This is a genomic window from Streptomyces sp. NPDC001732 (assembly GCF_053596315.1).
The window spans coordinates 171,359-227,870 of the sequence record NZ_JBSFFY010000003.1 but is presented as its reverse complement, the minus strand read 5'-3'; the positions used below and the strand labels follow the sequence as shown (position 1 = coordinate 227,870).

49 protein-coding genes (2 of these 49 cut by a window edge) are annotated in these 56,512 nt (G+C 73.8%); 29 read left to right on the top strand and 20 right to left on the bottom strand.

Translation table 11 applies throughout. The features are described from left to right. Together ACWCXX_RS06000 and ACWCXX_RS05995 are read right to left on the bottom strand one after the other, a co-directional pair. A protein-coding gene (locus tag ACWCXX_RS06000; RefSeq protein ID WP_451124759.1) for a protein kinase domain-containing protein crosses the window boundary here: on the bottom strand, positions 1–850 show its start. The gene continues 920 nt to the left of window position 1, outside the view; only the first 850 of its 1,770 coding nucleotides appear in the window; its start codon is at positions 848–850; its stop codon lies beyond the left edge, outside the window. A gap of 549 nt (positions 851–1,399) precedes the next feature. Continuing rightward, entirely contained in the window at positions 1,400–1,591 is a 192-nt protein-coding gene (locus ACWCXX_RS05995; protein WP_283850229.1) for a DUF6381 family protein, read from the bottom strand. A 128-nt stretch (positions 1,592–1,719) separates the two neighbouring features. Here ACWCXX_RS05995 and ACWCXX_RS05990 point away from each other — a divergent pair, with 128 nt between their 5' ends. After that, positions 1,720–2,439: a ribonuclease H family protein gene (locus ACWCXX_RS05990; protein WP_451124756.1), complete on the top strand. Its 720-nt coding sequence runs from the start codon at positions 1,720–1,722 to the stop codon at positions 2,437–2,439. Between the two features lie 261 nt (positions 2,440–2,700). Further along, complete coding sequence (locus tag ACWCXX_RS05985; protein WP_451124754.1) at positions 2,701–3,432, top strand: CDP-alcohol phosphatidyltransferase family protein; 732 nt, start codon at positions 2,701–2,703, stop codon at positions 3,430–3,432. Here the strand turns inward: ACWCXX_RS05985 and ACWCXX_RS05980 are convergent. Further along, positions 3,398–3,847 carry an adenylyltransferase/cytidyltransferase family protein gene (locus ACWCXX_RS05980; RefSeq protein ID WP_451124752.1) on the bottom strand — a complete coding sequence of 150 codons (450 nt, stop codon included), beginning with the start codon at positions 3,845–3,847 and terminating at the stop codon, positions 3,398–3,400. The two genes, ACWCXX_RS05985 and ACWCXX_RS05980, sit on opposite strands and share 35 nt — an antisense overlap. 235 nt (positions 3,848–4,082) lie before the next feature. Between ACWCXX_RS05980 and ACWCXX_RS05975 the strand changes: the two genes are divergently transcribed. The 3 genes from ACWCXX_RS05975 to ACWCXX_RS05965 are packed head-to-tail and all read left to right on the top strand — an operon-like array spanning position 4,083 to position 8,283. Then, on the top strand, positions 4,083–5,348 hold the full coding sequence (locus ACWCXX_RS05975; protein ID WP_451124750.1) for a glycosyltransferase: 1,266 nt from the start codon (positions 4,083–4,085) through the stop codon (positions 5,346–5,348). Next, entirely contained in the window at positions 5,345–7,033 is a 1,689-nt protein-coding gene (locus tag ACWCXX_RS05970; RefSeq protein WP_451124748.1) for a lipopolysaccharide biosynthesis protein, read from the top strand. Before ACWCXX_RS05975 ends, ACWCXX_RS05970 begins: the two co-directional genes overlap by 4 nt. Next, positions 7,030–8,283, top strand: coding sequence for a hypothetical protein (locus ACWCXX_RS05965; protein WP_451124746.1), 1,254 nt, complete (start codon positions 7,030–7,032; stop codon positions 8,281–8,283). Before ACWCXX_RS05970 ends, ACWCXX_RS05965 begins: the two co-directional genes overlap by 4 nt. Here the strand turns inward: ACWCXX_RS05965 and ACWCXX_RS05960 are convergent. Next, entirely contained in the window at positions 8,243–9,757 is a 1,515-nt protein-coding gene (locus ACWCXX_RS05960; RefSeq protein WP_451124744.1) for a hypothetical protein, read from the bottom strand. The two genes, ACWCXX_RS05965 and ACWCXX_RS05960, sit on opposite strands and share 41 nt — an antisense overlap. Positions 9,758–9,861: 104 nt before the next feature. Here ACWCXX_RS05960 and ACWCXX_RS05955 point away from each other — a divergent pair, with 104 nt between their 5' ends. Continuing rightward, the gene (locus tag ACWCXX_RS05955) at positions 9,862–11,052 is read left to right on the top strand and encodes a glycosyltransferase (RefSeq protein ID WP_451124933.1); all 1,191 of its coding nucleotides are present in this window, start codon (positions 9,862–9,864) and stop codon (positions 11,050–11,052) included. On the opposite strand, the gene ACWCXX_RS05950 is transcribed toward ACWCXX_RS05955, so the two are convergent. From ACWCXX_RS05950 to gmd, 4 genes are all read right to left on the bottom strand, one after another. Further along, complete coding sequence (locus ACWCXX_RS05950; RefSeq protein WP_451124742.1) at positions 11,024–11,851, bottom strand: glycosyltransferase family 2 protein; 828 nt, start codon at positions 11,849–11,851, stop codon at positions 11,024–11,026. The genes ACWCXX_RS05955 and ACWCXX_RS05950 overlap by 29 nt on opposite strands. Then, positions 11,848–12,543, bottom strand: a complete 696-nt coding sequence (locus ACWCXX_RS05945) for a hypothetical protein (protein ID WP_451124740.1) — start codon at positions 12,541–12,543, stop codon at positions 11,848–11,850. Before ACWCXX_RS05945 ends, ACWCXX_RS05950 begins: the two co-directional genes overlap by 4 nt. Next, a complete protein-coding gene (locus ACWCXX_RS05940) occupies positions 12,540–14,801 on the bottom strand; it encodes a LamG-like jellyroll fold domain-containing protein (RefSeq protein ID WP_451124738.1) in 2,262 nt (753 codons plus the stop codon). The genes ACWCXX_RS05945 and ACWCXX_RS05940 overlap by 4 nt, the downstream gene beginning before the upstream one ends. Before the next feature lie 298 nt (positions 14,802–15,099). Continuing rightward, a complete protein-coding gene (gene gmd / locus ACWCXX_RS05935; protein WP_451124736.1) occupies positions 15,100–16,113 on the bottom strand; it encodes a GDP-mannose 4,6-dehydratase in 1,014 nt (337 codons plus the stop codon). Positions 16,114–16,242: 129 nt separating this feature from the next. On the opposite strand from gmd, the gene ACWCXX_RS05930 reads away from it, so the two are divergent. Beyond that, entirely contained in the window at positions 16,243–17,232 is a 990-nt protein-coding gene (locus ACWCXX_RS05930; protein ID WP_451124734.1) for a GDP-L-fucose synthase family protein, read from the top strand. A gap of 81 nt (positions 17,233–17,313) precedes the next feature. Here ACWCXX_RS05930 and ACWCXX_RS05925 read toward each other — a convergent pair whose 3' ends face one another. The 3 genes from ACWCXX_RS05925 to ACWCXX_RS05915 all read right to left on the bottom strand — a co-directional run bounded on the left by ACWCXX_RS05925 (position 17,314) and on the right by ACWCXX_RS05915 (position 21,399). Beyond that, complete coding sequence (locus tag ACWCXX_RS05925) at positions 17,314–18,849, bottom strand: sugar transferase (protein ID WP_451124732.1); 1,536 nt, start codon at positions 18,847–18,849, stop codon at positions 17,314–17,316. A 655-nt stretch (positions 18,850–19,504) separates the two neighbouring features. After that, positions 19,505–20,500, bottom strand: a complete 996-nt coding sequence (locus ACWCXX_RS05920) for an MASE1 domain-containing protein (protein WP_451124730.1) — start codon at positions 20,498–20,500, stop codon at positions 19,505–19,507. Between the two features lie 68 nt (positions 20,501–20,568). Then, the gene (locus ACWCXX_RS05915) at positions 20,569–21,399 is read right to left on the bottom strand and encodes a PP2C family protein-serine/threonine phosphatase (RefSeq protein ID WP_451124728.1); all 831 of its coding nucleotides are present in this window, start codon (positions 21,397–21,399) and stop codon (positions 20,569–20,571) included. A gap of 256 nt (positions 21,400–21,655) precedes the next feature. Here ACWCXX_RS05915 and ACWCXX_RS05910 point away from each other — a divergent pair, with 256 nt between their 5' ends. Then, positions 21,656–21,955, top strand: a complete 300-nt coding sequence (locus tag ACWCXX_RS05910; RefSeq protein ID WP_451124726.1) for a DUF1876 domain-containing protein — start codon at positions 21,656–21,658, stop codon at positions 21,953–21,955. 138 nt (positions 21,956–22,093) lie between these two features. After that, the gene (locus ACWCXX_RS05905) at positions 22,094–23,206 is read left to right on the top strand and encodes an XdhC family protein (protein WP_451124724.1); all 1,113 of its coding nucleotides are present in this window, start codon (positions 22,094–22,096) and stop codon (positions 23,204–23,206) included. A 189-nt stretch (positions 23,207–23,395) separates the two neighbouring features. Here the strand turns inward: ACWCXX_RS05905 and ACWCXX_RS05900 are convergent, their stop codons facing one another. Then, entirely contained in the window at positions 23,396–25,099 is a 1,704-nt protein-coding gene (locus ACWCXX_RS05900) for an acyl-CoA dehydrogenase family protein (protein ID WP_451124722.1), read from the bottom strand. Positions 25,100–25,145: 46 nt separating this feature from the next. After that, on the bottom strand, positions 25,146–25,757 hold the full coding sequence (locus ACWCXX_RS05895) for a TetR/AcrR family transcriptional regulator (protein ID WP_451124720.1): 612 nt from the start codon (positions 25,755–25,757) through the stop codon (positions 25,146–25,148). Positions 25,758–26,050: 293 nt separating this feature from the next. Between ACWCXX_RS05895 and ACWCXX_RS05890 the strand changes: the two genes are divergently transcribed. Then, positions 26,051–27,736: a PHP domain-containing protein gene (locus tag ACWCXX_RS05890; RefSeq protein ID WP_451124718.1), complete on the top strand. Its 1,686-nt coding sequence runs from the start codon at positions 26,051–26,053 to the stop codon at positions 27,734–27,736. A 66-nt stretch (positions 27,737–27,802) separates the two neighbouring features. Here ACWCXX_RS05890 and pgm read toward each other — a convergent pair whose 3' ends face one another. Further along, positions 27,803–29,443: a phosphoglucomutase (alpha-D-glucose-1,6-bisphosphate-dependent) gene (gene pgm / locus ACWCXX_RS05885; protein WP_451124716.1), complete on the bottom strand. Its 1,641-nt coding sequence runs from the start codon at positions 29,441–29,443 to the stop codon at positions 27,803–27,805. 236 nt (positions 29,444–29,679) lie between these two features. Between pgm and ACWCXX_RS05880 the strand changes: the two genes are divergently transcribed. Together ACWCXX_RS05880 and ACWCXX_RS05875 are read left to right on the top strand one after the other, a co-directional pair. Then, on the top strand, positions 29,680–30,180 hold the full coding sequence (locus ACWCXX_RS05880; RefSeq protein WP_451124714.1) for an N-acetyltransferase family protein: 501 nt from the start codon (positions 29,680–29,682) through the stop codon (positions 30,178–30,180). A 142-nt stretch (positions 30,181–30,322) separates the two neighbouring features. After that, positions 30,323–30,640 (top strand): cupin, encoded by a 318-nt coding sequence (locus ACWCXX_RS05875; RefSeq protein ID WP_451124712.1) that lies wholly within the window; start codon positions 30,323–30,325, stop codon positions 30,638–30,640. Here ACWCXX_RS05875 and ACWCXX_RS05870 read toward each other — a convergent pair. Continuing rightward, positions 30,630–31,889, bottom strand: coding sequence for an MFS transporter (locus ACWCXX_RS05870; RefSeq protein ID WP_451124710.1), 1,260 nt, complete (start codon positions 31,887–31,889; stop codon positions 30,630–30,632). The genes ACWCXX_RS05875 and ACWCXX_RS05870 overlap by 11 nt on opposite strands. A gap of 79 nt (positions 31,890–31,968) precedes the next feature. Between ACWCXX_RS05870 and ACWCXX_RS05865 the strand changes: the two genes are divergently transcribed. The 7 genes from ACWCXX_RS05865 to ACWCXX_RS05835 all read left to right on the top strand — a co-directional run bounded on the left by ACWCXX_RS05865 (position 31,969) and on the right by ACWCXX_RS05835 (position 40,370). Further along, positions 31,969–32,853, top strand: a complete 885-nt coding sequence (locus tag ACWCXX_RS05865) for a LysR family transcriptional regulator (RefSeq protein ID WP_451124708.1) — start codon at positions 31,969–31,971, stop codon at positions 32,851–32,853. A gap of 137 nt (positions 32,854–32,990) precedes the next feature. Next, a complete protein-coding gene (locus ACWCXX_RS05860; protein ID WP_451124706.1) occupies positions 32,991–33,863 on the top strand; it encodes an ABC transporter substrate-binding protein in 873 nt (290 codons plus the stop codon). 413 nt (positions 33,864–34,276) lie between these two features. Next, on the top strand, positions 34,277–35,209 hold the full coding sequence (locus ACWCXX_RS05855) for a carbohydrate kinase family protein (protein WP_451124704.1): 933 nt from the start codon (positions 34,277–34,279) through the stop codon (positions 35,207–35,209). 218 nt (positions 35,210–35,427) lie between these two features. After that, positions 35,428–36,705 carry a beta-ketoacyl-[acyl-carrier-protein] synthase family protein gene (locus ACWCXX_RS05850; protein ID WP_451124702.1) on the top strand — a complete coding sequence of 426 codons (1,278 nt, stop codon included), beginning with the start codon at positions 35,428–35,430 and terminating at the stop codon, positions 36,703–36,705. Between the two features lie 13 nt (positions 36,706–36,718). Then, positions 36,719–38,593, top strand: coding sequence for an acyl-CoA dehydrogenase family protein (locus ACWCXX_RS05845; RefSeq protein WP_451124700.1), 1,875 nt, complete (start codon positions 36,719–36,721; stop codon positions 38,591–38,593). 281 nt (positions 38,594–38,874) lie between these two features. Next, the gene (locus ACWCXX_RS05840; protein WP_451124698.1) at positions 38,875–39,150 is read left to right on the top strand and encodes an acyl carrier protein; all 276 of its coding nucleotides are present in this window, start codon (positions 38,875–38,877) and stop codon (positions 39,148–39,150) included. Continuing rightward, a complete protein-coding gene (locus ACWCXX_RS05835) occupies positions 39,147–40,370 on the top strand; it encodes a beta-ketoacyl-[acyl-carrier-protein] synthase family protein (RefSeq protein WP_451124696.1) in 1,224 nt (407 codons plus the stop codon). The genes ACWCXX_RS05840 and ACWCXX_RS05835 overlap by 4 nt, the downstream gene beginning before the upstream one ends. Positions 40,371–40,689: 319 nt before the next feature. Here the strand turns inward: ACWCXX_RS05835 and ACWCXX_RS05830 are convergent, their stop codons facing one another. Next, complete coding sequence (locus tag ACWCXX_RS05830; RefSeq protein WP_451124694.1) at positions 40,690–41,718, bottom strand: DUF2382 domain-containing protein; 1,029 nt, start codon at positions 41,716–41,718, stop codon at positions 40,690–40,692. A gap of 361 nt (positions 41,719–42,079) precedes the next feature. On the opposite strand from ACWCXX_RS05830, the gene ACWCXX_RS05825 reads away from it, so the two are divergent. Both ACWCXX_RS05825 and ACWCXX_RS05820 read left to right on the top strand, forming a co-directional pair. After that, positions 42,080–42,733, top strand: a complete 654-nt coding sequence (locus ACWCXX_RS05825) for an adenosylcobinamide amidohydrolase (protein WP_451124931.1) — start codon at positions 42,080–42,082, stop codon at positions 42,731–42,733. Positions 42,734–42,790: 57 nt separating this feature from the next. Continuing rightward, the gene (locus ACWCXX_RS05820; protein ID WP_451124692.1) at positions 42,791–43,699 is read left to right on the top strand and encodes an NAD(P)-dependent oxidoreductase; all 909 of its coding nucleotides are present in this window, start codon (positions 42,791–42,793) and stop codon (positions 43,697–43,699) included. A gap of 107 nt (positions 43,700–43,806) precedes the next feature. Here the strand turns inward: ACWCXX_RS05820 and ACWCXX_RS05815 are convergent, their stop codons facing one another. Next, complete coding sequence (locus tag ACWCXX_RS05815; RefSeq protein ID WP_451124690.1) at positions 43,807–44,757, bottom strand: RNA polymerase sigma factor SigF; 951 nt, start codon at positions 44,755–44,757, stop codon at positions 43,807–43,809. 348 nt (positions 44,758–45,105) lie between these two features. Further along, positions 45,106–45,765, bottom strand: coding sequence for a TetR/AcrR family transcriptional regulator (locus ACWCXX_RS05810; RefSeq protein WP_451124688.1), 660 nt, complete (start codon positions 45,763–45,765; stop codon positions 45,106–45,108). 254 nt (positions 45,766–46,019) lie between these two features. On the opposite strand from ACWCXX_RS05810, the gene ACWCXX_RS05805 reads away from it, so the two are divergent. From ACWCXX_RS05805 to ACWCXX_RS05790, 4 genes are all read left to right on the top strand, one after another. Further along, positions 46,020–47,450 (top strand): amidase, encoded by a 1,431-nt coding sequence (locus ACWCXX_RS05805; protein WP_451124686.1) that lies wholly within the window; start codon positions 46,020–46,022, stop codon positions 47,448–47,450. 198 nt (positions 47,451–47,648) lie between these two features. Then, a complete protein-coding gene (locus ACWCXX_RS05800) occupies positions 47,649–47,822 on the top strand; it encodes a hypothetical protein (protein WP_451124684.1) in 174 nt (57 codons plus the stop codon). Next, on the top strand, positions 47,819–48,598 hold the full coding sequence (locus tag ACWCXX_RS05795; protein ID WP_451124683.1) for a GNAT family N-acetyltransferase: 780 nt from the start codon (positions 47,819–47,821) through the stop codon (positions 48,596–48,598). The genes ACWCXX_RS05800 and ACWCXX_RS05795 overlap by 4 nt, the downstream gene beginning before the upstream one ends. A 335-nt stretch (positions 48,599–48,933) precedes the next feature. After that, positions 48,934–50,151 carry a PP2C family protein-serine/threonine phosphatase gene (locus tag ACWCXX_RS05790; protein ID WP_451124681.1) on the top strand — a complete coding sequence of 406 codons (1,218 nt, stop codon included), beginning with the start codon at positions 48,934–48,936 and terminating at the stop codon, positions 50,149–50,151. A 603-nt stretch (positions 50,152–50,754) separates the two neighbouring features. Here the strand turns inward: ACWCXX_RS05790 and ACWCXX_RS05785 are convergent. Both ACWCXX_RS05785 and ACWCXX_RS05780 read right to left on the bottom strand, forming a co-directional pair. Continuing rightward, positions 50,755–51,357, bottom strand: coding sequence for a phosphatase PAP2 family protein (locus ACWCXX_RS05785; RefSeq protein ID WP_451124679.1), 603 nt, complete (start codon positions 51,355–51,357; stop codon positions 50,755–50,757). Then, entirely contained in the window at positions 51,357–52,025 is a 669-nt protein-coding gene (locus ACWCXX_RS05780) for a DedA family protein (RefSeq protein ID WP_451124677.1), read from the bottom strand. Before ACWCXX_RS05780 ends, ACWCXX_RS05785 begins: the two co-directional genes overlap by 1 nt. A 113-nt stretch (positions 52,026–52,138) precedes the next feature. On the opposite strand from ACWCXX_RS05780, the gene ACWCXX_RS05775 reads away from it, so the two are divergent. From ACWCXX_RS05775 to ACWCXX_RS05760, 4 genes are all read left to right on the top strand, one after another. Continuing rightward, entirely contained in the window at positions 52,139–52,612 is a 474-nt protein-coding gene (locus ACWCXX_RS05775) for a BlaI/MecI/CopY family transcriptional regulator (RefSeq protein ID WP_451124675.1), read from the top strand. After that, positions 52,609–53,547 carry a M56 family metallopeptidase gene (locus ACWCXX_RS05770; protein ID WP_451124673.1) on the top strand — a complete coding sequence of 313 codons (939 nt, stop codon included), beginning with the start codon at positions 52,609–52,611 and terminating at the stop codon, positions 53,545–53,547. The genes ACWCXX_RS05775 and ACWCXX_RS05770 overlap by 4 nt, the downstream gene beginning before the upstream one ends. A 236-nt stretch (positions 53,548–53,783) precedes the next feature. Then, positions 53,784–54,407, top strand: coding sequence for a hypothetical protein (locus tag ACWCXX_RS05765; protein ID WP_451124671.1), 624 nt, complete (start codon positions 53,784–53,786; stop codon positions 54,405–54,407). A 444-nt stretch (positions 54,408–54,851) separates the two neighbouring features. After that, positions 54,852–56,512, top strand: partial view of a phosphodiester glycosidase family protein gene (locus ACWCXX_RS05760; protein WP_451124669.1) — the 5' end (the start) only. Its footprint extends 1,768 nt past the window's final position; only the first 1,661 of its 3,429 coding nucleotides appear in the window; its start codon is at positions 54,852–54,854; its stop codon lies off the right edge, out of view.

Genomic DNA, 56,512 nt, shown 5'->3' with positions numbered 1-56,512 from the left:
GCGGCGTCGTGGGTGTGCTTACCGCCGCCAGCATCCGGTCCAGCTCCTCGGCACCGGGCCGGGCCGCCGGATTCCGGGTCAGCAGTGCCTCCAGCACCGGGGTCAGCGGACCGGCCTGCCGGGGCGGCGGGACCTCCTCGTCGAGCACGGCCGCGAGCGTCGCCAGCGTGGTGGCCTTGCGCAGCGGGTGCCGGCCCTCCACGGCGACGTACAGCATCATGCCGAGCGACCACAGGTCGGAGGACGGGTTGCCCTCGTCGCCGCGGATGCGTTCGGGCGCCATGTAGTCGGGGGAGCCGATGATCGAGCCGGTCGCCGTCAGACTCGTGGACTCCCGGATCGCCGCGATGCCGAAGTCCGTGAGCACCGGGCTGCCGTCCGTCCGCAGCAGTACGTTGGCGGGCTTGACGTCCCGGTGGAGGATTCCGGCGGCGTGGGCGGCGCGCAGCGCGGACAGCACCCCGCGCCCCAGCCCGGCGGCCTCCGTCGGAGTGAGCGTGCCCTCGGCCAGCCGCTCCGCGAGGGAGGCGCCGGGCACCAGCTCCATCACGATCCACGGGTACGTCCCGGCGCCGCCGTCCACGATGTGGTGGACGGTGACGACACCCGGGTGGTCGAGCCGGGCCAGCGCGCGGGCCTCGCGCAGCACCCGCTCGCGCAGCAGCCTGGCCGACTCCGGGTCGTTCTCGGCGAGCGCCGGGTCCGGGGGCCGTACCTCCTTGAGCGCCACATCGCGGTGCAGGGCCAGGTCGTGGGCCCGCCACACCATGCCCATGCCGCCACTGCCGAGCCTGTTCACCAGTTCGAAACGGTCGTCGATCACACGGCGCACAGGCCCCCCAGCGGTCATGGAGAAGAGGGTACGGGGCAGACCCGCGCCGATGCGCACCCACCCCGCGCGGCGGAGCCGCCGTTGCCCGGCGTCGGCCGCAGCATCACGATCCGGAACGGCCGCAGCGCCGGCCGCACCCCGTCGCCCGCCGCCTCGGTGGCCGCCCAGCTCCCGCGGGCCTCCGCGACCGTGCCCCCGGAGCTGTCGGAACTGTTGGATCCGCCGGAACTCTTGGGGCTGTTGGAGTTGTCGGAGCCGTCGGCTCCGGCGTCCCGCCCGGTGCGCTCGACGCCGTGCGGTTCGGTCCGGCGCAGCTCGTCCGCCCGGTGCGGCCTCCGGGCGGCTTCGCGGGACCCGTGGATCGTCGGCGGTCACGCTCCGTGTGCGACGGGGTGGTACGGGAACGGGCCGGAAAACCGGACGCGGCCCGCTCCCCGAGGGGCCCGGGAGCGGAAGGGGTTCCGGATCCGGGCGCCCGGGGGCGGGCCGCGACGGTGGCCGCGCGGTGACGACGGCCCGCCGCCCACTCATGGAAGAGCGGCGGGGCGTCGGCGTGCGACGGGGGGCTTACCGGGTCGGGCGGATGTCCTCGCCACCCATGGTGCCCTGCCGGTCGCTCTGCTCCCGAAGCAGCCGGGCCTTCTCCTGAAGGCGTCGGCGCTGTTCGGGGTCGGTGGTGCGCTCGGCGGCCTCGGTCATGTGCCGGGCCTTGTCGCGCAGCTGCTGCGCACGGTCACCGGATTCACGTGCAACGCTCATCATCGCTCCTTGTGCGTTGGGGAAGAGCGGGCTCCATCAGAGAACCAGCGCCGCCGGGTCACCGCACCTCGAATCGTCACTCAGTGTGATGGATTCGTGGGGTGATCCGGCGCTGGCATGATCGAGGCATGAACGAAAGCATCATCGCCGCGTGTGACGGGGCGTCGAAGGGCAATCCGGGACCCGCGGCCTGGGCGTGGGTCGTGGCCGACGCGCAGGGGCGGCCGGAGCGCTGGGAGGCGGGGCCGCTGGGCACCGCCACCAACAACGTCGCCGAACTCACGGCATTGCGTGAGCTGTTGGAGTCCACGGACCCGGCCACCGCGATCGAGGTGCGGATGGATTCGCAGTACGCGATGAACGCGGTGACCAAATGGCTGCCGGGGTGGAAGCGCAACGGCTGGAAGACATCGGCGGGCAAGCCGGTGGCCAATCGCGAGCTCGTGGTCCGGATCGACGCCCTGCTGACCGGCCGGTCCGTGCGGTTCACCTACGTCCCCGCCCACCAGGTGGACGGCGACCCGCTCAACGCACTCGCCGACCAGGCGGCCAGCGAGGCCGCGGTGACGCAGGTACCGGCGGGCACCGCGCACGGCGCCACGGAACTGCCGACCCCCGCCCCCGGCCGGTCGACCGAGGGGCGGCGCGGCGGTACGGCGACGAAGAAGGCGGGCGGCACGGCGGCCAGGAGGACGGGCGGCGCGGCGCGCACCGGACGTTCCGGCGCGACCATCAAGGCCAGGTTCGCCGGCCGCTGCCACTGCGGAAAGCCCTATGCGGCCCAGGACCCGATCGCCAAGAGCCCGAACGGCTGGGGCCACCCGGAGTGCCGCACCGCCCCCGCCTGAGCGGACACCGCCCGGCCGGGCCCGGCGTGGTCCACCCGACGACCGAAAGGCACCGCCGTCCCCGGCCCCCGCGACCGGCCCACCGATCCCGCACCGCCCGGCCCGCGCGGGCCGGCCCCGTCCCCGGTCGGGGTGCCGCTCCCCGGCGGAGTGGGCGAGTGGCCGCGCGGGACCGGGGCGGCGTGCCATGATGCGGCTCCGGCGGCGGCGTCCGGGCGACTTCGCCGACGCCGCCGGCAACGGCCGCACGCTGGGGGGCGTATGGGAAGCACGGGCACGGTCATGCGTGAGCTGCGCGGCGCGCAGAAGACGGCCAAGGGGGTCTCGCTCTACTCGCGGTACGTGAACCGACCGGCCGGGCGGCTCTTCGCTGCCGGTGCGTACCGCATCGGCATGACGCCCAATCAAGTCACCCTGCTGAGCGCCGCCTTCACCTTCGCCGCCATCACCTCGGTGGCGCTGGTCCGGCCGTCCTGGGGGCTCGCGGTCCTCGTCCACGGCGGTCTCGTCATCGGCTTCGCCCTCGACTCGGCCGACGGGCAACTGGCCCGGCTGACCGGCGGGGGAGGCCCGGACGGCGAATGGCTCGACCATGTCGTGGACTGCGCCAAGATGATCCTCGTGCACACCGCCGTACTGATCTCGTTCCGGCGGTTCTTCGACCTGCCCTTCGAGGGCTGGCTGCTGCTGCCGCTCGGCTTCCTCTTCGTGGCCGTACTCACCTTCTGCGCCGGGCTGTTGCGCGAACAGCTGGGCAAGGCACAACCGGCCGGGGCACAACCGGGCGGGGCGACGGCCCCGGTCTCCCGGTTGCGGGCCGTGGCACTGCTGCCCGCCGACTACGGGGTGTTCTGCCTGGTCTTCCTGCTGCTCGGCGACCGCACCGCGTTCCGCTTCGGCTATGCGACGTTCGCCGCCGTGCACGCGCTGTTCCTGGTGGTGTTCCTCGCCAAGTGGTTCAGGGAGCTGAGATCGCTCCGGACTGCGGGCTGACGAGCGAGTCCAGCACCCGGCGCAGCTGAGTGCTGGACGTGTGCACGGTGTACGGGAAGTAGACGACCTCCACGCCGACCTCGGCGAAGTCGCGCTCCAGCCGCCTGCCCTTCTCCGTGTCCCGCCAGTCGTCCCCCTTGAAGATCACGTCGAACCGCACCTGCTGCCAGGTCTCGACCTTGTCGGGCACCGTCTCGACGAACGCCGCGTCCACGTAGCGCACGCTGCGCACGATCTCCAGGCGCTCCGGCAGCGGGATCACCGGTCTGTGGCCCTTGGCGAGCGCCGCCATCTCGTCCGAGACGACCCCGGCGACGAGGTAGTCGCACTGACTGCGGGCATGCCGCAGGATGTTGAGGTGCCCCACGTGGAACAGGTCGTAGACCCCCGGCGCGTAGCCGACCCTGTGCGCCATCCGTTCTCTCCCCCCACGGTGGACGCGACATCCGTCTTCCGCGTCCGTTGTCCGGACATGACATCCGGTGCCCGGGATATCGGTATCGGTGTTGATGGTGCAACGACCTTACTGTGAAGACCACTTGCGCATCTCGTGAACGGATAAGCTCGCTTTTGGGGCTGTTCCCCGAGGCCGTTTCTCGATGCTGTTCCTTGGGGAGCACGGATTGTTCCGGGGGGAAGGGCGGGCGTCCATGTCCGATGCAGATCGTCACAAGCCGTTCGAGGGCCGCACCCTGCTGGTCGTCTCGACGAACTACGCGCCGGAACTGACCGGCATCGGCCCGTACGCCGCGCAACTCGCCGAGCACTGGGCCGGCGCCGGCGCCGAGACCCACGTACTGACCGGCATGCCGCACTATCCGTCCTGGCGGACCGAGGCGGCGTACCGGGGAGTGTGGCGGGTCGTCGAGAAACGGGCCGGGGTCACGGTGCACCGGCGAAGACATTACGTGCCGTCCCGTCAGACCGCCCTGCGCAGAGGGATGTTCGAGGCCACGGTGCTCGGCCACGCACTGATGTCCCCGCCCGCGACACGTCCGCCGGACGTCGTGGTCTCCCAACTGCCCAGCCTCGCCGGCGGTGTCGTCGGCGCCCGGCTGGCCCGCCGCCACCGGGCCCCCTACATACCCGTCGTGCAGGACCTGATGGGCGCCGCCGCCGCGCAGAGCGGCATCCGGGGCGGGGACAGGGCCGCCGCCGTCGCCTCGGCCGCCGAACGGTACGCACTGCGCGCCGCGGCCCTCGTCGGCGTCATCCACGAGAGCTTCGTCCCCCGCGTCACCGCGTACGGGGTGGACCCGGACCGCATCCGTCTCGTGCCCAACTGGTCGCACGTGCGGACCTCTTCGGCCGACCGGGCCGCCACCCGGGCCAGGATGGGCTGGGGCGAGGGCACCCCGGTGGTCCTGCACTCCGGGAACATGGGACTCAAACAGGGCCTGGAGGTCCTCGTCGACGCCGCCCGGCTCGCCCCGGAGATCCGCGTGGTGCTGATGGGGGACGGCAACCAGCGCGAGGAACTGCTGCGGCGCGCGGCGGGCCTGCGCAACCTCGACGTCCTGCCGCCCGCCGGCGCGGACACGTTCACCGACGTCCTCGCCGCCGCCGACGTGCTCGCGGTGACCCAGCGGGCGTCCGTGCTCGACATGAGCGTCCCGTCCAAACTCACCTCCTACTTCGTCTCGGGCCGCCCCGTCGTCGGCTCCGTCGCCCGGGACGGGGGCACCGCACAGGAGATCCAGCGGTCCGGCGCCGGCCTCCTCGTCGCACCGGAGGATCCGGCGGCCCTGCTCTCGGCCGTGCGCAAGCTCGTCGAAGCACCCGCCGAGGCGGACCTGCTCGGCGCCAACGGACCCCAGTACGTCGCACGCCACCTGAGCCGAGAGGCGGGCCTGGCCCGTTTCGACGCGCTGCTCACCGAGGTCCTCGCGGACACACAAGGGAGACCACGCCGATGAACCAGCCGATCCGCGCCCTGGAGGACCAGGACGAACCCGCGCTGCTGAGGGACCAGTTCCGCCAGCTCCTGCGCTACCGGGCCCTGCTCGCCTCCGGCGTGGTCGTCGGCCTGCTCGGCGGCGGCTGGCTCGCCCTGAGCGGCGAGGAGAGCTACACCTCGACGGGCGAGGTCGTCGTGCGCTCCGCCGCCTCCGACCCCTTCGCCGCCGGAGCCTCCGCGGACAAGGGCATCAACATCGGCTCCGAACGGCAGACCGCCGTCAGCGACCCCGTGGGCACCCTGGCCGCAGGCGTCCTGGCCGGACGGGGCGACCGGGTGGAGGTCGGCCCGCTGCTCTCCGGCCTCCAGGTCACCAACCCGCCCAACACCCTCGTACTCCGCTTCGCCTACACCGGCCGCACCCCCGCACTGGCCCGGGGGCGGGCCCAGGCACTGGCCGACGCCTATCTGGAAATACGCAGACAGCGCACCGAGAACAGCATCGCCCACATGGTCCAGGGCTACCGGGCCCAGCTGACCCCCCTCACCGAACAGCGCGACCAGCTGACGGAACAGACCTCCGGCGACAACGACGTGACCAGCGCACGGGCCAACCTCGTGGTCGCGATCTCCGAACTCACCCGGAAGATCTCCGAGTTGCGCGCCCTGGACACCACCCCCGGATATCTGACGAAGAAACCCGCCACCCCCACCGAACCCACCGGAGCCGGCCTGCCCCTGCTGCTGGGGCTCGGCGGCGTCGTCGGCCTCGCCCTGGGACTGCTCCTGTCCTGGGTGCGCCTGGTCTTCGACCCGGCCGTGCGCTCCACCCGCGAACTGGTCCGCTCGCTCGGCGCCCCCCTGCTCGGCACCCTGCCCAGGGAGCGCGCCACCGCCGGGTCCCTGCTCGCCGTCGGACGCGGCGGAAGCCGGCTCGCCGAGGAGTACCGGGCGGTGGCCTTCCGGCTCGCCTACGACCCCTCGTTCTCCCGGCGCCGACGACTCCTGGTCACGGCCCCGCGCGGGGACGGCGAAGCGGCGGTCGCCGCCGCGGTCAACCTGGCCGCGGCCTTCGCCGAGATGGGACGCGACGTCCTGCTGGTAGAGGCCGACCTGCGCAATCCCTCCCTGGCCGGGGACCTGGGCCACGCCGTACAGGGTATCCGGCCCCGCTGGGGGGCGGAGGGCGAACGGGCCTGGCCCGCGGACAGCAGGATGAACGTGGACGTACCGGGATCGGGCGCCTTCACCCTGATAGCGGGCCGCCGCACGGACAACGTGCCCCGCGCCCTGACCTCGGCCCCCGTCGGACGGATCATCGCCGAGGGCGACCGGCCGGACGCCGTCGTGATCGTGCTGGCCCCGCCCGTGCTGGCGTACGCCGACGCCGTCGCGCTGCTCGACCGGGTGGAGGGCGTCGTCGTGGTCTGCGACCCGCGCGACGTGCGCCGCAGCGACCTGGAACGGATCCACGAGATCATCGAGGCGGCCGGCGGCTCCGTGCTCGGCGCCCTGCTGCACCCCGCCCGGAACCGCCACGAGCGCCGGGCCCTCAGGAAGGCGGCGAAGCGCCGCGCGAAGGCCGCCCGGTACGGCTCCGCCCCGGGCCCCGGCGGCAACGGCCCCGGCGGACCGGAGTACACCGGCGACCCGGCCGGGACCCTGGGCCTGCGCACCTTCGACCCCACCGCGGGACACGGATGAGGGCACGCACCGCGATCGCCTGCTCGGTCGCGGACCAGGGCGTGGCGGCGCTCACCAACATCCTGGTGCTGGTCACGGCCGCCCGGCTCTCCACCGTGGCCGGCTTCGCCCGCTTCTCGGCGGTCTACCTCGTCTTCACCGTGCTGCTGGGGGCCTTCGGCGCCTACGCCGGGCAGCCGCTGGTGCTGCGCCGCGGCGACACCGAGGAGGTGCGCGGCGCCTGCCGGTCGGCGGTCGCCTTCACCCTGCTCGCGGCGGCGGTGCTCGGCGCGCCGACAGCCGCCGTCTGCCTGCTGCTGCCCGGCGCCACCGCACGGGCCCTGGCGGCACTGGGGCTCGTCCTGCCGGTCGTCCTGGGCCAGGACACCATGCGCTACGCCTTCTCCACCCTGCATCTTCCGCACCTGGCGCTGACGAGCGACCTGCTCAGACTCGGCTGTGTGCTGGGCGCGCTCTCCGTACAGCCGCACGGCGCCCCGGCCGCCCGGCTCGTCGCCGTGTGGGGACTGTCCGCGCTCCCGGCCCTGCTGCTGTCGGCCGTCCTGCTGCACCGCAGGGTGGCCGGCGCGCTGCCGCACCCGGGAAGCCTGCTGCGCCGCGACCACCTGGGGCGGCGCTTCGTCGTGGAGTTCGGCGTGGGCAACGCCACCGGTCAGCTCTCCGTGCTCGGACTCGGGGCGGTCGGCAACCCCCTGGTGGTCGGCGCCCTGCGCGGCGCCACCACCCTCTTCGGACCGCTGAACGTGCTGTTCACCTCGGCCACCGGCTTCGGCCCGCCACTGCTGGGCCGGATCGCCTCCGAACGCCGCAGGACCCGGGCCGCCGCCGCGCTCGCCGCCGTCCTGGCCGCCACGGCCGCCGCCTGGGCCACCGCACTGGCCCTGCTGCCCGACGGCATCGGCCGCCGACTGCTCGGCGACACCTGGCCCACGGCCTGTGCCCTGCTCCCGGCGACCGGCAGCCAGTACGCGGCGATGGCCGTCGGCACCTGCGGGCTGCTGGCCCTGCGGATGCTCGACCCCCGCACCACCCTCTCCATCCAGGTGGTCTTCTCGCTCGCCGCCGTCGCCTTCCTCACCGGCGGATACGCGCTCGGCGGGGTACCGGGCGCCGCCTGGGGCCTGTGCCTGGGGTCCGGGTGCAAGGCGGTGGCCACCTGGACCCGGGTGGCCCGGCTGGGACGCCGCACCACGACGGACCGGGCGCCCATCAGCCCGGAGGCCGTTCGCCCCGCTCCCGGAAGCTCGTGACCAGCAACAGACAGAGCGCCGCGACGGCCAGCTTCCCGAAGGACTGCAACAACGGCCCGCGCAACAGGATGAAGGCGTACCCGGCGAGCAGCGGCACGGCGACGGCCGGCACACTGCCCGGCCCCGGCCCGTCCCGGGAGACGGCGCGCGCGTAGCGCCGGTCGGTACGGGCGGCGGCGTACCCGACCAGTGCGAAGGCACCGACCATGCCCGGTGTGCCGAAGTCGACCCAGAGCTCGGCCCACAACGGCGCCGACAGGTTGGTCATCCGCATCCCCATCCACTGGCCGACCCGCACCCCGGTGTCCTCGGGCTTGCCGTCCCAAGCCGACCGGGGCACGAAGAAGAGCGCGGAGCCCGCCAGTTGACGCCCGTAGGTGTGCCCGTGGGTGTCGACCCAGGTGATGGCGTTGGCGAACATCACCGTCTGGTCGTAGTCCTTGGTGGCCAGCGGCTCGAACACCGACGACGACTCCACCGGCCGGTACCCGTCGCTGTCGTAGCGGAACCGGTCCGCGTACGGGAACACCACCAGCGCCCCCACCACCCCCAGGGCCAGCACCGAACGGTACATCGCCGAACTGCTCGGGAACGCGGTGAACAGGAACGAGACCAGGACCGTCAGGAACCAGTAACGGGCATTGGAAACGGGGTTGTTGACGACGACGTTGAGGACCAGCAGCGCACCCCATGCCAGCACCGTCGACGGGGAACGGCGGGCCCGGCGCGACGTCACCAGTCGACGCGTGCAGAAGAGCAGCCCGAGCAGGGCGGGCACCGTGCCGAAGCCCTTGAGGAAGGCCGAGCCCACATTGGACCCCTCCGACACCACCCCGCTGGCCGCGACCGAGGCACTGATCTCCTGACGACTGGTGAAGAAGACCGCGGGACCGCCCACCTTCACGACGTAGTAACCGCTCGCCGCGAAGGCCAGCAGCACCAGCACCCGGAGCCGCCCGCGGTGCGCGACGGCCGGACCTGCGCCGAAGCGCGCGGCGGCCCGCCTGCGCAGCGGCCGCCGGTTCGCCAGGAGCGCCCCGAGGTCGAACGCGGCACAGCCCACCAGGACCAGCGCCACGGCCGTCACCAGATCCGCCCGCGGCCCCACCACCGGGGTGGGCGTCTGACCGATGACCGCCTGCGCGAACGGAGCCACCCCCATCGCGATGTACACGAACATCCAGAAGACGCCCTGCAGCAGCCGCCGTCGGGTGGACAGGATCATCGTGGCGAGCCGGGCTCCCGCGTAGCAGGTCAGCACCAACTGGAGCCAGTACGCGTTGTCCCGGACGCCCGAACCGGGCTGGGCGGCGATCACCGCGGGAAGGAAACAGACCAGACCGAGGATCAGCGGCACGGCCAGCGCACGCGAGAGCATCGCCCACGACATGGGCTTCGCCGACGGCCGGACCGGTTCGCGCGGACCGCGCTCCGGTACGGGCGCGGACGGTGCCGCCTCGTGCACGGACGTCATGTGCTCCCCGTTCCGTGGGCCTGTGAACACCCTAACGAATCAACACACTTGGGGGAGTTCGGGTGACTAGTCTGGCAGGGTCGGCCGAGGGCGAGGGGACCCTGGTGAAGATCCTGCACGTCGTCACGCTCCACACCCCGGACCATGCCTTCGGCGGCCCGACGCGAGTGGCGCTCAACCTGTCGAAGGCGCAGCGGGCCGCGGGCGACGACGCCCGGGTCATGGCTCTGGGCGACGGCTTCGACGGCCCGTTGCCGCGCGAGGTCGAGGGGGTGCCGGTCCACCTCTTCCGGGCCCGCCACCTGCTTCCCGTGTTCGAGGTCAGCGGCGTCACCTCCGGGGCGCTCCTGCTCGCCGCCCGCCGCATGATGCGCGGCGCCGACCTCGTCCATGTGCACCTGATGCGCGACCTGGTGACCCTGCCCGCCGCACTGCTCGCCCTGGCCACCCGCACCCCGCTGGTCGTCCAGACCCACGGCATGGTGGACCCCACCGAGAACCGGGTCGCCCGGCTGACCGACCTCCTCGGGGTGCGCACGGTGCTGCGCCGCGCCGACGCCGTACTGCACCTGACCGAGACGGAACGCCTCGACGTGAACGCCGTCGCCGCACCGGTGCCGCTGACCCGCACCGTCCGGCTGGTCAACGGGGTGCGCCCGCAGGAACGCAAGCCCGCCCGGGAGCCGGGCCGGCCGCCGACGGTGCTCTTCCTGGCCCGCATCCAGGAGCGCAAGCGCCCGGAGGACTTCGTCGCCGCGATGCCCGCGGTCCTGGCCCGCCACCCGGACGCCCGGTTCGTCCTGGCCGGCCCCGACACCGGCGCACTGCGCGGCACCCTCGAACTCGCCCGCCGGCTGGGGGTGTCGGACTCGCTCGACCACGTGGGACCGCTCGGCCACGAGGCGGTCCTGGCAGCGGGACGCCAGGCCGATGTGTACGTACTGCCGTCGATCGAGGAACCCCTGGGCGTGTCCGTCCTCGAAGCGATGTCCGTCGGCACCCCCGTGGTCATCACCCGCACCTGCGGGCTCGCCCCCGACGTGGCGCGGGCGGGAGCGGGCCGGGTGATCGACAGCCGGGTGGGCGAGGACGAGAAGAACGCGCGGAAGGTCGCCGACGCCGTGCTGGAACTCCTCGAACCCGGGGCCAACGACCGGGCGGGCGGGGCGGCCTGGGCCCTCGTCAACGAGGACTTCACCATCGAGGCCGTGACCGACACCCTCCGGCGGACCTACGAGAACGTGGTCCACCGGAGGAAACGCAGCGTCAAACCACCCTTCCCTCACGGGACTTGAGACCGATCTGCCAACGGTAGAAGCTCATCGCCAGGGCGAAGTCGAACCCCGCCCGCCCGTCGAGGAATCCCCGCCGGTACACATACATGTACGCGAACGACACCAGGGGCTTGAACGGAGCCTTGTGGAACAGCTGCCCCTGGCGCGACTTCACCCTCCGCACCTGCTCCTTCACCTCGGGATGGTGCTCCAGCCACGCCTCCCAGTCGGAGTAGCGGTTGTGCCGCTCGAACCAGGCGGTGACCGGGTCGAGGTCCTGGTGCTCGATCGGATTGCGCAGTGTGCCGACCGACTCGGCGACGGGCTGGTAGTGGCCCTCGACCTCGCCGATGCCCGGCGCGTCGAGGTCCCCCACCTCCGGGTACCGGCAGCGGGTCCGGTCGGTCAGCGACCGTTTGCGGATGGTGTAGCCGTGCCGCAGCCGCTTCCCGGAGAACCAGTAGCCGAGCGGTATGTCGTACGCGGCGGGCCCGGGGGCGCCGGGGTCGGCGAAGACCTGCCGCAGTTCGGCCAGCAGCGCGGGGCCGATCCGCTCGTCCCCGTCGAGCAGCAGGATCCAGTCCAGGTCCGTGCGGACATGGTCCAGGCACCACTGCTTCTTGCGCGGATGCCCGCCGTCCCAGGTGTACGTGACCACCTCGGCCCCGCACTCCTCAGCGATCTTCGCCGTGTCGTCCGTGCTGTGCGAGTCGACGACGACGACCGCCTCGAAGTGGCCGAGCACCGACTTCACCGCCTCGGCGATGTTGAGCCCCTCGTTCTTCGTGGGGATCACCACGGCTATCGGCAGTCTGTTCATCGAGGGTCTCCTTCGGGCAGCCAGGCGTAGCAGCCTGTCGAGGTGAAGACGCGGGCCGAGGCGGGCACGGTGATCCGGGGCCGTTCCCCGGCGGTGGCGGAGCCCGAGGCCAGGTTCTTGCCGTCCGCGCCGGTGATCCGCCAGTTGCAGCTCCCGGTGGGGGAGGCGCCCCGGTAGCGGCCGGGCCGGACCTTCCCGCCCTCGTACGTGCCGTCCGCGTAGCCCCGGGCGGCCTCCCGCACCAGGTCCCGGTGCCGGGTGCAGAGGTGTTCCACGGCGGGTACCGCGTCGGGGATCTCGCCCGTCACGATCGCGCCGACCGCCACGTCCCGGTCGGCCTTCACCAGGTAGCCCAGCCTGTCGCAGGTCTCCTGACCGGTCTGGAGCACGGCCGCCGGGTCCATGCCCCGGGGCACCCGGCCGGTCAGGTACTTCTTCTGCTTCCCGGTGAAGGAGCCGGTGGCCGGGGTGAGTTCGTCGGTGGGCAGCTTCGGCGGTTCGCTCGTCCGCGGGGCCGAGGGGGCACCGGACACGGTGGTGCCGGGACCGGACGACGGGGCCACGAGCGGCGCCCGGGTCGCCACGGGCCCGGCGGCCCCGTCCGCCTCCCGGCCGGGGGAGGAGGACGAGCCGCAGGCGGCCAGCGCCGCCGCGAGTACGACGACGGCGCCGGCCCGGAACGGATGCCTCATCCACCCGTCCTCAGCGCGTAATGGGCACTGACCTGCGCACTGCTCAGCGCGGTCGGGTAGACGGCGGTCTCGTCGATCTGCCCGGCGAAGAAGTTGCTCGTCGGCCTGCTCGGCCAGCCCTTCAGGTTGTCCCCGCCGACCCGCCAGTAGCCGTCGTACTTCTCGTTGCCGGTGTACAGGGCGGACGAGGCGCGGAGCTTCCCGTCCACGTACAGCGCCATGCCGCCGGGGCCCTGCGTGGCGACCACGTGGTGCCAGGCGCCGTTGTTGTAGGCGGAGGGCGTGGTGACGGTCCGCAGGCTGCCGCTCTTCACCCCGAAGACCAGCCGGCCGTCGTCGCGCATGTACACGTGCTTGTCGTACCGGGTGCTGTTCTGCATGGTCAGATTGGAGAAGCCGATGATCCTTCCCCCCTTGGCGGTCGTCGTCCTGATCCAGGTCTCCATCGAGAATCTGGCCGGCTGCGGGTGGCGCCTGTTGCTGTACGCGTACTGGTTCGAGCCGTTGAAGCCGATCGCGGTCGAGGGGCCCGCGACGGCGGCCGGGGTCTGGCGGTGGGCGGGGGAGTTGCGCAGGAATCCGTTGTCCAGCCCCTTGCCGGTGTCACCGGCGAAGGTCGAGGAGGCCTCGTCGTACCGCCAGTAGAGCGAGGCGCCGTCGGCCAGCACCTTGGCGGGGTACTTCTCGGCCGCGGACGTCACGGTGGCGGACACGGCGGCCGACTTGGCGCTGGTGTTGGTGCCGTCGCTCGCGGTGATCCGGTACGAGTGGGTCTCGCCGGCGGCCACGGCCGTGTCGGTCCACCGCAGCTGCGGCCGGTCCCAGAACAGCGAGTACCCCGTCGTGGTGTGCACCGGGGTGCTCGCCCCGTCCTTGTAGATCCGGTAGGTGAGTTCCCCGTCGTCGGTGTCGAAGCTCGCCTGCCAGTTGACCTCCACCCTGCCCGGGGCGACCGTGGACAGACTGACGTTGGGCACCCACGGGGCCCCGGTGTCGGGACCGTCGGCGAACCGGGTCAGACCCTGCTGGGCGGAGCCGTTGACGGTGGTGAACTCGCCGCCGACCCACAGGTAGTGGTGGCCGCCCTTGTCGGCCTGTGCCATCACCCGGGGCCCGACCGGCTCCCCGATCCCGTCGTTGGTGTCCGGGAACCAGGGCAGCAGCTTCGGGTCGTCGACGGACTGGGCCAGCAGATGCTTGCGCGGCTGGTTGGGGAACTCGCCCATGCTGGCGCAGTCGTGTGCGTGACTCCCGCTGTACAGCACGCCCTTGTGCACCAGGACGGCCTGGGTGGCGCCCAGACAGGTGTCCCGCCAGCGCTGCGCGAAGTTGCTGAGGTCCAGTGCGATCCGGCCGTCGAACACACCGCCCCCGGTGCCCTCGTTGGCGGTGTAGAAGCCGGTGGCGTCCGTGGTGAGGTCCTGCACCGTCGAGGTGTTGGGAATGAAACCGGCCGGGTAGCTCTTCGCCACGGCCCCGCTCGTGGCGTTCACCACCGCCAGCGCGTGCGAAGTGGTGCCGTTGACGGTGAAGAAGTCGCCGCCGAGCAGGACGTGCTTGCGGTCGGGCGTCAGCTCCACGGCCCGGCCCACCTCGTCCGCGTCGGCCTTCCACGGCTTCAGCGCGCCCGCCGTGGTGACTGCGGCGAACTTCTTCCGGGTCTGCCCCGCGACGCTGTTGAAGTCACCGCCCAGATAGACGGTGTCGGCGGTGACGGCGAGGGCCCTGACCGTCGCGGACACGGCGACCTTGAAGTTCTGGCGCGGGGTGCAGGTCGCGGTGTCGATCGCGGCGATGTTGCTCACCCCGACGCCGTTCACCGACCCGAACCGCCCGCCGGCGTAGAGGGTCTTCTGGTCCGGCGAGAGCGCCAGGGCACGCACGGTCGCCGTCCCCGACGAGAGGGTGAACGACAGGCTGCACCCGGTCGGCGCGCCCGTCGCGGCGTCGAACGCGGCGAAGTTCACCGCGGGTTGCTCCGAGGTGCCGGGCGCGGCGGCCGGCGGCCGGACCGTGGAGAAGGTGCCGCCGGTGTAGACGACCCCGGCGTCCGAGGCGGCCATCGACCAGACGATGCCGTTGGTCTGCCAGGTGGTGAGGTCGTCCGCGGTCAGGGACACCGGCGGGGTGAGGGCCGCGGCGGGGCCGCCCCCGGACGTGGCGGCGGTCAGCGCTCCGGCGAGCAGACAGAGGGCCGCGGCCGCCGCACGCGTCCGGCCCCCTTCGAAGGGTCTGCGCCCTGTGGTCGGTTTCATCATTCGACTCCGAAGGTGAGAACGGATCGCGGCCCGGGGGCCGCGCTTGCCGCCCGTCCCCGCCGGGGGCGAGGACGGGCCCTCCCGCTTCCGACGAGGGCGGGCACATGGCCGGAGCGGACCGCCCCGGCCCCTGCGGGCGCGCAGACCGTCACCGGGGCTCCGGTGACGGCGGACGCGTCCGTGACGGTTCCCGGCGCCGCCCGGCAGGACGGCGGCCGGGCGCCGCGGTGGTGCGCCGGCCCGGCCCCCGGGCCGACGGCCGGGGTGCGGGGGCGGGCGCCGGACGCGCCGGGGCCCCTCACCGGTCCACCCGCACGGCGGCCCCGGCGAGCTGGTCGGACAGCTGGCGGATGTCCGCCTCGACCATGATCCTGGCGAGCTCCCGCGAGCGCACGGCCGGTTTCCAGCCGAGCAGTTCCTCGGCCTTCGTGGCGTCCCCGATCAGCGCGTCGACCTCGCTGGGACGCTCGTACTTGGCGTCGTAGCGGACGTGTTCGCGCCAGTCCAGGCCCGCGTGCGCGAAGGCGTACTCCAGGAACTGCCGAACGCTCACACCCTCGCCGGTGGCCACCACGTAGTCGTCCGGCTCGTCGCACTGGAGCATCCGCCACATCGCGTCGACGTACTCGGGGGCGTAGCCCCAGTCGCGCACGGCGTCGAGATTGCCCAGATGGAGGTGGGTCTGCAGACCCGCCTTGATCCTGGCCACCCCGCGGGTGATCTTCCGGGTCACGAAGGTCTCGCCGCGCCGCGGGGACTCGTGGTTGAAGAGGATCCCGTTCACCGCGTACATCCCGTACGCCTCACGGTAGTTGACCGTCGCCCAGTACGAGTAGACCTTCGCGACACTGTACGGGCTGCGCGGATGGAACGGGGTCTTCTCGTTCTGCGGCGGCGGGGTGGCGCCGAACATCTCCGACGACGACGCCTGGTAGATCCGGGTGTCGATGCCGCTCGCGCGGACCGCCTCCAGCAGCCGGATGGTGCCGAGCCCGGTGATGTCACCCGTGTACAGCGGTGCGTCGAACGAGACGCGGACGTGCGACTGCGCGCCCAGGTTGTAGACCTCGTCCGGCCGGATGTCGCGCAGCAGATTCACCAGCGCGACCCCGTCGGCGAGGTCGGCGTGGTGCAGGACGAACGAGCGGTTCTCCTCCTCCGGGCCCTGGTAGATGTGGTCTATGCGCTCGGTGTTGAAGCTCGACGAGCGGCGTATCAGCCCATGGACCGTGTACCCCTTGTCGAGCAGCAGCTCGGACAGATACGAACCGTCCTGTCCGGTCACGCCGGTGATGAGCGCGGTCTTCGCCACGTCCTCCCCCTTCTGTGGTCGGCTGAGAGGCTGTTGTTCCCCGCCGGAAATTTCTCACCGAAACATCGGATTCGGGCGATCTGCGGCACAACGTCACCGCCGACCGCGGCTGCTGGCAGAATCCGCGCCATGACGACCGATCTCCCCGGCTCTCCCCAGGAATCCGTCCACCACCCCCTCCTCCTGCGCTCCGGTGCCCGTGTGTTCGTCGCGGGGCACCGGGGTCTGGTCGGTTCGGCGATGGTGCGCCGCCTCACCGCCGAGGGGTACGAGGTCATCACCCGCGACCGCGACCGCCTCGATCTGCGCGACGCCGCGCGGACCGGGGCCTTCCTGCGCGAGGCCCGTCCGGACGCCGTGGTGCTGGCCGCTGCCAGGGTCGGCGGGATCATGGCCAACAGCACATATCCCGTGCAGTTCCTGGAGGACAATCTGCACATCCAGCTGAGCGTCGTGTCCGGGGCGCACGCGGCCGGTGTCGAGCGGTTGCTCCTCCTCGGCTCGTCCTGCATCTACCCCCGGCTCGCCCCTCAGCCGATCCCCGAAAGCGCCCTGCTCACCGGTCCGTTGGAGCCGACCAACGAGGCGTATGCGCTGGCCAAGATCGCCGGGATCGTGCAGATCCGGTCCTACCGCCGACAGTACGGCGCCTCGTACATCAGCGCCATGCCCACCAACCTCTACGGTCCGGGCGACAACTTCGACCCGGATACCTCGCACGTCCTGCCCGCCCTGATCCGCCGCTTCCACGAGGCGCGCCTGGAGGGTTCGCCCGAGGTCACGCTCTGGGGGTCCGGAAACCCCCGCCGCGAATTCCTGCACGTGGACGACCTGGCCGCCGCGTGCCTTCTGCTGCTGGAGCGCTACGACGGCGAGGAACCGGTCAACATCGGCTGCGGCGAGGACCTGACGATCAATGAACTTGCCACTGTCATACGAGAAGTGACTGATTATCGGGGAAGCATCGGGTGGGACGTGACGAAGCCCGACGGCACCCCGCGCAAGCTGCTGGACGTCTCCCGGCTCACCGCGCTCGGATTCGCGCCGCGGATCGGGCTGCGCGACGGCATCGCCGGTACCTACGCGTGGTGGTTGGAGCAGCGGGCCGCACGGGGCTGAGCCAGCCGGGCGGCACCCCCCGTACGCCGCGCCCGCCCGGTGGTTTCGTCGTCCCGCACCCCGCATCGACGGCCGCCGCCCTCAGTACGCCCCGCGGCCGTCGGCGACGGCGCGCAGCGTACGGGCCATGAGTCCCATGTCCGTGGCCACCGACCAGTTGTCGACGTACCACAGATCGAGCGAGACCGTCTCCTGCCAGGACAGGTCCGAACGGCCGCTGACCTGCCACAGGCCGGTCAGTCCGGGTTTCACCGCGAGCCGCCGCAGCTCGCGCTCGTCGTAGCGGGACACCTCTTCCGGGAGCGGGGGCCGCGGGCCGACCAGCGACATGTCGCCGCGCAACACATTGAGCAGCTGCGGCAGTTCGTCCAGGGAGGTCCGGCGCAGCAGGCGTCCGATCCGGGTCACCCGGGGGTCGCGGCGCATCTTGAACATCGGGCCGTCGGTCTCGTTCGCCGTGACGAGTCGCGCCTTGTGGCGTTCGGCGTCCACCACCATGGTCCGGAACTTCCACATCGTGAACGGCCGGTTGTGCCGACCGTGCCGGGTCTGACGGTGGAGGACCGGTCCGTCGGAGGCGAGTCGCACCGCCGCCCCGATCAGGAGCAGCAGGGGCGCCAGGACCAGCAGGCCGAGGGCGGCACCGACCCGGTCCACGACGGCCTTGAGGGCCGGCTGCGGCCCCCGGCGCAGGGGCGGTGCGACGTGCAGCAGGGTGAGTCCGGCCGCGGCCACTGGCCGTACCCGGCCGGCCGCGACGCCCGAGAGCACCGAGAGCACGGACAGCGGGAGCCCGCCGTCGTGCAGACCCCAGAAGAGCCGGCGCAGCCGTTCCTCGGAGAGCTGCGGCCCCGGCACCACCAGGGCCAGGTCGGCGTCCTGGGCGAAGGCCCCGCCCAGCACCGTGGACACGTCGTCGTCGGCCGGTGCCGGTGCGAGCCTGCCGGGGACCGGCACCCCGCACTCCAGCGGCGCGGTGCCCACCGGTATCGCGGCCACGACCGAGTACGAATGGCCCGCGCGGGACGCGAGCGAGCGGACGACCCGGTCCACCCCGGCGGCCTCGCCGACGACCAACACCCGCCGTACGGACCGCTGTTGGCGCCCCGGCCACGGCAGTCGCCGCGCCGCCTGTGCCGCGACGCTCGCCGACAGGCCGGGCAGCAGGGCCACGACGGCCGTTCCGGGGTCGGTCGAACCGCCGGTCGCGGTGCGCAGCACGGCGAGCGCGCCTATGAGCAGCAGCCAGTCCCCGGCCGTGCCGGACATCTTCGGCGGCCGTTCCGCGTACCGGCCGCGCGCGGCCCGTACGACGGCCCACACCAGCGTGGCCGCGACGGCGGCGAACACGCTCCGCGGCTGCCCGTCGCTCCGCAGGACGAACCATGCCGGAACTCCGAGTCCCAGCAGTTCGGCGCCGACGACGACCGGCAGGAGCCGGACCGTCCTTTGCTTCGTCGCGGTCGGCACGGCAGGGTCACGCGTTACGGCCGGAGCCCTCCACAGTTCGTCGAGTTCGTTGCCACGAGGCCGATTTGGAACGGATCGCGGGCGTGGTGCCCCAGCCAGTCCCACGAGTCCTGACCTGTCCGAATCGGGTAGCTCGACATGCCCCATGAACCCCCCAGTCACAGTTGCATCGCCACAAACGGGGCGCATCCGTCGATCCCGTGGACCGACGGATGCGCCCTCGCTCGGTGCACGATATCCACAGACGTGCCATTTCGCTGGAGTTCTCGTGAAGTTCAGACATGCGCACTGACTCGGGTCTCGTCCCGTTCCGGGCTGGATCCTGTGTTCTGTGGGTGAGTGTTCGCATTTGGGGGGCACCTGAATCGGGTTGTGTGCGGACATGTACGCCATCGACTGCATGGTCTGTCCACCAGGTTCGTCCGCGACGGGACGGTGCCGGGAGACCTTCCCCGGCCAACAAACGAATGAGAGGCTGCGAGGTGACGCCCTGGGGGAGAACGGGGCCGGAATCTCACGTTCGGGGTGCGGTGGCGGTATATGCCGCGGCTCTTCCGCGGCCGTGGGAGGGGTGGTGGCCCGACGGGCGGGGCCGTCGGGAGGAGGCGACGGCGACGGCCGATGGCCGGATCGTTTCGCCGCGCGCGATCGGGCCGGTGGGATCGGGGTCGGTGCGATCGGGGCGGTGTCATCGGGCCCGCACGGCGACGCCCCGGGCACGGCGACGCCCCGGACGCGAGACGCGGTCGCGCACGGGGCGTGCGGGCGTGGGGCGTGCGGGCGTGGGGCGAGCCGCGGAGGGTCAGTGCTTGTCGAGCCTGTCCCCGGACCGGGGCGGCCAGGCGGCCGTGCCCCGCCCCGGCGCCAGATGGTCGACCACCTCGGCCAGTTCCTCGCAGGCCCGTTCGATCCTGCGCCGGATGTTGTTCTGCTCGGTCACGACCGCCGCGAGCAGAAGCGCGGTCAGGGCCACGGAGCCGTTGAGGACGGTGAGATCGACCATCACGTGCAGGATGGTCCGGTCCTCGAACGGCCCCACTCCCTCCGTGCCCGCCACCACGGCCAGGACCGACACCAGAAGGGCGCAGGGCGCGCTGCCCGCCAGCTGGAAGCGCAGGGCCGCCCAGATGAGCAGCGGAAACACCAGATAGATCAGCGACAGCGAGCTCCTGGTCGCCAACAGTGCCACCGCCACGGAGGCGACCAGCAGCGCACCCGCCTCGACCCACCGGTCGGTGACCCGCGGCATGCGCGCCCTGCGCAGCACGAGCAGCAGGGGAGTGACCACCAGTACGCCCATCGCGTCCCCCGACCACCACGCCGCCCAGACCGGCCAGAACCCGCTCAGGGGCAGCTTGTCGTCCAGCACCAGCATGCCCGTGCCCACGGTCGCACTGATGACCATTCCGCCCAGCGCGCCGAGGAAGACGAGCACGACACCGTCGCGCAGCCGGTCCAGCTCCCTGCGGAAACCGGCCCTGCGCAGTATGAGGTACGAGCAGACGGGGGCCAGGGTGTTGCCTGCCACGACGACGAAGGTGGAGGGCGTGACCGAGCCGCTGAGCGTGGCGACCACGAGGAGCGAGCCCAGTGCGATGCCGGGCCAGGCCCCCGGACCCAGGCAGAGCAGGGCGCCCAGCGCGATGCCGGTCGGCGGCCACAGCGGGGTGACGACCGCGCCGTGGACGGACACCTCCTGGATCAGGCCGAGCCCTCCGGCCACGCAGTAGGCAGCGGCGACGGCCAGGGTACGCAGTACGGCCACGGCCGCACGTCCGGTTCTCTCGCTGCGGATCACACATCTCATCAGACACCGCCCGGACGGGTGGCGGCCGTGTGACACGCTCGGCGAGGCGGGTCCGGGTCTCACTCCCGGCCGGGCACGGCCCCGTGACGGACCACGAGAACGGCGGCGTCGTCCTGGTGCCCGGTCTGCTCCGCCGCGCCCAGGACCGCGTCGGCCAGCTCCCCGGCGTCGGCGCGCACCCGTGAGAGCACCAGCCGGGCCACCGCGTCCAGCCCCTGATCGATCGGGAACGAAGGGCCCTCCACCACCCCGTCCGTGAGCAGCACGAACGCCCCGGCGTCCGCCAGCCGCCGCCGGGTGACCGGATAGCGCTCGCCCGGCTGGATGCCCAGGGGCAGACCGCCCTCGTCGCTGGTGACGCCGGAGCGCCCGTCGGCCGTGGCCCACACCGCGGCGACGTGCCCGGCACGGGCGCTGTGCAGCTCCCGCGACTTCGGGTCGAGGCGGACGAACGTGCAGGTCGCGAAGAGACCGGAGTCCACCGAGACGAGCAGGTCGTTGGTGCGGCCCACGATCTCGCCGGGGTCGGCCGCGGTGGCGGCTATGGCCCGCATGGCGACACGGATCTGGCCCATGAACGCGGCCGCCTCGACGTCGTGGCCCTGCACGTCCCCGATGGCGAACGCCAGCGCGCCGTCCGGCAGCACGAATCCGTCGTACCAGTCGCCGCCGATGTCCAGCCCGCTGCGGGCCGGGGTGTACCGGGCGGCGGTCTGGAGCCCCGGCCGGGCGGGCAGCGAGGCGGGGAGCATCTCCCGCTGGAGGGCCTCCGCCAGTTCCACCCGGGCCTGGTGCAGCTCCACCTCGCGGCGCGCCCGGGACGTCAGCTGCTGCAGCGTGGTGAGCAGCTCCTGGGCGCTGGCCGAGCGGGGAGGACGACGCCGGTTCATGGCAGCTCCCCCTGCATTCGTCCGCGGGCTGCGGCACGGGACCTGCCGCCGGGGCTTTCGGGGCATCGCCGGACCCGCGCCGTCGGCCGGCCGTCGCCCGTCTCCGGCGGATTTCGGTTCCCTGCATCCTACGGTGGCGGTGTGATCCGCGCAGGACGAGCGGGAACGGGCGAACGCACCGGGACGGGTGGATGCTGGTGACAGGACCGTGTCGAGGCGGTGCACCGGACCGGGCGCGGTCGCAGGGAGGTGCGCGATGACCCGCACGCTGGAGTGGCAGCTCCGTCTCGGGCTGACCGAGGACGACGGGACGACCAGGGCCGAGGCCGTGCTGGACACCGGCTCCATGAAGCTCACCGGACACGGGGTCGCCCGCTGCAACCCGCAGGACGTGGACGTGCCCGCCATCGGTGACGAACTCGCGGCGAGCCGTGCCATGAAGGACGTCGCCGCCCAGCTGATGAAGGCCGCCGACAAGGACCTGGAGACCGTCGGGGCCGGGCCCGTGAGCGGCCCCGTCTCCCCGCCGTACGCATGGTCCGACACCACGGGCTGAGCCCGGGGAGCACCCGGGCCCGGACGCCCGGCGACGGTGCGCGGCGCGGTTGCCCCCCGTCCGCCGCGGAGGGGCACGGCCGTACCGGCCGGGAACGGCCGACGGCGGTGGGAGGGGGAAGCGGGGGAGTGACGGGCGATGCGTGAGATCCTTCCGGCGCTCGCCCGCTGGTACGCCGCCGGGGAGCCGTTCGGGCTCGCCACCGTCGTCGCGGTCGACCGCAGCGCACCGCGCGGCCCCGGTGCGGCGATGGCCGTGGGGCCGGGCGACGAGGTCGTGGGCAGCGTCTCCGGCGGCTGCGTCGAGGGCGCGGTCCTCGAACTGGCCAAGGAGGCCACCACCACCGGCCGGGCCCGGACCGAGACCTTCGGGTACGGCGACGAGGACGCCTTCGCCGTCGGGCTCACCTGCGGAGGGGAGATCACCCTTCTCGTGCGCCCCGTGACGGCGGCGCGCGACCCCGCCTTCGGGGCGGTCGCCGCATCGGTCGCCGGGCACCGGCCGGTGGTGGTGGCCACCGTGGTGGACGGGCCCGCCCCGCGCGGCGCCTCCCTCGCGGTCTGGCCGGACACCGTCGGGGGATCGCTGGGCGCGAGCGGCCTGGACGCCGCCGTGACCGCCGACGCGCGCGGGGAACTCGCCCGGGGCGCCACGGGCCTGCGGCACTACGGCCCGCACGGCGAACGTCGCGAGGACGACGTCGCCGTGTTCCTCCAGTCGTTCGCCCCACCGCCCCGGATGCTGGTCTTCGGTGCGATCGACTTCGCGGCGGCGATGGCACGGATCGGCGCGTTCCTCGGGTACCGGGTCACCGTCTGCGACGCCCGCCCCGCCTTCGCCGACCCGCGCCGCTTCCCGGACGGCGCTGAGGTCGTCGTCGACTGGCCGCACCGGTACCTGAGCGGCACGGAGACCGACGGGCGGACCGTGATGTGCGTCCTCACCCACGACCCCAAGTTCGACGTCCCGCTGCTGGAGGTGGCGCTGCGCACCCCGGCCGCGTACATCGGGGCCATGGGCAGCAGGCGGACCCACGAGGAACGGCTCGCACGGTTGCGCGGTACCGGCCTCGGCGACGCCGAACTGGCGCGGCTGCGCTCACCGGTCGGCCTGGACCTGGGCGCCCGTACGCCGGAGGAGGTCGCCGTCTCGATCGCGGCGGAGATCGTCGCACTGCGCTGGGGCGGCACCGGCCTTCCGCTCTCGGACACGTCCGGGGCGATCCACCGGCCGCGCCCCGGACCCGCGTGACCTCCCGGAACCCGGCCGTCGGCACCCGGCACGTCTGCGGACCCCGGCCGCCCCGGGGCCGCGTGGCCCCGGGGCGGCCGGGCCGACGAGGAGGGGCGGGCGCGGAGGTGAGGGTGTGGAGGGGCGGGCGCGGCCCGTGCCTCCACATCCGTCCGCACGCCGGTGGAGCGCCGGGGGGAGCGCCGGGGATCAGCCGGTGGCGCCGAAGTGCCGCTCCACGATCGCCGCGGCGTCGGTGCCGCGCGGCAGGATGCCGTACTGGTGGCCGCGGCCCTCGCCGAGCCGGGCGGCGACGAACGCCTCGGCCGACGCCGTGGGGGCGTGCCGGAGCATCAGCGACGCCTGCAGGGCCAGCGCCATGCCCTCGACCGTGGCACGGGCCCGGGTCTGCGCGGCGAGCGGGTCGCCCAGATCGTCCGCGAGCTCCCGGCGCACCCGGTGCACATGTGCGTCCAGCACGTCACTGGCGCCCGCCGTGGTGTCCAGCTCGGCCCAGAAGGCGTCCAGCGACTGCGGGGTCCTGGCGATGCCCCGGAGCACGTCGAGGGCGATGACGTTGCCGGACCCCTCCCACACCGCCATCACCGGCTGTTCGCGGTAGCGGCGGGCCAGCGGCCAGTCCTCGGTGTAGCCGTTGCCGCCCAGGCACTCCAGCGCCTCGTAGGCGTGGTGCGGGCCGCGCTTGCAGATCCAGTACTTCGCCACGGCGGTGGCCAGCCGACGGAACATCGCCTCGGACCCGCCGCTGTCGCTCTCGTACGCGTGCGCCAGACGCAGCGAGGTCCAGGTCGCCGCCTCCGTCTCCAGCGCCAGATCGGCCAGGACCGCCGCCATGGCCGGCTGGTCGGCCAGCCGGGCGCCGAAGGCGCTGCGGTGCCGGGCGTGCCAGATCGCCTCGGACACCGACTGGCGCATGCCCGCGGTGGTGCCGAGCACACAGTCCAGCCGGGTGTGGTTGACCATCTCGATGATGGTCGGCACACCGCGGCCCGGCTCGCCGACCCGGACCGCCCAGGTGCCGTCGAACTCCACCTCGGAGGAGGCGTTCGACTTGTTGCCGAGCTTGTTCTTCAGCCGCTGGACGCGGATGGTGTTGCGGGTGCCGTCGGGCAGCACCCGCGGGACGAGGAAGCAGGTGAGCCCGGCCTCGGCCTGGGCCAGGACCAGGAAGGCGTCCGACTGAGGGGCGGAGAAGAACCACTTGTGGCCGGTCAGCAGATGGGTCCGGCCCTCGGGGTCGGAGGCCAGCGGGACGGCACGGGTGGTGTTGGCGCGGACGTCGGAGCCGCCCTGCTTCTCCGTCATCCCCATCCCGAACGTCAGCCCGGACTTCTCGCCCGGGGCGATCGACCGGGGGTCGTACGAACGGCTCAGCAGGCCCGGCAGCCACTCCCGCCCCACGGCCGGATCGCGCTGCAGGACCGGGACCACGGCGTGCGACATGGACATCGGGCAGGCGTGACCGGGCTCGACCTGGGCGAACAGCATGAACGAGGCCGCCCGTGCCACCGCCGCTCCGGGCTTCGGGTCGGCCCAGCCCGCCGTGTGCGTCCCGTGCGCCACGGCCGCGCCGATGACCTCGTGGTAGGCGGGATGGAACTCGACCTCGTCGACCCGGTGGCCGTAGCGGTCGTGGGTCCGCAGCACGGGCGGCGAGGTGTGGGCCAGCTCCGCGGAGGTCTGGAAGCGCTCGGAGCCGACCAGCGCGCCGATCCCGTGCAGCTCCGGCTCGTGCCAGGCGGCGCCGAAGGTGCGGACGGCCTCGACGAGCGGCGGGTTGGTGCCGTACTCGTCGAGACCGGTCCTGGGCGGAGCCTGGTTGGTGACCTCGTGGGTGGGGTGCGGCGCAGGGGCCGTGGCCCCGGGGCCGGTCCGGTGCTCGGTGACGGTCATGTGGTCCTGTCCTGGGTCGACGGGGTGGGCGGCGGTCGGGCCGTACTCAGAAGCTCGTGGCGCCGACCGCCCTGAGGCACAGCATCGTGATGCCCTCCACGACCGGTGCCGGGTCGGTCCGCACACCGACCGGCGACAGCGGGCCGATCAGCGCCTCACCGACCGCGCCGATCACGGCGGCGGCCGACAACCGGGCGTTCTGCGGGGGGAGTTCACCTGCGGCAATACCGGCGACGATGATCGTCTCGGCGAGGTCGTGATAGCCGCGCCGGTAGGTCAGCCGCTCCTCCTCGACCAGCGGGTCGACCGGCTCGGCCAGCAGCGCCCAGGCCGTACGGGGAGCGCGCAGGGCACGGTACGAGAAGACCTCGACGAGGGCGCGCAGCTGCCCGGCGGCCCCCTCCCGGTCCCGCACGGCCTCCCGCACCGCGCCGAGCTCGTGGCCCGCGACGTGCCGGAAGACCGCGGCCAGCAGCTCCTGCTTGGAGGCGAAGTGGTTGTACACGCTGCCGGTGGAGACACCGGCCCGCCGGGCGAGCGCGGACACGCCGGCCGCCGCGTAGCCGCCCTCGGCCAGCAGCTGCCGGGCCGCGTCGAGCAGCCGCTCGCGGTGTGCCAGCCGGGTCGCCTCCGTGCGGGCGGTGGGTCGGTAGGCCACGATGATCTGAACCTCGATTCATATCTTCGGTCCTCCACTCAACCACCGTCGGCCGCCCGGCGCAATGGTCCTGCGGCGGGCGCCGGGGAGCGGTCCTTGCCCCGGCCGGGCCGGAGCCCCGCGGCGGCTTCGGCACCCCGGGGGGCACCCCGGCACCGGTGTGCCGCGGGGGTGACTCCCGGGCGTCGGCCCCGGTTCACCCGGCCGTTCCGGAATCGGGAAATCCTCCTGGCGGCGGCACCGCGGTCCGGGCCACGGGACACTGCCGCCCCGCACGAAGGAGAACCACACCCATGTACCGCCCCGTGCCCGAATGGGCCGACCCCCAGGTGCCCGCGGAGTCGCTCGACCCCCAGGGACTCAGCCGCCGAGGGCTGATGCGCCGTGCCGGCCTGTTCGGAGCGGCCTTCGCCGCCGCCTCGCTGCCGGTGCCCGCGCTGGCCGACGGACGGGGGAACCGACCCCACGGAAACGGGCACGGCGGAGGGAACGGGCACGCCCCCGACCTGGTCTACCTGGTCGGGGACCACCACAACCACTCCGTCTACAGCCACGACGCCAAGTACACCTTCTCCCAACTGGCCTCGGCGGGACAGAAGTTCGGCCTCGACTGGATGGTCTTCACCGAGCACAGCAACATCGGCCACGCCGAGTTCGGCGCCGCGCTGGAGCACCGGGAGATCCTGAGGGCCCGCGCCGAGAACAGGCGCATGCTGATCTTCCAGGGGCTGGAGTGGTACATCCCCGGCGCCGAGCACTGCACCGTCTTCTCGCCGCCCGGACGGCACGAGGTCGATCTGCTCACCCGCTTCGAGGAGGCCTTCGACGGCAAGCTGCTCGGCTACACGGCCGGCGCCCCGACGCATCCCGACACCCCGCGCAACGAGGCGCACGCGATCAAGGCCCTCAAGTGGCTGGCCGAACAGCGCCGCACCCGGTACGTCGACGACGTCCTCGTCCTCGCCAACCACCCCATGCGACTCGGCATCGACTCCCCGCACGAGATGCGCGGCTGGCGCGACGCCGCCCCCGAGATCATGATCGGCATGGAAGGCGCCCCCGGCGCCCAGGCCGGCGCGATCCCGGGCTGGCACCCGGACACCAGCGTCCGCGGCGAGTACACGAATTCACCCTCCGCCGACTCCTGGCCCGGCTACCCGCGCGAGGCGTACGTCACCTACGGCGGCTTCGACTGGGCGACCGCGACCGTCGGCGGCCTGTGGGACGCGATGCTGGCGGAGGGCAAGCTCTTCACCATCACCTCCAACTCCGACGTCCACCGCGTCGCCCGGGACACCTGGGTCAACGGCGCCTGGCCGCCCGGCCAGGACTTCGACAGCACCGGCCGCCTCCCCGACCCGTACGACACCACCGAGCCGCAGCCCGGCGGCGACTTCTGGCCCGGCCAGTTCAGCCGCACGCACGTCGGCGTCACCCGGTACGGCTACCGGCACGTGATGGAGGGGCTGCGGGCCGGCCGGGTCTGGGTCGACCACGGCCACCTCGTCGACGGCATCGACGTCAAGGTGCGCGGCGAGCGCGGCAACAGCGCCACGCTCGGCGGCCGGCTGCGCGCCCGGCGCGGCGAGCGGCTCACCCTCACCGTCACGGTGACCGCGGCCTCCCGCCGCAACCCGTACGGCGTGCTGCCGCGCCTGGAGCACGTCGACGTCATCCGCGGCGCGGTCCGCGGCCCGGCCGCCGACCGCGACGACTGGCACGCCCCGGACACCCGGGTCGCCCACACCGCCGACGTGTCGGGGCGCCGCGGCACGTACACCCTGCGCATCCCGGTCGGGCGCGCGGAGGAGTCGTTCTACCTGCGGCTGCGCGGCAGCGACGGCAGGCGCCACGGGGCGGGGTTCCTCGGCGCGGCGATCGACCCGCACGGTCCGCTGCCGCACGAGCCCGGCCGGGGCAACCCGTGGCTCGACACCTGGTTCTACACCAACCCGGTCTTCGTGGACGTCGTGCGCTGAGCCCGCCGTCCGGAGCCGCCCGGGTCCGGTCCGGTGGGACAGGCACCCGGGCGGCTCCGGCCGCGCTCAGGCGTCCAGCGCCGCGGAGACCACGGCCTTCGCCTCCTCCTGGACCCGGGCGAGGTGGTCGCCGCCCAGGAAGGACTCCGCGTAGATCTTGTAGACGTCCTCGGTGCCCGAGGGACGGGCGGCGAACCAGGCGTTCTCCGTGGTCACCTTGATGCCGCCGATCGGCGCGCCGTTGCCCGGCGCCTCGGTGAGCACGGAGGTGACCCGCTCCCCGGCCAGGGTGTCGGCCGTGACCTGCTCGGGGGACAGCCGGGCGAGAACCGCCTTCTGCGCGCGGTCGGCGGGGGCGTCGATCCGGGCGTACGCAGGTTCGCCGAACCGGGCGGTGAGCGCCGCGTAGCGCTGGGACGGGGACTCGCCGGTCACCGCGAGGATCTCGGAGGCGAGCAGCGCCAGGACGATGCCGTCCTTGTCGGTCGTCCACACCGAACCGTCACGGCGCAGGAACGACGCCCCGGCGGACTCCTCGCCGCCGAAGCCGAGCGAGCCGTCCATCAGCCCGTCCACGAACCACTTGAAGCCGACGGGCACTTCGACCAGTTCGCGGCCGAGGTCGGCGGCGACCCGGTCGATCATCCCCGACGAGACCAGCGTCTTGCCGACCCCCGCGGAGGCCGGCCACCGGTCTCGGTGCGCGTACAGGTGGCCGATGGCGACGGCGAGGTAGTGGTTCGGGTTCATCAGCCCGGTGTCCGGGGTCACGATGCCGTGCCGGTCGGCGTCGGCGTCGTTCCCCGTCGCGATCTGGAACCGGTCCCGCTGCTCGATCAGCGACGCCATCGCGTACGGCGAGGAGCAGTCCATCCGGATCTTCCCGTCCCAGTCCAGCGTCATGAAGCGCCAGGTGGGGTCCGTCAGCGGGTTGACCACGGTCAGGTCGAGCCGGTGCTCCTCGGCGATGCGGCCCCAGTACGCGACCGAGGCGCCGCCCAGCGGGTCGGCGCCGATGCGCACCCCCGCCGAGCGGATCGCGTCCAGGTCGAGCACCGACGGCAGGTCCGCCACGTAGGAGCCGAGGAAGTCGTACGTCCCGGTGGTCGACGCCGCCCGCGCACGGGCGTACGGCAGCCGGCGCACGTCCTTCATGCCGTCGGCGATGATCTCGTTGGCCCGGTCCTGGATCCAGCCAGTGGCCTCCGATCCGGCCGGTCCGCCGTTCGGCGGGTTGTACTTGAACCCGCCGTCGCCGGGCGGATTGTGGGACGGGGTGACCACCACGCCGTCGGCGAGCCGCGACGTCCTGCCCCGGTTGTGGGCGAGCACCGCGTGCGACACCGCCGGCGTCGGGGTGTACCCGTCCGCCGGGTCGACGAGCACGGTCACGTCGTTGGCGGCGAACACCTCCAGCGCGGTGACCCGGGCCGGTTCCGACAGTGCGTGGGTGTCGGCCCCGAGGAACAGCGGGCCGTCCGTGCCCCGGCGCGCCCGGTACTCGCTGATGGCCTGACTGGTGGCGGCGATGTGGTCCTCGTTGAACGCGGTGGCCGTGGACGACCCGCGGTGGCCGGAGGTGCCGAACGCCACCCGCTGGTCCGGTTCGGCCGGATCCGGACGCAGGGTGTAGTACGCCGTCACCAGCCGGGCCACATCGGTGAGATCCTCCGGCCGGGCCGGCTGTCCAGCTCGTTCGTGCGGCATCTGCCCACTCCTCCGTATCGATCGGTCGCTGTGATCTTCCCCGCCACATCTTCGCGGGTGGCCCGTGCCGCCCGAAGACCGCCCCGCCGCGGAGCCGGGCGGCGCGGGGACGCCCGACGGCGGGTCAATCCCGTGGAGCCACCGGGCCGCTCCGGCATATGTTCGTCCACGACGACGGGCGGTTCACCGAGGACCGCGCGACCCGGCGGATTTCCGGCCGGACCAGGAAGGACGAGATGGCATCGAACAAGCCCGCACCGAGCGACGGCGTACGGCTGCGCAGGGCCACCGCAAAGGACGCCGGGCCGCTCACCCGGCTCTTCCTCGCCTCCCGCGCCGCGGCCATGCCGTATCTGCCGAAGGTGCACAGCGACGAGGACACGCTCGCCTGGATGACCCATGTGGTCCTGCCCGGGACGACGGTGTGGGTCGCGGAGGCCGGCGCCGGGAACGGGACGGGGCCGGGGGAGCCGCTGGGGTTCGTCTCCGTCGACGGGGCCGAGCTGGAGCACCTGTACCTGCGTCCCGACGCGCGGCGCCGGGGCATCGGATCGCTGCTGCTGGACCGGGCGCGCCGCTCCTCGCCCGGAGAACTCACGCTGTACGTCTTCCGGCGCAACACCGACGCGCGGGCCTTCTACGAACGGCACGGCTTCACCGCGATCGCGTTCGACGACGGCGGCCGCAACGAGGAGCGGGAGCCGGACGTCAGGTACCGGTGGACGGCTGACGGCTGACGGGAACGGCGGACAGCTGGGGGCGAACGGCTGACGGCCCGCTCGTCAGGCCGTCCGCACCGCCGGACGAGCGGGCCGTCCGGCGGTGCGGCGGGGGCGCACCAGGATCGCGGAGGGCCGGGGGCTGCGGCACAGTGGGCACATGGACGACCTGAATGCCCTCGCCGACGAGCACCTGGCCGCCGCCCGCGACTCCGCGCACGGCCGCAGCGCCCACCGCCTGCTGCACGAGGAACCCCTGCGGCAGACCGTCATCGCCCTCACCGCCGGTTCCGCCCTCGACGAGCACAACGCCCCCGCCGCGGGCTCCCTCCAGGTGCTCCGCGGCAGGGTCCGGCTCACGGCGTCCTCCGGCGACGCGGAGCTGGGCTCCGGAACGCTCCATCCGATCCCGCAGGAGCGGCACGGGCTGCTGGCGCTGGAGGACGCCGTGGTGCTGCTGACCACCGTCAACGAGTGACGGCCCCGGCCCGCGCCTCGGAGGCCGCCCGCACCCGCTCCAGGATCCACAGCGCCAGGCTGCCCGCGGCGAGCGCCCCGCCCAGCAGGCCGATTCCGTTCCAGCCCGCCCGCGACCACACCACCGAGGCGAGCGCGGCCCCGGCCGAACCGCCCAGGAAGAACAGCGTCATGAACGCGGAGTTGATCCGGCTGCGGGCCTCCGGACGGAGCGCGTAGATCACGTTCTGGGCGCTGTTGAGCCCCGCCTGCTGGGCGATGTTCAGCAGGATCACCCCGACCGTCAGCCACAGCAGCGACGACCCGCCGGCCAGCATCGGCAGCCAGGAGAGCGTGAGCAGCACGGCCGCCGCCCCCGACACCACCTGCACCCGGCCCCGGTCGCTCAGCCGGGCCGCGACGTTCATGCCCACCACACCGATGACGCCCACCAGGCCGAAGAGCCCGATGGCGGCGGCGTTCCAGCCGAAGGGGGCCCGGCTCAGCAGGAACGTCAGCGCGGTCAGCTGCACGCTGTACGAGGCCATGGAGAAGGCGCCGACGGCCGCCCGCCGGCGCAGCACGGGCTCGTGCCGCAGCAGGGACAGCGTGGAGCGCAGCAGTCCGGTGTACGGCATCCCGGCCGCGTCGCCCGACCGGGGCAGCCGGGGCAACCGGTGGTGCAGGAGCACCGCCATGACCGCCATGAGCAGCGCGTTCACCCAGTACACGGTCCGCCAGCCGCCCAGCTCGGACAGCGCGCCCGAGGCCAGCCGCCCGAACAGCCCGCCGAGCAGGACACCGGACATGACCACGCCGACGACCCTGCCGCGCTCGGCCGGGGCCGCGAGGGCCGCCGCGAACGGCACCACGACCTGCGCCCCCACGGAGGCCAGCGCGGTCAGCAGGGTCCCGGCGATCAGCAGCGGGCCGGTCGGGGCGGCGGCCGTCGCCAGGAGGAAGAAGGCGGTCAGCGCGAACAGGCCCACGGCGAGCCGCCTGCGGTCCAGGACGTCCCCGAGCGGGACGAGCAGGATCAGCCCCAGCGCGTATCCGGCCTGCGCGGCGGTCACGACCATTCCCGCCGCGGTGGTGCCGATGCCCAGGTTCAGCTCGATGAGGTCGAGGAGCGGCTGCGCGAAGTAGTTCCCGGCGCAGGAGAGACCGGCGGCGAGGGCCATCAGCAGGACCAGGTCGCGGCCGAGCACGGGCGGTTCGGGAAGGGCGCGGGCAACGGCCCGGCCTCGGGTCACGTGGGTGGAAAGAGCCATGCGCCCAGCGTCGGGGAACCACCATTCATGAGTCCAACACATGTTTTTCATTTCATCGATCGTGGTTCACGATGGATGGATGGAACTTCAGCAGATGCGGTACGTGGTCGCGGTGGCCGAGCTGGGCAGCTTCACGCGCGCCGCGAAGAGGTGCCTGGTCGTCCAGTCCGCGCTGAGCCATCAGATCGCCCGGCTGGAGAAGGAGTTGGGGGCCCGGCTCTTCGACCGCACCAGCCGCCGGGTGCGGCTCACCGCGGCGGGCGAGGCGTTCCTGCCGGAGGCCCGGCAGGCGCTGGACGCGGCGGAGCGGGCCCGCGCCGAGGTCGCCGCGACGGCGGGGGAGGTCCGCGGGCGCCTCGCGGTCGGCTCCATCCCGACCGTCTCCGCCGTCGACGTCCCGGCCGCGCTGCGGGCGTTCCACCTCCGCTACCCGAAGGTGCACATCGTCCTGCGGGACGGGGCGAGCAAGGACCTGGTCCAGGAGGTGCGGGACGGGACGCTCGACGTGGCGTTCCTGGGCGTGCTGCCGAGCTACCGGCCCAAGGGGGTGGGCGACCACGAGCTGAGCACCGGCGAACTGGTCGCCGTGGTCGCCCCCACCCACGCCCTGGCGGGAAGGACGGAGGTGGGCCTGGACCGGCTGGCGCAGGAGATGTTCGTCGACTACCCCGACGGCACCGCCGCCCGTGCGCAGTCGGAGGAGGCGTTCGCGGCGATGGGACTCTCCCGCGAGGTGGCGTTCGAGGTCAGCGGCACCGACTTCATCGTCCGGCTGGTCCGCAGCGGGCTCGGCATCGCCATGCTCCCGGCCGCCTTCGCGGCGGGCCTGAGCGGTGTGCGCGTACTGCCCGTCCGCGACGCGCCCGCCCGGACGGAGCGGCTGGTCTGGAGCCGGTTCCGCCCCACCCCGGCAGCCGCGGCGTTCCTCACCGGCCTCGGCATCGACACGAACACCGGGGCCTGAGGGGCGTGTTCACGCCGTCTCCGCCGGCCCCTCCACCGGAGCGGTCGCCGAGGGATGTCCCGGCGGTCCACTGGGCAGGTACAGGTGTACGAGCCCGGGGCAAGGGGCGGGCCGGACGGCGGCGAGGAGCGTGTGACGTGAGGGAGCGGACCGTGTGGCAGTTCTCGGACGACCGTGGGCAGTTGGCGACCGCCGACCGTCGCCCGAGGCGGGTCCTGGCCTATGTGCAGGCCGGTGCGACCCTCTGGGACCACGGGATACGCCCGAGCGGGCTGTTCGGCTCGGACCACGACGACCGCGCCGTGCCGGACGCTGCGAAGACCGGATCGTTGCCGTCGGCCGGGATCGCCTACCTGGGCGCCGGCAGCACCCTGGACGTGGACACCCTGCTGCGCGACGGGCCCGACCTCGTCGTGGCCGTCAGTTATGGCGGCGGTCATGTCTACGGGCTCGCGCCGGAGACCGCCAAACGCCTGGAGGAGCAGGTCCCGGTCGTCGTCGTCGACGTGGGCCGGGCGCGCACCTTCGCGGAGATCGGCGACCGGTTCGCCCGGCTGGCCCACTCGCTCGGTGCGAAGGAGCCCGCGACGGCGACCCGGGAACTGGACGCGGCCCGGGACCGGCTGCGCACGCTCGCCGCCGGCCCCCGGGTCCTCGCCCTCTCCCCGGCCGGGCAGGAGCAGGTCCACCTCGCCCGCCCCCGCACGTGGCCCGAGCTGCGGGTGCTGGCCGAGCTGGGCGTCGACGTCGTCGAGCCGGCCGAGGGACCCGGAGCGAGCTGGTCCACGGTCGACTGGGCGCAGGCCGCGGATCTGCGTCCCGCCGTCGTGCTCGCCGACGTCCGGTCCAACGCCGCACCGCTCGAGGGGCTCCGGACGAACGCCGACCGGACGGCAATCGAGCGGGCCGCGCGGGTGGTGCCGTGGAACCCCGAACCGGTCTGCAGCGCGCGGGCCCACGCGCACTTCCTGACCCTGGTGGCCGACGCGCTGGAGGCCGCCCGGCACTGAGCACGGCCCGCCGGCCGCCCACCCCCGCCCCGTCTCCGTACCGCGACGCGTACGGCACCGGAACACACCCCGGGCCGTGCCCCTGAAGCGCGCCCCGGACCGAGTCCCCCGGCCCTCGGAGAGCCGGGGGACCCTGCCTGCCGCCCCGGAGCCCCCGACCGCGACCCGACCGCCGTCCCCGGCGATCCGGCACTGTGACCACCCGCGTCCGGTCCGGCGGCCCCGACGGGACCGGCGGCGCCCTTGTGCTGCGGATACGGGCCCGGGGCGGGCGGATCGAGGTGTCCGCCGACGACCGGCCGTCGGCGCGACCACCACCCGCCCCGCACACGGCAGGATCGGACTCGACGTGTTCGGGGCCGCGCCGCCTGCCAGGACACCTTCGCCACCGCACTCCAGGAGACCTCACGCCCATGCTCGACAGACTCGACCCGCTGGTCATCGGCGAATGCGTCGCCGACATCGTCCGGCTGCCGGGCACGCCCGACCGGGTCCACCCGGGCGGCAGCCCGGCCAACGTCGCCCACGGCCTGGCCCGGCTCGGGCACGACACCACCCTGCTCACCCAGCTCGGCCCGGACGACAACGGGCGGCTGATCAGGGACCACCTGACCGGTGCCGGTGTCGAGGTGCGCACGGACGACGCCACGGCCGCCACCCCGTCCGCGGCCGTGACCCTGGACGCCGAGGGCCGGGCCACGTACACCTTCGAGTTCACCTGGACGCTCGGCCCGGTCGCGCTGGACCGGACACCGCACCACGTCCACATCGGCTCCGTCGCGGCGGTGATGGAACCGGGCGCGACGACCGTCCTCGGCGCCGTCGAATCGCTGCGGGCCTCCGCGACCGTCAGCTACGACCCCAATGTGCGGCCCGGACTGATGGGGGACCACGGGGCCGCAGTGCGCAGGGTCGAACGGTGCGTCGCGCTCAGCGACGTGGTCAAGGCGAGCGACGAGGACCTGGCATGGCTCTACCCGGGGCGGGAACCGGGGCGGGTCGCCGAGCGGTGGCTGGCCACCGGCCCGGCCCTCGTCCTGGTCACCCGGGGCGGCGACGGCGCGCTGGCCGTGCTGCCCGGCGCACGGGTGGCGGTCGACGCCCTGCCCGTCCAGGTCGTCGACACGGTGGGGGCGGGCGACGCGTTCATGTCGGGCGCCCTGCACGCCCTCGCCGCGCACGGACTGCTCGGCGCCGAGGGCCGGGAGCGGCTGCGCGCGACGGACCGGGACGCGGTGGCCGACGTCCTGCGCCACGCGGCGGCCTCCGCCGCGGTGACCGTCTCCCGGGCCGGTGCCAACCCGCCGGACGCGGTGGAGCTGGCGGCGGCACTCGACCGGGCCTGAACCCCTGGACGCCGCCTCGCCCGTCCCCGTGGCGGCGTGCCGTGCGCACGGCACGCCGCCCTGCTGCGATCGGGTGAAAACACTCACCAATATGCGCGCAACCGTTCGACTCGCCAGGAGTGTCAATGACCCGTTCGGGTAATTGGCCGCATCCTCCTCGGGGCTACTGCCGTTCGACAACCAGTAGGCATGATCGATTACGGAGGAGGGGGCGGAACATGGCGCGGGTCGACATGGGTGTCGTCGTGACGGGACTGGGGCTGGTGACGCCCGCGGGCGCGGAGGAGCACACCTTCTGGGAGGGGCTGTGTGCCGGGGTGTCCGTGGCCCGCAGCTGCGACGAACTGGCCGGGCTGCCGGTCGACTTCGGCTGCCCGGTGGACGGGATCGACCTGGACCGGGCCGTCGGCGGGCGGGCGGTCTGGCGCATGGCTCGGTTCGTGAAGATGGCGCTGGTCGCCGCGCGCCGGGCGGTGGCGGACGCCGGCCTCTCGCCCGAACGGTGGAACGGCGACCGGGTCGGGGTGGTGCTCGGCGTCGGGGTGGGCGCGGTCTCCGTCCTCGTCGACAACGTGCGCCGGCTCGACGACGGCGGACCGGAGGCGGTGTCGCCGCTCCTGGTCCCGATGATGATGCCCAACGCGGCCGCCGGGGAGGTGGCCATCGCCCTGCGGGCGCACGGCCCCAGCATGGCGCCGGCGACCGCCTGCGCGTCCGGGGCGACGGCGATCGCCGTCGCCCGCGACCTGCTGACGAGCGACCGGTGCGACGTGGTGGTGGCGGGCGGCGCGGAGGCCGTGCTGACCCCGCTGGTGGTGAGCGCCTTCGCGGGAATGGGCGCGCTCTCCCTGCGCGGGGACGACCCGGCGGGGGCCTCGCGGCCGTTCGCCGCCGACCGGGACGGCTTCGTGATCGGTGAGGGGGCCGCCGTGCTCGTACTGGAGCGCACGGGCGACGCGCTCGCCCGCAGCGCCCGCCCGCGCGCCCTGCTGACCGGCGCGGGCTCCAGCACCGACGCCCACCACCCCACGGCCCCGGCCCCGGACGGCGGCGGCGCGCGCCAGGCCGTCGAGTCCGCGCTGGCGGAGGCGGGCTGGGCACCCCACGAGGTCGACCACATCAACGCGCACGGTACGTCCACGGTGCTGAACGACGCGATGGAGACCACCCTGATCGCGTCGCTCTTCCCCCACCGCCCCTCGGTGACCGCCCCCAAGGGGGTGCTCGGGCACACCCTCGCCGCGGCCGGGGCGATCGAGGCGGCCGCCACCGTACTGACCCTGGAGCACGGCCTCGTACCGCCCATCGCCAATCTGGACTCGCTGCCCGACGGGTCGGAGCTGGACTGCGTGGTCAAGGAGCCCCGCCCCCAGCACGTCGAGCGGGCGCTGAGCCACTCCTTCGGCTTCGGCGGGCACAACGTCGTGCTCGCCTTCCAGCGGTTCGCCGGGGACGGTTCGCCGCGTACGGAACCGGGTGTCCTTGCCGTTGCTTGATCGTTATATTTTCATGACCGCAACGATCGACAGTCCCTCCACCGAACGGTCCACGGAACTGCTCACCGGTGTCCTCCTCGGCGCCGACTTCCGCCGGGAGCACGGTTTCTGGCAACGACTGATCAGTACGGAACCGTTCCGCCGTCCGGACCTGCGCACCCCCGAGGAGCGTCTGGCCCTCGTGTACGAGCGGCTGCGGGTCCTCAACGACTGCCTGGACAACGGCGCCCGGCCGGCCGCCGACCCGCGCGCACTCGCGGCCCTGCACGAGTGGCTCGGCCCGGTCGACCCGGCGCTCACCACGGTGGCCGGAATCCACTACAACCTCTTCCTCGGCAGCCTCCTCGACCACGGGGGCGACACCCCCCGCGACCTCTCCGACTTCCTCCGGCTGCGCAGCGTCGGCACCTTCCTCTGCACGGAGGTGGCGCACGGCAACGACGCCGCGGCCGTCGAGACCACGGCCTCCTACGACCGCGGACGCGACGGGTTCGTGCTGCACACCCCGCACGCCGGGGCCCAGAAGTTCATGCCCAACACCAGCCCGGTCGGCGGCCCCAAGGCCGGACTCGTGGCGGCCCGGCTGCTCGTCGACGGGGACGACCACGGCGTCTTCCTCTTCCTCGTACCGCTCACCGACGCCGTACGGACCCTGCCCGGCGTGCGGGTGCGCCGGCTGCCCGCCCGCACCGGCAGCCCCGTGGACCACTGCCTCACCTCCTTCGACCGGGTCTTCGTGGAGCGCGCGGCGCTGCTCGGCGGGGAGCACGGACGCATCGGTGACGACGGGGAGTTCAGCAGCGCCGTCACCAACCGGAGGCGTCGCTTCCTTGCCTCGATCGGCCGGGTCACCTCCGGCAAGATCTCGATGACCGCCTGCGCGGTCGGCTCGGCCCGCGCGACGCTCGCCGTCGCCGTCCGCTACGGCGGCCACCGGTACATCTCGGGCCCCCGCGGCTCGCAGCGGGTGCCGGTGATCGCCCACCGCAGCCACCACGCCCCGCTCGCCCGCGCCATGGCCACCGTCTTCGCGATGAGCCTGCTGCACCGCAGGGCCCTGGACCGCTGGGAGCGGGCGGAGCGGGAGGAAGGGGGAGAGCGGCGGGAGGACGCGGAGCGGCTGGTCGCCGTCGCCAAGGGATGGATCACCTGGCAGGCGAGGTCCGTGATCGTCGAGTGCCGGGAACGCTGCGGGGCCCAGGCACTCCTGGAACACAACGGCATGAGCGAACTGGTCACCGGGGTGGAGGGCGCCGTCACCGCCGAGGGCGACAACGTGGCCATCCACGCCAAGGCGGCTGCCGAGATGCTGTTCGCCGCCCCGCCGACCGGGCGCGACGCTCCCCCCGGCGCGCCGGCCGGCACGCTCGACGACCCCCGCTTCCTCGGCGGGCTGCTCGCGGAGCTGGAACGGATCTGGTTCGCACGGGCCAGGGAACGGATCGGCCTCGCACCGCAGGGCGACCCGCTGGCCCGTTGGAACGCGGCGTCCGGGCCCGCGCTGCGCGGGGTCGAGGCGCACGCCCACAGGCAGGCGGCCGAGGCGTACGCGGAGGCGGTGGCCGCCCTGCCCCAGGGGTCCGCCAGGGACCGACTCGGCGAACTGCAACGGCTGTTCGCGCTCGACGTCGTCGCCCGCAACAGCGGGGACCTGCTGGCCGCAGGGCACTTGACGGTCAGTCAGGTCAATGAACTGCCGGATGCGCTGGAGGCGCTCGTCGTCGCCGTCGCCGCCCGACTGCCGCTCCTCGTCGACTCCTTCGCGCTGCCGCCGGAGGTGCTGGCCGACTGGCCCATCGCCGGTGCCGACTACTTGGACGCGTACGACGATCCGGCGGCCTCCTGGCACACGGACGGGGACCGGGCGACGGTCGAGGGGGAGCGATGAGGGGCGTGACAGCAATGGGAACACCTGTGCGCCCCTGCCGGGTCCGAGGGGTCGCCGGGGCCCTCGGTGTCCGTGTTGTCCTGCTGGTCTTCTGGGGTACGGCGGCGGTCCTGGCCCGGTGGTGCGGGGGGTGCGGGGAGGGTGGTGCCGAATCGGTTCGGCACAAGGCGTAACTGGAGACACTCCACCCAGTTGATTCGGCGTCGGGACGATGCTCCGCCGGACCCGGCAGCCGGACCGAAAGACGGCCGGACGACGGCCGAACGACGAAGAGGAAGATCATGAGTGCGATTCATCCCAAGATCACCGAGGTGCTGACGCACACCTTCAAAGTGCCCGTCGGCGAGATCCGCCCGGATTCCACGATGGACAGCCTGGAGATGGACTCCCTGGCCGTCGCCGAGTTCGCCGTCCTCCTCAGGGAGACCGCCGAGGCCGACCAGGACTTCGACCGGCTCCCCAAGGACGCCACCCTCGCCGACATCACCCGGTTCATCGGGGCGGCCGGCGGCGGGGCGCTGGTGGTCGGCGAGAGCGCGATGAGCAGCGCCCGATGAACAAGCCGGCCATCGCCGTCACCGGCCTGGGCATGATCACCCCGGTCGGCAACGACACCGAGTCCACCTGGAACGGCGTGTGCGCCGGCATCTCGCCGGCCCGCACCGTCGCGGAGCTGGAAGGGTGCGAGATCGACTTCGCCTGCGTCGTCGACGGCATCGACCTGGACGCCGCGATCGGCGGCCGTGCGGCCTTCCGTATGGGGAGGTACGTGAAGTTCGCCGTTCTCGCCGCCCGGGAGGCGGTCGCCGACGCCGGACTCGACCCGGCCCGATGGGAGGGCGGCCGGGTCGCGGTGGTCGTCGGCACCAGCAGCGGGGGCTCGGCCTCACTGACCGAGCAGGCCGTGGTGTTCGACCGGTCCGGGGCCGGGGCCACCTCCCCGGCGGGCATCCTGCTCACGATCCCGAACATGCCCGCCGCCGAGATCGCGATCCAGCTGAAGGCCACCGGGCCCAGCCTGGCACCCTGCACCGCCTGCTCGTCCGGCGCCACCGCCCTGTCCGTCGCCCGCGACCTGCTGGCCACCGGCCAGTGCGACATCGCGATCGCGGGAGCCACCGAGTCGATCGTCTACCCGGTGGCCATGGCCGGGTTCGCCAGATCCGGGGCCGGGGCCCGTAAGGACGGGGACCCCGCCCTGCTCTGCCGGCCCTTCGCGGCCGACCGGGCAGGGCTGGTCATGGGCGAGGGCGCCGCCGTCATGGTGCTGGAACGGGCGGACGACGCCCGTGCCCGGGGCGCGGCGCCGCGGGCCCTGCTGGCCGGCACCGGCGCGACCACCGACGCCCACCATCCCATCAGCCCGCACCCGTCCGGCGCGGTCGCCCAGGCGGCGGTGGAGGCCGCGCTGCGCGACGCGGGCTGGGCGGCCGAGGACGTCGAGCACGTCAACGCCCACGGCACGGCGACCCCGGCCAACGACGCCACCGAAGCCGCCCTCATCGCCCGGGTCTACCCCCACCGGCCCCCCGTCACCGCGCCCAAGGGCGTACTGGGGCACTGCATGGGGGCGGCCGGAGCGATCGAGGCCGGGCTGACCGTCCTCACGCTCCAGCGCGGTGTCGTACCGCCGATCGCCAACCTGGACGCCCCGGCGCCCGGGTTCGACATCGACTGCGTCACCAAGCAGCCCCTGCGGCGGACCGTCCGGCGTGCCGTCAGCCATTCCTTCGGATTCGGCGGGCACAACGCCGTGCTCGCCCTCCAGCGTCCGTAGTCGGCAGGCAGGTGGTGCGCCGGGACAGGGAACCGGCGCACCACCGGCCGCACCGCCCGCGAGCTGCGCAGAGACCCGCGACGGCCGGCCGGGGCCTGCCGCGGGGTTCCGCGACCGGCTCGTGGTGCTGAAACAGGGGCGGAGGGCGGCCGTCGGCACCCCCCTCGGACGTGATCACCGAGGAACTGACCGCCGACCTCCGCCGGGGCACGGCACGCACCCCGGACGGGGACGCGACGGGAGGGCGGAGCCCGGTACGGCACGGGCCCGCCCTCCGGCGGCTCTCCGGCGCGGCCGTCGGCCGCGGTGCGCGAGACGGTCAGCGGCGGCGTCCCCGGCCGAATTCGCCTCCCATGTCCTTGCCGCCGGTCTGCGTGTCGTCCGTGTAGTCGATCTGCTCCTTGCGGAGTTCGGCGGAGACCTCCTTCTGCTCGGTCACCTTCTTGGTCTCCATGCGCACCCGCTCCACGGGAACGGTCTCCTTGCGGGTGGTGGCGCGTTCCGCGTGCAGGGTGACCTCGACGTCCTGCTCGCGGATGTCCGCGCGCCCCGCCGTCCTGTCACCGGGCTGCAGCGGCTCACGGACCAGGCGCACCTCCTCGTGCGTCACGGGCACGGTCCGGGTGACGTGCTCGGTGACCACGTACTTGTGCAGCCGGGCCTTCCCGCTCTCGTACTCCTCGGTGCCGACGTGCAGCTGCTCCTCGGAGCGGATCATCTCCTCCCTGCCGCTCAGGTCGGCGGCGGAGCGTTCGGAGCCCGCCCCGGCGCCGACGAGCGGACGGGAGGTGCCGGCCGCTCCGGTCTCGCGGTGCCTGCCCTGCCCCGGGCCGGTGCCGGACATGCCGGACGCGGTGGTACGGGCCGTTCCCGTGCCGGAGGCGGTGGCGTCGGGCATGGGCGTCCGGCCGGTCCCGGTGGTGCGCCCGGTCCCGGCCGCGCCCATGGCGCCGGTTCCGGCCGCTCCCGCCGTGCCCGTGCCCGTGGTGCCGGTCCCCGTCCGGTCGCCGAACGCGGTGGCGGTGTTCCTGGGGAGGCCGTAGTGGTTGTAGAGCTCTTCCTCCTCCGCCACGGACAGATGCGCGTCCGCGTCCACCCGGGGTGCTTCCTTGACCCGGTCCTTCGGGTGCGAGATGTGCAGGTCGGACCCCACCCGGCGGGCCCCGGCCAGCGGGACGAAACTCTCCTTCATGCCGAACAGACCGGTTTTCACCGTGATCCAGTCCGGACGGCCGGTGTTGTCGTCGACGTACACCCGGCCCACACTGCCGACCTTCTCACCGTCGGTGTCGTACACCGTCAGGCCGTCGAGCTCTCCGGAATCCGTGAAACCGTCAGCGGCTCCCATGACCGATTCCTCCTCGCCCGGGCGCGTCCTGTGGTTCGGTCCATCAGGTGAGGCGCGTCCGAATTCCATCGCGCCTCACCCGGATGGACGCTGCAACCTCCCGGTCCGCGGCGGCCTGCTGCCACGGGCACGGTGATTCGGCGGCGCCTGCCCGCCACGGCGGTGCGCGCACCGCCGTCGCGTTAGGCCGATCGGGTGATATGTGCGGGTGGGGCCGCCCCGGGAATCCGGGGCCACCGGCACCGTGCGACCGCCGCTGCCGCCCCGCCCGGCCGCCGTGTCCCGGCACATATGATCGACGGGCCCCAAGCCGACCTCGTCCTGCCGCGCCACCGGAGGTGCCCCCATCGGTTCCGTACGCATCCGGCTGCCCGAACAGCGCGGCGAACTGCTGGCCCGGCACGAGGGCGGCGCGGACCTCCACCATCTGGTGTGGCGCCTCGGACCGGGGTGGCGGGTGTGCTCCAGCGCGGTGCTCGGCGGCGGCATCGGCCCGCGCGAGTGGATCCTCAATGCCCAGGTGCCCGGTGGTTACCCGCGCCTGGACCCCGACCGGCACCTCGCGGAGATCGCCGCCGCGGAACGCCTCACCGGTCCCGGCGCGGGACTGATGACCGCCGCCGACGTCACCGCGTACACGCGCGCGAGCGACGGGGACGTGACGGCGACCGCCACCTGCGGCCTCGGCGTACGCGGCTGGGCGGCGGCGCCGGCGGAGGGCACACCGGGGCCGCCGCCCCCGGGCACGGTCAACATCGTCGTCACCCTCCCCGTGCCGCTCTCCGACGCCGCACTCGTCAACGCGGTCGCCACGGCCACCGAGGCCAAGGTCCAGGCACTCCTGGACGCGGGTCTCGACTGCTCGGGCACCCCCACCGACGCCGTGTGCGTCGCGGCGCCCGCCCCGGGGCCCCATGACGCCGAACCCTTCGCGGGGCCGCGTTCCCGCTGGGGCGCGCGACTCGCCAGGGCCGTGCACGCTGCCGTCCTCGACGGGGCACTGCGGCAATCCTGAGTACCACGGCGCCGCGCCCCGAGCCAGGGGCGCGGCCGACGAAGGGAGCCCCCCCGCATGACCCCAAGCGCTGCCGACACCGCCCGGGAGCGGCCGGTCGTCGCCGTTCTCGGCACCGGAATCATGGGCTCGGGCATGGCCCGGAGCCTGCTGCGGGCCGGACTCGACGTCCACGCCTGGAACCGTACGCACGCCAGGGCGGCCCCGCTCGCGGCCGACGGCGCCACGGTCGCGGAGACGGCCGAACAGGCCGTGCGCGGCGCCGACGTCGTCCTCACCATGCTCAACGACGGGCCCTCCGTGGCCGCCGCGCTCGACGCCGCGGCCGGGGGACTGCGCCCCGGTCAGGTGCTGCTCCAGAGCACGACGGTCGGGCCCGACGCCACCGCCGATCTCGCCCGGCGCACGGCGGAGCTGGGACCGGTCTATCTCGATGCGCCGGTCTCCGGTACGAAACAGCCCGCGGAACAAGGCGCGTTGACGGTCTTCGTCGCGGGCCCCGCCACCGTCCGCGAGAGGGTGGAACCCGTGCTGGACGCGATCGGACGGCGCACGGTCTGGGTCGACGAGACTCCGGGTGCGGCCTCGCGGCTCAAACTCGTGGTCAACACCTGGGTGATCACCATGGTCAACAATGTCGCCGAGTGCCTCAACCTCGCCGAGGGTCTGGGCGTCGACCCGCGGACGTTCCTCGACGTCATGAAGGGCGGCCCGCTGGACTCCGGCTATCTGCAGGGGAAGTCCGCCGCGGTCCTCTCCGGCGATCTCACCCCGAGTTTCGCCCTGTCCACCGCGCTCAAGGACACCCGGCTCATCCTGGACGCGGCACGGGCGGCGGGGGTGCGACTGGACCTGGTCGAGGCGTCGGCCGAACGTTTCGCGCGCGCCGAGGCGGCGGGACACGGCGGCGAGGACATGATCGCCACGTACTACGCGGGCCGTGCCCCGGACGGGCCCGTCGGCTGAATCCCGCGAACTGGACCCCGTGGACCGGCCCGCCCGTGCCGGCGGCCGGGGCAGGGGCTGGGGCCGGGATCGTCTGTGGCCCGAGCGGCTCCGGCCGGTCGGCGGGGTCATTCCTCGACGAACATCCCGCTGCGGAGCTTCCGGAGGATCCGGCTGATCAGCCGGGACACGTGCATCTGGGAGATGCCCAGCTCCTCGCCGATCCGGGCCTGTGTCATCTCCTGGCCGAAACGCAGGTCGATGATGCGCCGCTCGCGGCTGTCGAGACAGCCGAGGAGCGGCGCGAGCGCGTGCAGGTTCTCGACCGTCTCCAGGGCGGGGTCCGGCCCGCCGAGGACATCGGCGAAGGTGCGCCCCTGCCGGTCGGGCCGCCCCGGACCCGACGGGTCGGCCGGCACGTCCAGCGAGCCCGCCGCGTAGCCGTTGGCCGCCACGATGCCCTCGGTGACCTCGTCCTCGCTCAGCCCGAGCTGCTCGGCGAGCTCCGGGACGGTGGGCTCGCGGTCGAGCTCGGTGGTCAGCGACTCCTTGGTCCTGGCGATGTCCACCCGCAGCTCCTGCAGCCGGCGCGGGACGTGCACCGCCCAGGTGGTGTCGCGGAAGAATCGTTTGATCTCCCCGGTGATGTACGGGATCGAGAAGGAGGTGAACTCGACCTCGCGGGAGAGGTCGAACCGGTCGATGGCCTTGATCAGCCCGATGGTGCCGACCTGGACGATGTCCTCCATGTCGTCGCCCCGGCCGCGGAACCGGCCCGCGGCGAACCGGACGAGGGAGAGGTTCATCTCGATGAGGGTGTTCCGTGCGTACTGGTGGGCGGGGGTCCCCTCCTCCAGGGACCGGAGCCGGTCGAAGAACAGCCTGGACAGCTCGCGCGCGTCGGACGGGGCGACCTTCCCCGCGTCCTCGATCCATGGCAGTCCACCGATGTCCCCGCCCGGCTCCGGGGCACCCCTGCCGGGTTCCGTTCCGGCCGGTGCGTCGTCCGGCACCGGCCGTGCGCGGTCCGTGCTCCCGGCCCGCTCCGCACCGGCGGTCCGCGCAGTGTGCGCCGTCATCTCGTCACGCTCCCCTGGTCGAAGGCCATGAGGTGTAAGCGCCTGCCCCCGGAGGAAGATCCCATGCGGGGAAGCGGGAAGTCGATCGGGTCGCGCGGCGGCAATGGCCGGGAATCGTCGTGATGCCCCGTCACGTCCGTGCGAGGGGACGGCGGGACGGCGGACCGCCCCACCGGTACGGGGGAGCCCGGTGGGGCGGTCTTCACCAGACTGCCACAGCAGTCGGCGCAATGGGGACCGATCGGCGTATATCCAACGGTAGTTGGGTCGAAATCGATGGTGTCGCGATTTCCGGATTCCGGACGTCCGGCCGTGGGGTCGGCGGTTCTCGTGTTGCCCGACGGGTCGTCAGGAAGTGGTGGGAGCAGGCCGGGAGGGGCGTTCCCAGAGGTTCTCCAGATGCGTGTGGATGACCTCCCGCGCCTCCTGCGGTGTGAGGTGGCCGATGAGGACGTGCGCGGTGAGACCGTCCACGAGGGCGAGGAGCGTGCGGGCCTCGACGAGCGGGTCGACCGGCGCGACGCCATCGGTGTTCCCGGCGGCTTCGGTGTCCCTGGCGGCCTCGGCATCCTCGGCGGCCTCCGAGACGAGGCGGGCGAACATCCCTTGCAGGGCCGCGTAGTTGGCCCGGAGCGTCTCGGCGAGCGACTCGCTGACGGCCGCCTGTGCGAGGAAGGCGAGCCAGACCCTGGCCTCGGCGCGGTGTTCCTTCCCGAGCAGTGAGATCTCGGTGGCCGCGTGCCCCAGGGCGGTGCGGGCCGACTGGGCGGGGCTCCTGAAGAGGCGGGCGCGCACTCGTTCGTCGACCCGCTCGCCGATGTGTCCGAGCGTGAACACGAGCATCTCCTCCTTGGTGCGGAAGCACCGCTGGACGGCGCCCATCGACACCTGTGCGCGGGCGGCGACGTCGCGAAGGGTCACGCCCTCCAGGCCGTGTTCGTCGGCGAGGCGGCAGACCGCCTCGGCGATGAGGTGACGCCGTCCCGCGTGATCCACCTGCTTGGGCATGTCCGACCGCCCTCCGTCCGTGTCTCCCGGTGATCTCCGACCGGGGCCGATGTCCGTTCCGGGACCGATGCCTGTTCCGGGACCGGCCCCTCCCCGGGGCCGATCTCCGTCCGGGGCCGAGTCCTTGTCCGGGCGCAGTTTATTCGATGCGGTCGCATCGGTTCCGGGGTACTGTTCCGATGCGGGCGCATCGGAACGTGTGCCGGAGGAGACCGCGCGCCGCGCAGGCGTGCGCCGGAGAGGAAGGAACCGCTGTGCGGGACCCCCTGTGGAAGATGTCCGCCACCGAGCAGGCGGAGGCGGTGCGCACCGCCGAGGTATCGGCCGTAGAACTGATCGACAGCCACCTGGAGCGCATCGCCGAGGTGAACCCGCGGGTGAACGCGGTCACCCAACTCCTGGCGGAGCGCGCCCGGGAGGCCGCGGCGCGGACGGACCGGCGGCGGGCCGCGGGCGAGGCGCTGGGACCGCTCGCGGGCGTGCCGTTCACGGTGAAGGAGAGCACCCCGGTCGAGGGCGTGCCGACCACGTTCGGCACGGAGCGGTTCCGCGATCTGGTCGCCCCGGCCGACGCGCCCCCGGTGGCGCGGTTGCGCGCGGCCGGGGCCGTCCCCATCGGGCACAGCAACATCCCGACCCTGATCCTGGCGGGGATGCACACGCGCAGCGAACTGTTCGGCGACACGGTCAACCCGTGGGACCCCGGCCGGACTCCGGGCGGCTCCAGCGGGGGCGACGCGGTGGCCGTCGCCACGGGCATGGCACCGCTGGGGCTCGGCAACGACTCCGGGGGGTCGGTGCGCGTCCCGGCCCAGTTCTGCGGCGTGGCCGGGCTGAAGCCGTCCACGGGCCGCTTCCCGGCGGACCATCGCGTCCTCGGCCCGGACGACCCCGGCCCGGCCTCCCAGCTGCTGGTCACCGACGGCCCGCTGGCCCGGAGCGTGGCCGACCTCCGGCTGGTGTACGAGGTGCTGGCCGGGACCGATCCGCGCGACCCGAGGGCCGTGCCGGTGCCCGTCCACGGCGAACCGCTCCCCGGCCCGGTGCGGGTCGCGGTGGTGGGGGACCCCGGCGGGCACGGCGTCCATCCCGCCGTGCGCGGGGCGGTCGAGGCCGCCGCGGAGGCCCTTCGCGACGCCGGGTACGACGTGTGCGAGGTGCGGGACGTGCCCCGGACGGACGAGGCGCTGGACGCGTACGGCCGGATCACGATGACCGAGTTCGCCCCGACCTGGCCGGTGGTGCGCAAGCTGCTCGGGAACGGCGGGGACCGTTACATCGCGATGGCGATGGAGCGGACGTCTCCCGCGAGCGCGGACGAGCTCATGAAGCTGATGGGCACCTGGATGAGCATCCGCCGCTCGTGGGCCGAGTTCCTCGACACGTACCCGCTGCTGCTCGGCCCCTCGTTCACCGAGCCGCCGGTCGAGCCGGGGCTGGAGTCGCGCGACAGGGCGGGCTGGGACCGGGTCGGTTCGGGCATGCGCCTGTGCACCGTGACCAGCTTCGTGGGCGTGCCCGCCGTGGCCGTGCCGACGGGCCTGGCCGACGGGCTCCCCTGCGGGGTCCAGATCGTCGGGCGCGCCTTCCGGGAGGACCTGTGCCTGGACGCGGCCCAGGCGGTCGAGGACCGGCTCGGAGTGCTCGCGCCGATCGACCCGCGTCCGGGAGGCCGGAACGGCTGACCCGGGCCTCCCGCACGGTGCACGCTGTGCGCGGGGGAGGGCGGGCGGCCCGGCACGGTCCGGGGTGGCCCCGGTTGCCGCGGTTCGACGAACAACTCCGCCCCCGGGGGGAATACCCGCACGTGCGCGGGGTTTGCTGTTGCTGGGGCGACCGGTGACCGGTCCGGTCGCCGGTACCGGGAACAGGAGAGGGAACCCATGCTCCAGGCGTACGTGTTCACCCGCAACGGCGGACCGGAGGTGGAGGCACTCGTCGAACGGGAGGTGCCGGCGCCGGGCTCCGGCGAACTGCTCGCCGGGGCGGAGCGGGCGCTGCGCTCCGTGGAGGACGGGCACGCGTTCGGCAGGACCGTGACCGGGGTGGCCCTGTGAGCCCCCGGCGCCCCGCCACCGAACCGCACCCGCTGGACAACCCGGTCCGCGCCGCGCTGACCGGCCCGCACGGCCGCTTCGCCGAGCGCCGCGGCCGTATCCTGCGCTACCCGGTGGACGTGGCCCCCTGGTTCGCGCTCCCCGAGGAACCGGAGGCCGAGGACTGGGCCGACGCCGCGGCTCTCGCCGGGCCCGGGGGCGCCATTTCCATCACCGCCTTCCGGGAGCCGCCGCCGCGGGACTGGGAGGTCGTCTTCGACGCCGAGGGCGTCCAGCTCGTCGACGCCGGGGTCGCGGCAGCCCCGTTCCCGCAGGCCGTACGGCTCGGGGCCGCCGACGTGCCCGACATGCTCGCCCTGGTCGAGCGCACCCGGCCGGGACCGTTCCTGCCCCGCACGGTCGAGCTGGGCACCTATCTCGGCGTCCGGCGCGAAGGGGTGCTCGTCGCGATGGCCGGCGAACGGCTGCGCCTGCCCGGCTGGAGCGAGATCAGCGCCGTCTGCACCGACGAGTCCGTACGCGGCCAGGGGCTCGGCACCGGCCTCGTGCACGCAGTCGCCCACGAGATCAGGCAGCGCGGCGAAACGCCGTTCCTGCACGCCGCGGCCTCCAACACCGACGCCGTCCGGCTCTACGAATCGCTGGGTTTCGTGCTCCGCCGCCGGACGTCCTTCCTCGGGGCACTCGTACCGGAACACGCCGCGGCACCCGCACCGGCCCGGCCGTCCGACCCCGGCGGGGCACGGAGCGAGGCCCCGCACGCGGCCGTGCGCTGACCCCGCATCCCACGGCCCGCCCCGCCCCCGACCCGCGCCCCACGCCGGGCGACAGGCCGCCGCCCGGCGTCCGGGGCTGTCGTCCGTCGCCCGGCACCCGACTTCCGGGCCCGGCGTCCAGGCCCCGCATCCGGCGTTCGGCCTCCAGTGCCCGCCCGGCGGCCGGTGAGGGACCTTCGGCCCGGCACGTCCGGGCCGAAGGTCCGCCGGCGCTTCGCACAAGGACCTTCGGCGGGGTCCCACGGGCCGTAAGCCTCGTGATCCGCCCCCTTCGGACCGGGTGGACTGGGACCGGACGCCGGCACGGGGCCGGCGGCGCGCGGGAGGAGTCAGCCGTGACGATCGGGCGTCGGCGCCGACATGCGACACGGGGAGCGGCGCTCCCGGGCCCCGTGGACGCGGGGGAGGCCGCCGTACGCGCGCCACGGGTCGGCAACCCGGCGCTGTTCGGCGGGCTGGCGCTCCTGACCGCCCTGGTCGTCCTCCTGGACATCAAGACCGGCGAGGACCTGCACCTCGTGCCCCTGCTGGTGGTCGTCCCCGCCCTCGTCTCCGTCTTCGGAACGATCCGGCAGACCGTGGGCGTGGCCACCTGGACCATGCTCGTCGTCGTCTGTTCGCGCCTGGTCGTCGGCGGGACGTTCTGGGACGTCGTCACCGGCGCCGCCTTCGCCGCGCTGGCCTGTTTCCTGGGTGTCGGCTCGTGCGCGCTGCGGATCCGCCACGCCACCGAGATAGCCAGGCTGCGCTCCGCCGCCGGAGCGCTCCAGCGCCAGATCCTGCGCCCGCTGCCGATCCCGACCGAGCAGATCCTCGCCCACGGCATCTACACGCCGATCGAGGAGGACGGCCTGGTCGGCGGTGACATCTACGAGGTCGTCGAGTCGCCCTACGGGACCCGGGTGATCATCGGGGACGTCCAGGGCAAGGGGCTCGCCGCGATCGGGGCGGGCTTCGCCGTGCTCGGGGCGTTCCGGGAGGCGGCCATCCGCGAGCCCGACCTGGCCGGGGTGACCGACGCCCTGGAGGACGCGGTCGCCCGGCACAACGCGTTCTCCGCCCAGACCGGCGAGGCCGAACGCTTCGTCACCGCCCTGGTGCTCGGCTTCGACGGGAGCGACCGGGCCCAGGCCGTCAACTGCGGCCATCTGCCACCCCGGCTGCTGCACGAGGGCGCGGCCCGCGCGCTGCCACTGCGCCGCACGTCCGTCCCGCTGGGCATGGCGGAACTCAGCCCCGAGGCGCGGGTCGCGGAACCGCTGGACTTCCCGCCCGGTGCCACGCTCCTGCTCTTCACCGACGGGGTCACCGAGGCCCGCGACGCGTCCGGAGCCTTCTACCCGCTGGACACCCGGCTGCCCCGCTGGGCCGGGCTGGAACCGCACGAGGTCCTGGCCGCGCTCCACGCGGACCTGGAGGCGTTCTCCGGTGGCGTACGGCGGGACGACATCGCCGCGCTCGCCCTGTGCCGGGCGACGGCCGACGAGGCGCGCCGGACCGGGGAGGCGGGGCACGGCGCCCGCCGGGCGGCCGAGGCGTTCAGCATCCGGTGACCGGGCACCGGGACCCCGGCCGCCACCACCTCCGACGTCACCGTCCTCGGTCCCGACGGCGGGGCGCCGCCGGCCGGCTTCGGCTTCCTGCCCTGCAACACGACGGTGACCTCCCCGTACTGCGGTGACCTCTCCGTACCGGGGCCCGCGCACCGAACCCGCCGAGGTGCTCGAACCCGCCCGCGCCGGATCGGTCGAGGTGCCCGTCGAGACCTACGGCCCGGACGAGGTGCCGTCGGCGTACGAGCGACTGCACCACGGCAGGACCAACGGCCGCGCGGTCGTCCTTCCCCACGGCCGAGCAGGCCCAGCCCGCCTTCCGCGGCCGGAGCGGGTCGGGCTTCCTTCCCCCGGCCGGGGCGGTCCGTCGCACCGCGCGCCGGACCACTCCGCTGCCCTCGGGACCGATGCGCGGACCGCCGCGCACGGGCGGACCGGCGGGCGGAACGCGTCGCGCCGCCGACGCCGCCCGGCCGGGCCGGCCACCGCCTTCGCCGGCCTGCTGATGCCGCGCGCCGGACGGGCCGATCGGCTCCCGTGGCGCGGCGGCGACCGCCGGGGACAGCTCTCGGCGGCCGTGCGCGCCCGGCCGGCCCCGTCGGGTCACCGCGCCGCCACCAGGGCACGCAGCGGTGTGTCCCGCAGCCGGACCACGGCGGGGGCACAGCGCCGCGCCGCGAGCGTCAGGGGCCAGGCGACGAGCGCGCCGGACACCAGCCCGATCAGTACGTCGTGCGGGTAGTGCACGCCGATCCACACCCGCGACGCGGCCATCAGCACGGCGGCCGGCACCGCGATCGCCCCGATTCTGCGGTCGGTCAGCCAGAGCGCCACGGCCGCCGCCGCCGCGACGGCCGCGTGGTTGCTGGGGAAGGACCAGTCGCCGAGCGGCGGGCACGCCTCCACCGTCACGACGTGCAGGGTCCGGCACGGCCGTTGCTCGTGGAAGAGCGATTTCACCAGGTCATTGGCCAAGAAGGCGGCCACCACGGCGAGCGGGGCGCAGAGCGCCATGGCGGTACGGGCGGGATCGGCGGAACGGGAACGCCACCAGCACACGAGCATCAGCAGGGCGAACAGGGCCAGCCCGTAGTCCGACCAGAGACGGACGGAGGAATCCAGGACGGCGGGGGAACGCCGGGCGAGATCGTCGATCCAGGTGTACAGGTCGCCGTCGATCGAGGCGGCGGTGGAGGCGAGCGGCATCAACTGCGGCCTCCCTCGACGGCACGCCGCCCGCGGGAGCGGAGCAGCTCGGTGGCGAGGGGGACGAGGGAGACCGCGACCACGGCCGCGACGAGGGGCAGCAGATAACGGTCGACGTTCGGCACCGAGGACCCCAGCGCGTAGCCCGCCAGGACCAGGCCGACCGTCCAGACCACCCCGCCGACCACTTGCCACAGGGTGAACAGCCGGGCCGGGACCTCGAGCGCCCCGGCCAGGGGGTTGAGCACCGTGCGCACGACGGGTACGAAGCGGGCCAGCACGACCGCCCGCGCGTGGCCGTATCTGCCGAGGAGCTCCTCGGCGCGGGCGGCACCCGCCCGGAGCCGCCCGGAGCGGCTGCGGGCGAGCAGGGCCCGGCCGCCGCGGCGGCCGATCCAGTAACCCGCCTGGGCACCGAGCAGGGCTCCGGCCACCGCGGCGACCAGCACCTGGGGCAACGACAGCCGGACCGGTCCGTGGGCGCTGTCCACGCAGAGCAGGCCCGCCGTGAACAGCAGGGAGTCGCCGGGCAGGAAGAAGCCGACGAGCAGCCCCGTCTCGGCGAAGAGCACGGCGGCGATGCCGAGGGCGCCGAACGCTCCGAGCAGCGATCCCGCGTCCAGCGGGTTCACCGCCTGGGGGCCGACGGCCAGTGAGAAAACGGACACGATGGGGGTCTCCCATAATGGTGAGAGGGCGGCCCGAGAGAACGCCCGGACTGACTACAGTGATGTAGACGGTCTATGTCACTGTAGACGCCCGAAGGGGGAGGAGAGTTCCCATGTCCCAGGTGAAGGGGATACCGGGCGGGGAATCCGGCCCCCGCCCGCACGGTGAACCGGCCGCCGGACCGGCCCCGGAGCACGCGGGGGACTACCCGGCGCCGCTGCCCGAGGCGCCGGAGCGGCGGCCGTCCGGCGAGCTGGAGTCGACGATCCTGGCGGCCCTGTGGGCGGCCGGGACACCCCTCACCCCCGGCCAGGTCCAGGGCGCGATCGGAGTGGAACTGGCCCGCACCACCGTCACCACGATCCTGTCGCGCCTGTACGAGAAGGGCACCGTCACCCGCGCCCGGTCGGGCCGCGGATTCGCCTACACGCCCACCGAGGACGCGCCCGGCCTGACCGCCCGCCGCATGCACAGCGAACTGAGCAAGGAGCAGGACCGCGGCACGGTCCTGGCCCGCTTCGTGTCGCAGCTCACCGACGAGGACGAGCAGCTGCTCCGGGACCTGCTCGACGGCGACGCCCGATGATCTACGCCGTGTGGGTTCCACTGCTGATGCCGTTCCTGGCGGTGCCCGCGGCGCGTCGGCTGGCGGACGCCCTGTCGCCGGTGTCCGCCGCGCGGCTGCTCGCCTCGACGGCCGCCGGACTGGCGCTGTGCGGCATGCTCGCCCTGGCCCTGCTCGTGGTGCCCGGTGCGACCCGGTTCTCCGTCGTGTCCGTCCCGGGCGAACTCGTCCGGCCGCTCTCCGACATCGCCCCCGCCGTCGCCGTTCCCCTGGCCGCCGCCGCCCTGGCGCTGCTGACCGGCTGCGCCACCGCCGTCGCCCGCGCCGCCCGCCGTCACTGGGCGGACCTGCACCGGGGCACGCGGACCGATGAGGCGGCCGGCGGCGAACTGGTCGTCCTGCGCGACAGCCGGCCCGACGCCTACGCGCTGCCGGGCCGCCCCGGGGCCCCCGGCCGGATCGTCGTCACCACGGGCATGCTGCGCGCCCTGGATCCCGCCGAACGCGACGCGCTGCTGGCACACGAACGCGCCCACCTCAAGGGCCGCCACCACCTCTTCGTCGTCGCCGCCGAAGCGGCCGCGCTCTGCCACCCGGCGTTGCGCGCCCTGCGCGCGCCCATGCGCTACGCCCTGGAACGGTGCGCCGACGAGGAGGCCGCCTCCGCCGTCGGCGACCGGCGGATCGCCGCCCGTGCCATCGGTCGGGCCGCCCTCGCCGCACACGCCACCGAAGGAGCCGCCCGCCCCCGGGCGGCCCTCGCCGCGGCGGCCGGTCCCGTACCCCGCCGCGTCGCCGCACTGCTCGGCCGAAGCGCCCCACGCCCCCGCGTCGGCCGCGCCGCGGCCGCGGCACTGCTGGCCTGCCTGATGGTTTCCGGCGCCGCCGCGCTCGACGCGACGAACGATCTGCACCACAGCATCGAGGTGGCGCAGGCAGGGAGCGCGCGGCACTGACCCACTGACCCCTGTACGCCGTCGCACGCCCTTACACGCTCCGTCGCGCTCCCTCGACGATGAACACCTGTACTGCAGAGACCCGTTCCGGCCGCGCCGCCACGCAGACAAGCGACCCCCATGGGGCAGCAGCCGATCGTCATCGAGGCCGCGGGGCACGGCATCCACGACGAGACGGAGGCGCTCCACCGCCACGAACTCGTGGCCCCGGTCGAACTCCCCGGCGGGAGCAGGGCATGGGCCCCACCGGATTCGACGTCCTCAGGCAACTCCTCACCGACGACCGGGCGTCCAAGGACCCGAACCGGCACTGGCCGGCCTGGCGGGAGGGGAAGCACCGGGACGGCTGGATCAACACCTGGGTGGGTGTGACCAGCATGTTCACCGCCTACGGCGCCGACCACCGCCGGCTGCGCAGGCTCGTCGCGCCCGCCTTCACCAAACGGCGGACGGACGAGCTGAGGCCCCGGGTCGAGGAGATCACCGCCGCGCTGCTCGACCGGATGGCCGCCGCCCCCGACGGCCGGGCCGACCTGCGGGCCGCCTTCGCCCATCCGCTGCCGGTGGCCGTCATCTGCGAACTCTTCGGCCCTCCCGAGGACCAAAGGGCCGGGAGCGCACGCCTCGTCAGCGAGATCTTCGACACCACCGCGGCCCCGGAAGCGGCCCTCGCCACCCTGCACCGGGCGCACGCGCTCCTCGCGGACCTGGTCGCCGCCGAACGCGAACGGCCCGCCGGCGACCTCACCAGCGCCCTGATCCCACCCGCGACGAGGAGGGCTCCCGCCTCACCGAGGCCGAACTCGTCGGCACCCTCCTCCTGGTCGTCTCCGCCGGCCACGAGACCACCGTCAACCTGATCGGCAACGCCGTCCACGCCCTGCTCACCCACCCCGGACAACTCGCCCGGGTGCTGGACGGCGAGTTCTCCTGGGACGACGTCGTCGAGGAGACCCTGCGCCGGTCCCCGCCGATCGCCACCCTTCCGGTGCACCTCGCCTGAACCCCCCGCCCGTGCCCCGCCGCGGACGACACTCCTCCCGCGAAGATCGTCGCCGTCATCGGACCGACGCGCCCTGTTCGCCGTGCGGTTCCCGACGCCCTCTGGTGCGCGGCGGTGCGCACGGCCATGCTGTCCGCCGACAGCGCGTGCCGCCCGCAGGAAGGGCCGCGCGACCAGCGTGATTCCAGGAGGATTTGTGGTTCTTGGCACAGTCGGCCGGGCGACCGGGCCGCGAGGGAGGGCCGCGCGTGGGCGCGGGACGGTGACCCGGTCGCTCGTGCTGCTCGCGACCGTGTCCGCGATGACCGTCGGCACGATCGCCCCCGCACTCGCCGATCCGGGCCCCGACCCCCGCCCCCGCACCGCCGCCGAGATACTCAGACCGGTCGCCCCGCCGCCCGCGAGCAACCCGGCGGGGGAGACCCGGTCGGTCGCGGACGGCGACGGCATCGAGACGGCACGCGCCTCCCGCCCGATCGCCCCCGGCGTCCGCCTCGACTCGTACGACCGGCTCGAATCCGACAAGTGGCTGCGGGTCGACCACCTCTCCGTCGACCTGGCCGGCGGCGCAGTGCGCGCCGACTACCTCTCCTCCGGCAAGGTCTCCGAACGGCGCACCGTCTCCGAACTCGCCGCCGGACACGACGCGGGCCGCGGCCGCCGCACCGTCGCCGCGATCAACGCCGACTTCTTCGACATCAACCAGACCGGCGCGCCCGAGGGGATCGGCATCAAGGACGGGGCCACCGTCCAGTCGCCCGCCCCCGGGATCAACCGGGCCGTCGGCATCGGCCCGGACAGCGCGGGGCGCATCCTGAACCTGTACTTCGAGGGCACGCTCACCCTGCCGGCCGGGGAACGGCCGCTCGCCGCGTACAACGCCGCCAACGTGCCCGCCGGAGGAGTCGGCGCGTACACCTCCGCCTGGGGAACCGCCGACCGTGCCCTGACCGTGGACAACGCGAGCCCGGTCGCCGAAGCGGTCGTACGGGACGGCAAGGTCGTCTCCGTCTCGCCCACCCCCGGATCGGGGGCCGTCCCCGACGACACCACCGTCCTGGTCGGACGCGAGGCCGGAGCCGCCGCACTCGACGCGCTGAAGCCCGGTGACCCGGTGTCCCTGACCTACCGGGCCCGCACCGACCGGGGGGCCGTGCCGCGCACCGCCGTCGGCGGCCGGGAACTCCTCGTCGTCGACGGGGTCGCCCAGAACCACGAGGGCGAGGGCAACAACACCGCCGCGCCCCGCACCGCCGTCGGCTTCTCCGAGGACGGCCGCACCATGCAGATCCTCACCGTCGACGGACGGCAGGCCGACAGCGGCGGCGTCACCCTCACCGAACTCGGCCTGATGATGCGGCGCGCCGGTTCGTACAGCGCGCTCAACCTGGACGGCGGCGGATCGTCGACCCTCGTCGCGCGCGAACCCGGCAGCGACGCGCTCCGGGTGGAGAACAGCCCGTCCGACGGCAGCGAACGCACCGTCCCCAACGGCCTCGCCCTCACCGCCCCCGACGGCAGCGGCCGGCTCAAGGGCTTCTGGGTCCGGCCCCACACCTCCGCGGCCACCGCGCCCGGCGTCGACCCCGTCAAGGGCGGCCGCCCCGACCGGGTCTTCCCCGGACTCACCCGACGCCTCACCGCGGCCGGGTACGACGAGACGTACGGCCCCGCACGGGGCACCCCGAGCTGGCACACCGCACGGGCATCGGTCGGCACGGTCGACGGCAACGGGCTCTTCACCGCACGCCGCGGCGGCACCACCACCGTGAGCGCCACGCACGGACCGGCCCGCGGCAGCACGTCCCTGACGGTCCTCGACGCGCTGGCCCGCATCCAGCCCACCACACAGCGGGTGGGCCTCGCCGACGCCGGGGCCACCGGCACGTTCGGCATCGTCGGACTCGACGCCCACGGCACCAGCGCCCCCGTCGAACCGCGTGACGTCGCACTCGACTACGA

Coding starts and splice junctions, on each gene's coding strand:
- ACWCXX_RS05995 (WP_283850229.1), bottom strand. CDS start 1,591: ATGAGCGTTGCACGTGAATCCGGTGACCGTGCGCAGCAGCTGCGCGAC.
- ACWCXX_RS05990 (WP_451124756.1), top strand. CDS start 1,720: ATGAACGAAAGCATCATCGCCGCGTGTGACGGGGCGTCGAAGGGCAAT.
- ACWCXX_RS05985 (WP_451124754.1), top strand. CDS start 2,701: ATGGGAAGCACGGGCACGGTCATGCGTGAGCTGCGCGGCGCGCAGAAG.
- ACWCXX_RS05980 (WP_451124752.1), bottom strand. CDS start 3,847: ATGGCGCACAGGGTCGGCTACGCGCCGGGGGTCTACGACCTGTTCCAC.
- ACWCXX_RS05975 (WP_451124750.1), top strand. CDS start 4,083: ATGTCCGATGCAGATCGTCACAAGCCGTTCGAGGGCCGCACCCTGCTG.
- ACWCXX_RS05970 (WP_451124748.1), top strand. CDS start 5,345: ATGAACCAGCCGATCCGCGCCCTGGAGGACCAGGACGAACCCGCGCTG.
- ACWCXX_RS05965 (WP_451124746.1), top strand. CDS start 7,030: ATGAGGGCACGCACCGCGATCGCCTGCTCGGTCGCGGACCAGGGCGTG.
- ACWCXX_RS05960 (WP_451124744.1), bottom strand. CDS start 9,757: ATGACGTCCGTGCACGAGGCGGCACCGTCCGCGCCCGTACCGGAGCGC.
- ACWCXX_RS05950 (WP_451124742.1), bottom strand. CDS start 11,851: ATGAACAGACTGCCGATAGCCGTGGTGATCCCCACGAAGAACGAGGGG.
- ACWCXX_RS05945 (WP_451124740.1), bottom strand. CDS start 12,543: ATGAGGCATCCGTTCCGGGCCGGCGCCGTCGTCGTACTCGCGGCGGCG.
- ACWCXX_RS05940 (WP_451124738.1), bottom strand. CDS start 14,801: ATGATGAAACCGACCACAGGGCGCAGACCCTTCGAAGGGGGCCGGACG.
- ACWCXX_RS05930 (WP_451124734.1), top strand. CDS start 16,243: ATGACGACCGATCTCCCCGGCTCTCCCCAGGAATCCGTCCACCACCCC.
- ACWCXX_RS05925 (WP_451124732.1), bottom strand. CDS start 18,849: ATGGGGCATGTCGAGCTACCCGATTCGGACAGGTCAGGACTCGTGGGA.
- ACWCXX_RS05915 (WP_451124728.1), bottom strand. CDS start 21,399: ATGAACCGGCGTCGTCCTCCCCGCTCGGCCAGCGCCCAGGAGCTGCTC.
- ACWCXX_RS05910 (WP_451124726.1), top strand. CDS start 21,656: ATGACCCGCACGCTGGAGTGGCAGCTCCGTCTCGGGCTGACCGAGGAC.
- ACWCXX_RS05905 (WP_451124724.1), top strand. CDS start 22,094: ATGCGTGAGATCCTTCCGGCGCTCGCCCGCTGGTACGCCGCCGGGGAG.
- ACWCXX_RS05900 (WP_451124722.1), bottom strand. CDS start 25,099: ATGACCGTCACCGAGCACCGGACCGGCCCCGGGGCCACGGCCCCTGCG.
- ACWCXX_RS05890 (WP_451124718.1), top strand. CDS start 26,051: ATGTACCGCCCCGTGCCCGAATGGGCCGACCCCCAGGTGCCCGCGGAG.
- pgm (WP_451124716.1), bottom strand. CDS start 29,443: ATGCCGCACGAACGAGCTGGACAGCCGGCCCGGCCGGAGGATCTCACC.
- ACWCXX_RS05880 (WP_451124714.1), top strand. CDS start 29,680: ATGGCATCGAACAAGCCCGCACCGAGCGACGGCGTACGGCTGCGCAGG.
- ACWCXX_RS05875 (WP_451124712.1), top strand. CDS start 30,323: ATGGACGACCTGAATGCCCTCGCCGACGAGCACCTGGCCGCCGCCCGC.
- ACWCXX_RS05870 (WP_451124710.1), bottom strand. CDS start 31,889: ATGGCTCTTTCCACCCACGTGACCCGAGGCCGGGCCGTTGCCCGCGCC.
- ACWCXX_RS05865 (WP_451124708.1), top strand. CDS start 31,969: ATGGAACTTCAGCAGATGCGGTACGTGGTCGCGGTGGCCGAGCTGGGC.
- ACWCXX_RS05855 (WP_451124704.1), top strand. CDS start 34,277: ATGCTCGACAGACTCGACCCGCTGGTCATCGGCGAATGCGTCGCCGAC.
- ACWCXX_RS05850 (WP_451124702.1), top strand. CDS start 35,428: ATGGCGCGGGTCGACATGGGTGTCGTCGTGACGGGACTGGGGCTGGTG.
- ACWCXX_RS05845 (WP_451124700.1), top strand. CDS start 36,719: ATGACCGCAACGATCGACAGTCCCTCCACCGAACGGTCCACGGAACTG.
- ACWCXX_RS05840 (WP_451124698.1), top strand. CDS start 38,875: ATGAGTGCGATTCATCCCAAGATCACCGAGGTGCTGACGCACACCTTC.
- ACWCXX_RS05835 (WP_451124696.1), top strand. CDS start 39,147: ATGAACAAGCCGGCCATCGCCGTCACCGGCCTGGGCATGATCACCCCG.
- ACWCXX_RS05830 (WP_451124694.1), bottom strand. CDS start 41,718: ATGGGAGCCGCTGACGGTTTCACGGATTCCGGAGAGCTCGACGGCCTG.
- ACWCXX_RS05820 (WP_451124692.1), top strand. CDS start 42,791: ATGACCCCAAGCGCTGCCGACACCGCCCGGGAGCGGCCGGTCGTCGCC.
- ACWCXX_RS05815 (WP_451124690.1), bottom strand. CDS start 44,757: ATGACGGCGCACACTGCGCGGACCGCCGGTGCGGAGCGGGCCGGGAGC.
- ACWCXX_RS05810 (WP_451124688.1), bottom strand. CDS start 45,765: ATGCCCAAGCAGGTGGATCACGCGGGACGGCGTCACCTCATCGCCGAG.
- ACWCXX_RS05800 (WP_451124684.1), top strand. CDS start 47,649: ATGCTCCAGGCGTACGTGTTCACCCGCAACGGCGGACCGGAGGTGGAG.
- ACWCXX_RS05785 (WP_451124679.1), bottom strand. CDS start 51,357: ATGCCGCTCGCCTCCACCGCCGCCTCGATCGACGGCGACCTGTACACC.
- ACWCXX_RS05775 (WP_451124675.1), top strand. CDS start 52,139: ATGTCCCAGGTGAAGGGGATACCGGGCGGGGAATCCGGCCCCCGCCCG.
- ACWCXX_RS05770 (WP_451124673.1), top strand. CDS start 52,609: ATGATCTACGCCGTGTGGGTTCCACTGCTGATGCCGTTCCTGGCGGTG.
- ACWCXX_RS05765 (WP_451124671.1), top strand. CDS start 53,784: ATGGGCCCCACCGGATTCGACGTCCTCAGGCAACTCCTCACCGACGAC.